Below are 52,070 nucleotides of genomic sequence, written 5' to 3' on the forward strand. Positions count from 1 at the left end.
CGCCGAGCGAGCCGAACTCCTCGACGGCGGTGGCCACGGCCCGCTCGGAGGAGGCCGGGTCGTCGACGGACGACTCGACCGCCAGGGCGGCCGCGCCCTCGCCGGTGAGCTTGTCGACCAGCGCCTCCGCCGACTCCCGGTCGCGCCGGTAGGTGAGGACGACGGCGGCGCCCGACAGCGCCAGCTCGGTGCTGATCGCCGCCCCGATCCCCCGCCCGCCACCGGTGACCAGCGCGACCCGGCCGGCCAGGGGTTGCTCAGCCACGGGGCACCTCGCTCCACGGCTTGCCGGTGTCCACGCGCAGGTCGCCGGGCAGACCGAGCAGCCGCTCGCCGAGGATGTTGCGCAGCACCTCCGACGTGCCGCCCTCGATGGTGTTGGCGCGGGAGCGCAGGAACTTCCGCGGCAGGTCCTCCACCGCCGGGTCGGCCGCGGGATCGGGCCCGGCCTGGTCGTAGCCGCTGTAGAGGGTGGCCTCGACGCCGAGGGCGTCCATGCAGAACTCGTAGACGTCCTGGTTGAGCTCGGCGCCGACCAGCTTGCCGACGCTGCCCTCCGGGCCGATCTTCTCCCCGCCCTCGACCCGCTGCCGGTCGCCGGTCAGCCGGGCGGCGTCGGCGCGGGCGAACAGGTGCACCAGCCGCTCGCGCAGCGCGGGGGTGTGCAGGTCGGGCCGCTCCCGCCACAGCCGCAGCGCCGACCCGATCGAGCCCGAGCCGCGCACGCTCGACCCGCCGCCGATCGCCGTCCGCTCGTTCATCAGCGTCGTCATCGCCACCCGCCAGCCCTCGCCCACCTCGCCGAGCCGGTGGGCGTCGGGGATGCGCGCGTCGCGCAGGTAGACCTCGTTGAACTCGGCCTCGCCGGTCATCTGGCGCAGCGGCCGCACCTCGACGCCGGGCTGGTCCATGTCGAGCACGAAGTAGGTCAGCCCCTTGTGCTTGGGCTGATCGGGATCGGTGCGGGCCAGCAGCAGGGCGCGGCGGGCCTTGTGCGCGTTCGACGTCCACACCTTCTGGCCGTTCACGATCCAGGTGTCGCCGTCGAGCACCGCGCGGGTCGCCAGCCCGGCGAGGTCGGAGCCCGCGCCGGGCTCGCTGAACAGCTGGCACCAGATCTCGTCGCACACGTAGTCCGGGCGCAGCAGCTCGGCGGCCAGCTCGCGGGAGGCGTGGGCCATCACCGTCGGCCCGGCCATGCCGTAGCCCATCGGGTTGAGCCAGAACGGGTTCGGCCCGCCGGCGCCCTGCAGGATGCCGTCGGCCACCGCCTGCAGGCCGGGGGCGACCCCCAGGCCGCCGAAGCCGGCGGGGAAGTGCACCCAGGCCAGGCCGGCGTCGAAGCAGGCGGCGAGGAAGTCGCGCTGACCGGTGTCGGCCGGCGGGTGCTCGGCCACCACCCGGCGGGCGGTCTCGGCGACCAGATCGCGATCAGACACAGCTGCCCCTCTCAGGCGTCGGTGAAGTCGGGCGCGCGGCGCTCGCGGAACGCCAGCGCCGCCTCCCGGTGGTCGGCGGTGAACGAGGACAGGATCTGGTTGCGGTTCTCGACGTCGATGCCGGCCTGCAGGCTGCCGATCTCCAGCTGGCTCCACATCACCTCCTTGGTCATCCGCACCCCGAACGGCGAGTTGGCCAGCACCAGCCGCGCGGTCTCCAGCGCCGCCTCCAGCACCTCGCCGTCCGGCACCACCCGGGTGACCAGGCCGATCCGATCGGCCTCCGCGGCGTCGACGATCCGGCCGGTCAGCAGCAGCTCGAACGCCCGCGACGCCCCGACCAGCCGCGGCAGCAGCCAGCTCACCCCGATGTCGCAACCGGAGAGGCCGAGCCGCACGAACGCCACGTTGTACCGGGACGACGCCGCCCCGATCCGCACGTCCGAGGCCAGCGCCAGCGCCAGCCCGCCACCGGCCGCCGGCCCGTTGACCGCCGCGATCACCACCTGCGGCAGCGCCCGCAGCTTGGGCACCAGGGCCGCGATGTGCTTCTGGATGGCCATGCCGGTCTGCGGCGAGCGCACGGCCCGGTCCGGCCCGCCCATGTCGAACGCGGTCAGGTCCAGCCCGGCGCAGAACCCGCGGCCGGCGCCGGTGAGCACCAGCACCCGCACCGACGGGTCGTCGGCGAGCGCGTCGAGCACGGCGTGCAGCTCGCGCAGCAGCTCGGCCGACAGGGCGTTGAGCCGCTCGGGCCGGTCGAGGGTGAGCACGAGGACGCCGGGCTCCGGGGAGTCGAGCCGGATCGTCTCCAGCCCGGTCGGCAGGCCCGCGGGGAGCGCGGACTCGGTGGTCGTCACTGTCGGCTCCTCTCAGCCGCGGGAGCGCTGGTCGAAGGGGACGTCCTTCTCGGGGTCCGGGTCCTTCGGCAGGCCGAGCAGCCGCTCGGCGATGATGTTGCGCTGGATCTCCGACGTGCCGCCGGCGATGGCGGTCTGCTTCATCGTCAGGAAGTCGTAGGCCGACGTCGGCTGCCCGCCGCCCTGCGGCCAGCCGAGCACGCCGACCGGGTCGGCCTCGGCGGCCAGCACGCCGGCCTGCTCCTGCAGCGCGGAGCTGACCAGCTTGCGGATCGATCCCTCGGCGCCGACCGGGCCGGTGCCGGCCTCGGCGAAGGCCCGCAGCGTGGTCATCTGCAGCACCCGCTCCTCCACGAGGAACGACAGCAGCCGATCACGCAGCAGCGGGTCGGCCCACGTGCCGGTGCGGGCGGCGAGCCGGGCCAGCTCCTCGGCCTTCCCCTCCCCCACGCCCGGCCGGCCGGAGAGGCCGTTGCGCTCCTGCATCAGGGTGCTGATGCCGACCGCCCAGCCGTTGTTCAGCCCGCCGAGCAGCGCGTCCTCGGGCAGGACGACGTCGTCGAGGAAGACCTCGTTGAACTCGGCGTCGCCGTTCATCTGGCGCAGCGGCCGCGGCTGCACACCGGGGGTGCGCATGTCGACCAGGAAGTACGAGATGCCGCGGTGCTTGGGCAGCGTCGGGTCGGTGCGGGCCATGAGGATGCCCCAGTCGGCGAAGTGCGCGTAGGAGTTCCACACCTTCTGGCCGTTGACCCGCCAGGTGCCGTCCTCCTGCCGCTCCGCCCGGGTGGCCAGCGCGGCCAGGTCGGACCCCGCGCCGGGCTCGCTGAACAACTGGCACCACTGCACCTCGCCGCGGCGGATGCCCGGCAGGTGCCGGCGCTTCTGCTCCTCGGTGCCGTGCTGGAGGATCGTCGGCGCGGTCAGCCCGCGGCCGATGAACGCCGGGGCGTCGTGGTCGGCGGAGTAGCGCAGCAGGACGTCGGACACCGCGCCGGCGGCGTCGGCCGACAGGCCCAGGCCACCGTGCTCGCGCGGCCAGGACGGCGTGGCCAGCCCCGAGTCGCCGAGCAGCGCGAACCACGCCCGCATCGCCTCCGCGTCGGCCCGGTGCGCGGCGACCGCCTCGCGGTCGCCGTCGAGGACGGCCTTGAGCCAGGACGGCGGCAGGTTCTCGTGCAGCCACCGCTCGGCGGCCGCGGCCGCCTCCTCCTCGGTGGCCTGCGGGGACAGGTCGATCACGCCGGCACCTCCACGAGCTCGGGCAGGACGAGCGGCACGAGGTCGGCCCGCGCGTCGGCGGGCGGGCCGGCCAGCGTGGCGTCGGCGCGGGCGCGCCGCAGGAACAGGTGGGCGTCGTGCTCCCAGGTGAAGCCGGTCCCGCCGTGCAGCTGGATGGTGTCCCGCGCCGTCTGCAGGAACGACTCCGAGCAGTAGCTGCCGGCCACCGCCGCGCCCATCGCGGCGGCGGCCGAGCCCGGCTCCTGCCAGGCCGACCAGTACGCCGCCGACCGCGACATCTCCAGCCGCACCGCCATGTCGGCCAGCCGGTGCTTGACGCCCTGGAAGGCGCCGATCGGCCGGCCGAAGGCGCGGCGGGTGCGGGCGTGGTCGGCGGTCATCCCGACCAGGGTCGTCATGGCGCCGACCTGCTCGGCGGCGAGCAGGACGGCGGCGGCCTGCCGCACCGCGCCGGCGATCCGGGCGCCGTCCCCGGGCTCGCCGACCAGCCGGGCGGGCACGTCGGCGAACCGCAGCCGCGCCAGCGGGCGGGTCAGGTCGAGCGGGTCGAGCCTCTCGGCGGTCAGCCCGTCTGCCCCGGCCTCCACCGCGTACAGCGAGGGGCCGGCGTCGGAGGCGGCGAGCACCAGGACGAGGTCGGCGTCCGCCCCGTCGAGGACGAGCTCCTTGACCCCGGTGAGCCGGGCGTCCGGCCCGCTGCCGGTCGCGCGGGTGGCGACGGCGTCCGGCCGCCACCGGCCGTCGGCCTCGACGACGGCGAGGGTGGCGGTGCGCTCGCCCTCGGCCAGCGGCGGCAGGTGCTCGGCCTGCGCGGCCCCGTCGCCGGAGGCGAGCAGCGCCTCGGCGGCGAAGCCGACGGTGGACAGGAACGGGCCGCCGAGCAGCACCCGGCCCATCTCCTCGAACACGACCGCCTGCTCGACGCGCGAGGCGCCGCTGCCGCCGTGCTCCTCCGGCACCGCGAGGCCCTGCAGGCCGGCCTGCTGGGCCAGCGCCCGCCACAGGTCGGGGTCGTGCCGGGTGCCCGACTCCCCCAGCGCCCGCGCCCGCTCCAGCGGTGCCCGGTCCTGGAGCAACCGGCGGGTGGTGGTCCGCAGGTCCTGCTGCTCCGGCGTCCAGGTGAACTCCATCGTTCCCCTCCTGCTCGGGTGGTGCGCGGCGCCGGTCAGCGGCCGCGGAAGGTGGGGTCGCGCTTCTCGAGGAAGGCCCGGCCGGCCTCGGCGGCGTCCTCGGTGACGATGTTGACCCCGTGCGCGCGGGCCTCGTCCTCCAGCGCCCGCTCGAGCGAGGCCTCGAAGGAGTCGTTGAGCAGCCGCTTGGACAGCCGCAGCGCCACCGGGGGTCCGGCGCCGAGCCGGTCGGCCAGCCGGCCGACGGCCGCGTCGAGGTCCTCGGGCGCGACGACCTCCCGCACCAGGCCCCACTCGAGGGCCTGCCCGGCGTCGAGCATGTCGCCGAGCAGCACCAGCTCCTTGGCCCGGTGCAGCCCGACCAGCCGGGGCAGCACCCACGACCCGCCGAAGTCCACCGACAGCCCGCGCTTGACGAAGATCTCCGAGAACCGGGCGCGGGACGAGGCGACGACGAGGTCGCACGCCAGGGCGAGGTTCATGCCCGCGCCCACGGCGACGCCGTCCACCCGGGCGACGGTGGGGATCGGCAGCCGGTGCAGGGCCAGGCAGGCCTCGTTGACCATCGTCATGAACGCCATCGGCGCCCACGGCCCGCCGCCGCCGGACAGGTCGGCGCCGGCGCAGAAGTCGCCGTCGGCGCCGGTCACGACGAGCACCCGCGCGTCGCTCGCCGCGACCTCGTCCAGCGCGGCGTGCAGCGCGCGCCAGGCCGCCGGGGTCATGGCGTTCTTCCGCCGCGGGTTGTTCAGCGTCAGCGTGGCCACCGCGCCGTCCCGCCGGAGCAGCACGGGCTCGGTCGCGGCGCCGTTGAGCGCGCTCGCCGCCGAGCGGTCGGACAGGGACGTCATGGGCGTGCCTCCGGTCGGTCGTGCCGGCAGTCCCTCACAGGTCCGACACCAGCTTCTTCACCCGCTCGACCGTCCGCACCCGGTCCTCGTGCGTGCCCTGGGGGAAGGTGAGCATCAGGGTGGTCACGCCGGCCTCGCGGAAGGCGGCCAGCCGCTCGGCCACCCAGCCCTCGGGCCCGACCAGCGACGTCGCGTCGACCATCTCCTGCGGGACGGCGGCGGCCGCCTCGTCCTTGCGGCCGGAGAGGTAGAGGTCCTGCACGGTGGCCGCGGCGTCGGGGAAGCCGTAGCGGACGGTGAGCTCGTTGTAGAAGTTCTTGCCGCGGGCGCCCATGCCGCCGATGTAGAGGGCCAGCGGGTCGCGGGTCTGCTCGCGCAGGCCCGCGAGCCCGTCACCGATGGCGCAGGGTGCGCCCACGACGACGTCGAGGGCGCCGAGCGCGGGGTCGCGCTTGGCCTTCCCGGCCTCGAGCGAGGCGCCCCAGGTTTCGGCCGCCTTCTCCGGGTAGAAGAAGATCGGCTGCCAGCCTTCGGCGATCTCGGCGGTGAGCTCGACGTTCTTCGGCCCGATCGCGGCGATGGTGATCGGGATCCGCTCGCGCACCGGGGTGTTGATCAGCTTGAGCGGCTTGCCCAGCCCGGTGCCCTGCTCGGGCGGGAGCGGCAGCGTGTAGTGCTTGCCCTGGTAGACGACCTTCTCCCGGCGCCACACCATCCGGCAGATCTCGACGATCTCCCGCAACCGGCCGAGCGGCGCGTCGTACCTCACCCCGTGGAAGCCCTCCACCACCTGCGGCCCGGAGGCGCCGAGGCCGAGGGTGAACCGGCCACCGGAGACGAAGTCCAGGCCGGCGGCGGTCATCGCGGTGAGCGTCGGCGTGCGGGTGAAGGCCTGCATGATCGCCGAGGTCAGCTCGAGCCGGTCGGTGATCGCGGCGAGGTAGCCGAGCTGGCTGACCGCGTCGAAGCTGTACGCCTCGGCGACGGCGACGACGTCCAGGCCGGCCTTCTCGAGGTCGGCGAGCTCGGCGGCGGCCTCCTTGAAGCCGCCGGCGTACTGCAGCTGGGTCCCGATGCGCACCGTCGTCACACCCCCGCCACGGCCGGGAGGTCCCAGGTGCGCAGCTCGCGCTTGAGGATCTTGCCGCTGGCGTTGGTCGGCATCGCCTCGATCAGCACGAACTCCCGCGGCACCTTGTACCGGGCGAGCCGGCCGTTGCAGTGCGCCGTCAGCTCCTCGGGGGTGACGGACTGCCCGGTGCGCAGGGTGACGAACGCGCGCACCGCCTCGCCCCAGTGCTCGTCGGGGACGCCGACGACGGCGGCCTGCTGGACGGCGGGGTGCTCGGCGAGGACCGTCTCGATCTCGACCGGGTAGATGTTCTCGCCGCCGCGGATGATCATGTCCTTGTTGCGGCCGTGCAGGTACAGGTAGCCGTCCTCGTCGAGGTAGCCCATGTCGCCGGCGCGGAACCAGCCGTCGCGGAAGGCGCGCTCGGTGTCCTCGGGCATGCCGAGGTAGCCGTCCATCACCATGTCGCTGCGGGTGGCCACCTCCCCGATCGCGCCGACCGGGACGTCGTCCATCTCGTCGTCGACGATCCGCATCGCCACCCCGTAGGCGGGCTTGCCGGCGGACTTGAGCAGCTCCTCGCGGCCGGCCAGCGCGCGGCGGTGGTCGGCCGGGGTGAGCACCGACTGCAGCCCCGCCTCGGTGCCGGCGCCGAACGCCTGGAGGAAGTCGCAGCGGAAGGTGTCGATCGCCCGCCGCAGCAGCGTCGGGGAGATCGGCGCGGCGCCGTAGGTGATCAGCTCCAGCCGGTCGTAGTCGTAGGTGTCGACGCCGTCCAGCTGGAGGATGCTGCTGATCATCGTGGGCACCAGGAAGACGGCGTTGACGCGGTCCTCGGCCATGAACCGGTGCACGGTGGCGGCGTCGAACTGCGGCAGCAGCAGCGAGGTGAAGCCCCGCGCGATGCCGGCCAGCAGACCCGAGACCCCGGAGACGTGGAAGGTCGGCGCCGCGCAGTAGCGGACGTCGTCCTCGCGCATGAGGTACTCGTTCTGGCAGATCTGGACCATGTTCTTGTGCATCCGCTGCGACTGCACGACGCCCTTCGGCAGGCCGGTGGTGCCGGAGGTGAACGCCAGGGCGAAGGTGTCGGCGTCGGTGCACACGACCGGCGGCTCGACGTCGGCGCCGGAGGCCAGCAGCCGCTCGAACTCCTCGTCCAGCGTCACGGCCAGCCGCAGGCTCGGGTGCGCGTCGGTCACGCCGGCGAGCAGGTCGGCGTAGCGGGGGTCGGAGAACAGCGCGACCGGCTCCGACCGGCCGAGCAGGACGTCGACCTCGGGCCGGGTGAGCCGGTAGTTCAGCGGCACGAAGACCGCGCCGGTCTTGGCGCAGGCCAGCACCACCTCCATGTAGCGGTGCGAGTCCAGGGCGAGGACGGCGACCCGGTCGCCCTTCCGCACGCCGGCGTCGCCCAGAGCGGAGACCAGCCGGTTCACGCGGCTGTTGGTCTCGGCGAAGCTCTGCGCCCCGCCGTCGGCGAAGAGGAACGCCGGCTTGTCGGGGTGCCGCCGGGCGGAGAGGGGCAGCATCTCGCCGAGGCTGATGCGCAGCCGGTCGGGGTCCATCCGTGCTCCTTCGCTGGTCAGGAGAGGGTCGCGGCGTGCTCGGGGGGCAGGCCCCACTCGCCGAGGACGGCCGGGTCGGTGCCGGACGACGGAGCGGCCGGGGTGGGCGCCGGGGTGCGGGCGAACCGCGGCGCCGGCGCCGGCTGGGCGATGCCGCCGACCTCGACGAACGCGCCGCGGGCCCGGTTGTGGGGGTGCTCGCGCGCCTCGTCGAGCGCGAGCACCGGCGTGACGCAGGCGTCGGTGCCGTCGAACACCGCCGTCCACTCGTCCCTCGTCCGGCCGCGGAAGGCCTTGGCCAGCCGCGCCCGGAGCGCGTCCCACTGCTCCCGGTCGTCCTGACCGGGCAGGTCGCCGGCGGAGAGGCCGAGCCGCTCGAGGAGCTCGGCGTAGAACTGCGGCTCGATCGCGCCGACGGCCATGTACCCGCCGTCGCTGGTCTCGTAGGTGCCGTAGAACGGGGCGCCGCCGTCGAGCAGGTTGGCGCCCCGCTCCGTCGTCCAGAGCCCGCGGGCGGCCATGCCGTGCAGGTAGGTGGTGAGCAGCGCGGCGCCGTCGACCATGGCCGCGTCGACCACCTGGCCGCGGCCGGAGGCCGCCCGCTCCACCAGCGCGGCGAGGACGCCGAAGGCCATGAGCAGCCCGCCGCCGCCGAAGTCGCCGAGCAGGTTGGCCGGCGGCAGCGGCGCGCCGCCGCGCTCGCCGATGGGGTGCAGCGCGCCGGCGAGCGCGATGTAGTCGATGTCGTGCCCGGCGGCCCGGGCGAGCGGGCCGTCCTGCCCCCAGCCGGTGATCCGGCCGTAGACCAGCCGCGGGTTGCGGGCCAGGACGACGTCGGGGCCGAGCCCGAGCCGCTCCACCACGCCGGGGCGGAACCCCTCCACCAGCACGTCCGCGCGGTCGAGCAGGGCGAGGACCGCCTCGACGGTCGCGGGGTCCTTGAGGTCGGCGGCGAGGGTGTGCCGGCGGCCGCGCAGCAGCACCTCGGCGTCGGGCGTGCTCGCCCTGCCGGGGCGGTCGATGCGGACCACGTCCGCGCCCAGGTCGGCCAGGACCATGCAGGCGAACGGGCCGGGGGCCAGCCCGGTGAACTCGACGACGCGCAGCCCGGCGAGGGGTCCGCTGCCCATCGCTTCCCCTCTCCGTCGAACTGGAAGTGACGTCAACCTCACATCGTTCTACGGCGTCGGTGGGGTCGTGTCAACGGCCGCCCGGCGCGTCCGTGTCGGGTCCCGTGATCACCCGCGCGCGTGGTTGACGTCACAGTCCCGGGCAGGCTAGGAAGACTTGATCCCCGCGTCAACAACGCGCCGCTACCGCACCCCTGGAGGCCGTCCGTGCGCCCGATGACCCGAGCCGGGACGTTCCTGACGCTCTCGGCCCGGCGGTACCCCGACCGCCCCTGCTTCGTCTTCGCCGACGGCTCCGAGCAGACGTTCGCCCAGACCAACACCCGGGTCAACCGGCTGGCGGGAGCTCTGTCCGGGGCCGGCGTGGCCAAGGGCGACCGGGTCGCGATCGTGGCCACCGACAGCGGCGGCTACGTCGAGGTGCTGCTGGCCTGCCTGAAGCTCGGCGCCACCTACGTGCCGCTGAACAACCGGCTGCAGGAGGAGGAGCTGCTCACCCTGCTCCGCCGGGCCGAGCCCAAGGCGCTGTTCGTGAGCAGCCGATACCTCGAGGTCGCCCGCCGGCTGGTGCCGCAGGTGGCGAGCATCGGGCTGCTGAGCTCGTTCGACGGCGACCCCGGCGACGGGGTCGTCCCGTTCGAGGAGTTCCTCGCCCGCGGCGAGGACGTCGAGCCCGACGTGCCGATGGACGAGGACGACGTCCTGGGCCTGGCGTTCACCAGCGGCACGACCGGGCTGCCCAAGGGCGTGCTGCAGCCGCACCGCATGGTCAAGACGCTGATCGTCAACATGTCGATCGACTACGAGATCGTCCCCGACGAGTTCCGCTACACCGCCTCGCCGATCTTCCACATCGCCGGCCAGGCGATGATCCTCATGCACGTCTGGCGCGGCTTCCCGACGCTGGTCCTGCCGCAGTTCGAGCCCGACACCGTGCTCAGGTGGATGCAGAGCGGCCGGCTGACCGGCGCGTTCCTCGTGCCGACGATGATCAGCACGCTGCTCGAGCACCCCGACGTGCAGAAGGGCTCCTACGCGAACCTGCGCTCGATCATCTACGGCGGCGCCCCGATGTCGCCGGCGCTGCTGCGCCGGGCGATGGACGTGTTCGGGTGCGACTTCATCAACGCCTTCGGCGCCGCGACCGAGGGCGGGCTGCAGTCGGTGCTCAGCTCGGCCGACCACCGGCGGGCGCTGGCCGGGGCGCCGCACCTGCTCGGCTCGATCGGCAAGCCGGCGTTCGGCGTGGAGCTGCGGATCGTCGACGAGTCCGGCACCGACGTCCTGCCCGGCGAGGTCGGCGAGATCATCACCCGCTCCGACCCGGTGATGAACGGCTACCTGGAGATGCCCGAGGAGACCGCGCGGGCGATCCGCGACGGCTGGTTCTGGGGCGGCGACCTCGCGCGCATGGACGAGGACGGCTACCTGTACCTGGCCGGCCGCAGCAAGGACATGATCATCCGGGGCGGCGAGAACATCTACCCGGTGGAGATCGAGACGGTGCTCGCCGACCACCCGTCGGTCGCGCAGGTCGCCGTCGTCGGCCGGCCCGACGACCACTGGGGCGAGGTGGTGGTCGCCGTCGTCACCGGTGACCCGGCCGGCCCGGCGCCCGACCCCGAGGTGCTGCGCGAGCACTGCCGGGCGCACCTGGCCGCCTACAAGGTGCCGGTCGAGGTGCAGGTGGTCGAGGCGATGCCGCTCAACGCCAGCGGGAAGATCCTCAAGCGCACGCTGCGCCGGCAGCTCGCCGCCCCGGCCGTCGTCTGACCCGCTCACGGCGCCGGGAGCAGTGCTGCTCCCGGCGCCGAGAGCAGGGGTGTCAGCGGGGGGTCATGCGGATGGCGCCGTCGAGGCGGATGGTCTCGCCGTTGAGCATCGGGTTCTCGACGACGTGCTGCACCAGCGCGGCGTACTCGGCCGGCGAGCCCAGGCGGGCCGGGTGCGGCACCTGCGCGCCGAGGGCCGCTCGCACCTCCTCGGGGGCGCTGCCCAGCAGCGGGGTGTCGAACAGGCCCGGCGCGATGGTGACGACGCGGATGAGCAGCGACGCCAGGTCGCGGGCGATCGGCAGGGTCATGCCGACGATGCCGCCCTTGGACGCCGAGTAGGACGCCTGCCCGACCTGCCCGTCGAAGGCCGCCACCGAGGCGGTGTTGACGACGACGCCGCGCTCGCCGTCGACGGGCTCGGTCTTGCTGACCGCCTCGGCCCCGAGCCGGATGACGTTGAACGTGCCGATCAGGTTGACCTCGACCACCCGCTTGAAGTCGGCCAGCGGGAACGGGCCCTTCTTGCTGACGGTGCGGATGGCGTTGCCGATGCCGGCGCAGTTGACCACCGCGCGCAGCGTCCCGAGCTCCTGCGCCGCGGCGACCGCCTCGGCCACCTGGTCCTCGTCGGTGACGTCGGCCGGCACGAAGGCGACCTCCGGCCCGAGCCGCGCGGCGACCTCCTTGCCCTGCGAGGACGGCAGGTCGACGACGACGGCGCTCGCGCCGGCGCCCACCAGTCGTTCGACGGTGGCCAGCCCGAGGCCCGAGGCCCCTCCGGTCACCAGTGCCGTGATCCCTGCAACCTGCACGATGTGCCTCCCGTCGTCGCGAGCCGATGGCCCCGTGAGTACTCGACGTTGACGTCAACTGTCAATCGCGGCATGCTGCCGGGCGAGCCGCTGGTGCTCCCCACTCCCCCGCAGCCGGCGCCCCTGGAGGAACCGTGCCCGAAGCCTTTCTCGTCGACCTCGTCCGGACCCCGTCGGGCAGGGGCAAGCCCGGCGGCGCGCTCTCGGGCGTGCACCCGGTGGACCTGCTCGCCGGCGTCCTCACCGGCCTGGTGGAGCGCGCCGGCCTCGACCCGGCGGTGATCGACGACGTCATCACCGGCTGCGTCGGGCAGGTGGGCGAGCAGGCGGTGAACGTCGGCCGCAACGCCGTCCTGGCCGCCGGCTTCCCGATCTCGGTGCCCGCGACGACCATCGACCGGCAGTGCGGCTCCAGCCAGCAGGCGGCGCACTTCGCCGCGCAGGGCGTGCTGGCCGGCGCCTACGACGTCGTCGTCGCCTGCGGCGTCGAGTCGATGAGCCGCATCCCGATGGGCACCTCGACCGTGGGCATGGACCCGTGGGGCCCCGGCGTCGCCGCCCGCTTCCCCGAGGGGCTGGTCGGCCAGGGCATCTCCGCGGAGCTCATCGCCGCCCGCTGGAAGCTCGACCGCGAGGCCCTCGACGAGTACTCCGCCCGCTCGCACCAGCGGGCCGCGGCCACCGCCGCGGCCGGCGGCTTCGCGAACGAGATCCTGCCGGTGGCGCTGCCCGGAGGCGGCGCGCACACCACCGACGAGACGGTCCGCGCCTCGACCACCGCCGAGGGGCTGGCCGGCCTGCGGCCGTCCTTCGCCAGCGACGCGATGGGCGAGCGCTTCCCGGAGATCGACTGGAGCATCACGCCCGGCAACTCCTCGCCGCTCACCGACGGCGCCTCGGCCACGCTGATCGTCAGCGAGGCCGCGCTCGAGCGGTTCGGGCTGACCCCGCGCGCCCGCTTCCACGCGTTCTCGGTGGTCGGTGACGACCCGCTGCTCATGCTCACCGGACCCATCCCGGCGACGAAGAAGGTGCTGGAGCGCGCCGGGATGTCGATCGACGACCTCGACGCCTACGAGGTGAACGAGGCCTTCGCGCCGGTGCCCCTGGCGTGGGCGCAGGAGCTCAACGCCGACCCGGAGAAGCTGAACCCGCGCGGCGGCGCGATCGCGCTCGGGCACGCCCTGGGCGCCAGCGGCACCCGGCTGCTCAGCACGCTGGTCAACCACCTCGAGCAGACCGGCGGCCGGTACGGGCTGCAGACCATGTGCGAGGGTGGCGGCCTGGCCAACGCCACGATCATCGAGCGCCTCTAGCCACCCGAGGGGTCAGCGTGGACTTCTCCCTGCCGCCGGCACTCACCAGCCTGCTCGGCGAGCTCGACGCGTTCATCGACGCGGAGATCACGCCGCTGCAGGAGCAGGACGACAACCAGCGCTTCTTCGACCACCGGCGCGAGTTCGCCCGCACCGACGTCGAGAACGGCGGCGTGCCCCGGCGGGAGTGGGAGGAGCTGCTCGCCGAGGCGCGCCGCCGGGCCGACGCCGCCGGGTTCTTCCGCTACAGCCTCCCGGCCGCGCTCGGCGGCCGGGACGGCTCGAACCTCGACATGGCGATGATCCGGGAGCACCTGGCGCACCGCGGGCTCGGCCTGCACAACGACCTGCAGAACGAGCACAGCGTCGTCGGCAACCTCGTCTTCCCCCACCTGCTGCACCTGTTCGGGACGGCGGAGCAGAAGGAGGAGCTGCTCGAGTCCTCGATCACCGGCGAGCGCGGCCTCGCCTTCGGCCTGACCGAGCCCGGGCACGGCAGCGACGCCACGTGGATGGAGACGACGGCGGTCCGGCGGGACGGCGACTGGGTGATCAACGGCGTCAAGCGGTGGAACACCGGCGTGCACGCCGCCACCCACGACGTCGTCTTCGCCCGCACCTCCGGCGAGCCCGGGCACGCCCGCGGCATCACCGCGTTCGTCGTGCCCACCGACTCCCCCGGCTTCGACGTCCCGTTCTTCTGGTGGACGTTCAACATGCCCAGCGACCACGGCGAGGTGACGCTCACCGACGTCCGGGTGCCCGACGCGGCGGTCCTCGGCGCCGAGGGCGAGGGGCTGGCGGTGGCGCAGACGTTCCTGCACGAGAACCGCATCCGGCAGGCCGCCTCGGGCGTCGGCGCGGCGCAGTACTGCATCGACGAGTCGGTGCGCTACGCCAGGGAGCGGATCACCTTCGGCAAGCCGCTGGCCGAGCGGCAGGCGATCCAGTTCCCCCTGGTGGAGCTGGCCACCGAGGCCGAGCTGGTGCGCACGCTGATCCGCAAGACCGCCGTCGAGCTCGACGAGCTGACCGCGCGCGGGGAGCCGGCGGTGTCGATCGGCCACCGCGTGTCGATGTGCAACTACCGCGGCAACCGGCTGGTCTGCGACGCCGCCGACCGGGCGATGCAGGTGCACGGCGGCATGGGCTACAGCCGGCACCTGCCGTTCGAGCACATCTACCGCCACCACCGCCGGTACCGGATCACCGAGGGATCGGAGGAGATCCAGATGCGCCGGGTGGCCGGCCAGCTGTTCGGCTACCTCAAGTGACCCCCGACGACCTCGCGGCCGAGCTCGGCGCCCGGGTCGAGGGGCTGACCCGGCTCTCCGGCGGGGCGAGCCGGGAGACCTGGGCGCTCACCGCGGGCGGCCGCGCGCTGGTGCTGCGCAGCGGCGCCGGCACCGGCGGCGTCGACCTGGCGGTCGAGGCGCAGGCGATGACGGCGGCGGCGCGGGCCGGCGTCCCGGTGCCCGAGGTGGTGCGCACCGGTGAGCTGGACGGCCGGCCGTACCTGCTCATGGCCCACGTGGACGGCGAGACCATCCCCCGGCGCGTCCTGCGCGACCCGGCGGTCGCCCGGCCCGGCCTCGCCGCGGAGCTGGGCGGGCTGCTGGCGCGGCTGCACTCGGTCCCGCTCGCCGAGGTGCCCGACGTCGCGCCGACCGGAGACCCGCTCGAGGAGCTGCGGACGGCGTACCTCGCCGGCGGCCGGGTGCCGCCGCCGGGGCTGGCCCTGGGCCTGCGCCGGCTGGCCGCCGCCCGGCCCGAGCCCGCGGGCGAGGTGCTCGTGCACGGCGACTTCCGCATGGGCAACCTGATGCTCGGCCCCGACGGGGTGCGCGCGGTGCTCGACTGGGAGCTGGTGCACCGCGGCGACCCGGTGGCCGACCTCGGGTGGCTCTGCGCCAAGGTGTGGCGCTTCGGCTCGCCGCGGCCGGCCGGCGGCGTGGGGTCGCGGGCCGAGCTGCTCGACGGGTACGCCGCCGTCGCCGGCTGGCGGCCGACCGAGGCGCAGCTGCACTGGTGGGAGCTGTACGGCACGGTCCGCTGGGGGCTGATGACCGGCGTGATGGCCGACCGGCACCTGTCCGGCGCGGAGCCGTCGGTGGAGCTGGCGGCGATCGGCCGGCGCGCCGCCGAGCAGGAGTTCGACGTGCTGCTCGCCCTGGGGCTGGACGCGCCCGACGCGTCGCTCCCGCCCGAGCCGGCGGCCGACGACCCGGAGCTGTTCGGCCGGCCGACCGCCGCCGAGCTGGTGGACGCGGTGGCGCACTTCCTCGCCGCCGACGTGCAGCCGGGCACCGAGGGGCGGGTGGCGTTCCACGCGCGGGTGGCCGGGAACGTCCTGGCCACCGTGCGCCGGGAGCTGCTGCTCGGCCCGGCGGCGCGGTCCGCGCACCGGGCGCGGCTGGACCGGCTGGGCTGCGCCGACGACGAGGCGCTCGCCCGCGGGATCGGCGACGGTTGGCTGGACGACGGCGACCCGGCCGTGCAGGACGCGGTGCGCGGCGGCGTCCGCGACCGGCTGCGGGTGGCCAACCCGCGCCACCTCACCGCGCCCGCCTAGCGCTCAGCCGGCGGCGTCGACGTCGTCGTGCGCCGGGACGACGTCGGGCAGCGGGTGCAGCGGGACGGCGTCCTCGCGCAGGGCGTCGCGGAAGCCGTCGACGTCGGGGTAGATCGTGCTGCGCCGGCGGTTGAGCGCGCTGAGGTGCTCGCGGATCGCCTTCTTCATGCGCCCGGGGACGACGAGCGCGCAGAACGGCAGCCGCGTGGGCCGGCCCGCGCCGCGCTCCTCCGGGGCGAACAGCTTGGCCAGCCGGTCCCGCCCGGGCGGGCCGGCGGCCGGCAGCGGAAGGCCGTCGACGCCGGCGGGCGAGGGCCCCAGCGGGACCGCGCCGGAGAGGAAGAGGCCCTCCCGCGCCTGCAGGCGGGGGGTCGGCCGCGTCGGGCGCACGAGGAACGGGGACCCGGTCTTGGCCGACACCGCCAGCGCGTGCCGGAGCGACCAGTCGGGCGCGGCGGGCGGGTCGGGGGTCTCGTAGGTCGGGAACTCGGTGACGTCGAAGGCGAACAGGACGCCGGCCTCGTCGCCGCGCTCGACCGCGAACCACAGCGCCGTCATCGGGTTGTGGGTGACCTCGACCAGCCGGGTCGGCACCCCGTGCTGCTGCAGGTCGACGAGCAGGGAGAGGTCGGAGGCCTGCGCGCCCAGCCCCCACGCCCGCGCCTCGCGGAGGACGGCCAGCTCGTGCCGGCGCAGCTCCAGCTCGGTCGGCAGCGGCTCGGCCTCGTCGATGACCAGGCCGTGCAGCAGCGACGACCGGACGCGGACCGAACGGTCGCTGCACCCCCGCCAGACGTACCGGCGACCGGCGGCCAGCGAGACGATGCGCGTGATCGCGCGGAACGCCTGGTCCTGCGACGTGACGCCGAAGCCCCAGCCGGTCGTCGTCCACCGTGGGTCGGCCTGTTCCGACACCGTCCTCCGAGCCTCCCTCGTCCGCCGGTGCCGTGGTCCGGCACCGGCGGTCGAGTGTGCCGCCGCCCTCCGACAGTTCCGGGGCGCGAGCCGTCCTCCCCCACCGGAAGGGCTCCTCCCCCCGTCCCACCGCGAGGGAGGAAGGGTCACGATCAGGCCGGCTGATCGTGGCCGCGGACGTCAGCCGGCGGGCTTGTCCGTGCGGATCGCGGAGACGTCGAACTCGATCTGGATGCGGTCGCTGACCAGCACGCCGCCGGTGTCGAGCGCGGTGTTCCAGGTCAGCCCCCAGTCGCTGCGCTTGATCGCCAGCGCGCCCTCGAAGCCGACCCGCAGGTTGCCCCACGGGTCCAGCGCGGAGCCGGTGAGCGCGAAGTCGACCGTGACCGGCCGGGTGACGTCCTTGATGGTCAGGTCGCCGGTGACCCGGTAGAGGTCGTCGTCGATCTCCTCGACCGCGGTGGACTCGAAGGTGATCTCCGGGTAGCGCTCCACGTCGAGGAAGTCCGGCGAGCGCAGGTGGGCGTCGCGGTCGGCCACGCCGGTGTCGACCGTCGCCGTCCGGATGCGCAGCGCCACGGCGCTGGCCGAGGGGTCCTCGTAGTCCAGGTGCGCGGCGCCCTCGAAGTCGGAGAACGACCCGCGCACCGTCGTCACCATGGCGTGCCGCGCCCGGATGCCGATGCGGGTGTGCTGCACGTCGACGACGTAGTCGCCGGTGACGTCGGGGACGGCGCTGGTCGCCGCCTCGAACTCGGACGCGTCGCTGTCCGGTGCCCGGTGTCTGCCCACCGTCTCCCACTCCCCCAGATCGGTCCCCGCGCTCCATCGTTCCCGATGGCGCGGGGGACGGCAGCGCTGGGTCGGTCAGGCCGGCTGCAGCACGAAGTCGTACCGCGCCTCGTACCAGCGCTGGTCGATGGTGCCACCGTCCGGCGTCTCGCCCGGTTCGCGCTCCTCGTACTTGACCACGAGTTCGGCCTTGACCCCGAAGACGACGTCGCTGTCGAGGTAGTCGGCGCCCTCCTCGAACAGGTGCGTGATCAGCGGCTCGTACCCCGGCACGTTGAGCAGGAAGTGCACGTGGGCGGGGCGGAAGTGGCTGATGTCGGTCTTCGAGATCAGCTCCCCGACCGGGCCGTCCATGGGGATCGTGTAGCCCAGGGGGGCCACGGTGCGCACGCAGTAGGTGCCGTCCTCGCGGCTGGTGTACTTGGCGCGCAGCCGCGCCTCGTCGACGTCGGCGTGCTGCGACTCGTAGAGGCCCTCGTTGTCGGCCTGCCAGATGTCGAGGACGGCGTTCGGCACGGGGTTGCCGTCGAGGTCGCGCACCTGGCCGTGCAGGTACAGGGGCGTGCCGGGCAGGCCCTGCGACATGTCCTCGCCGAAGCCGAGCTCGGGCGAGCCCTCGATGTGGAACGGCCCGAGCACGGTGGCCGGCGTCGCCCGCGGGTCGAGCCGGTGGTTCATCTGGACGACGAGCATCGACAGCCCGAGGACGTCGGAGGCGAGGATGAACTCCTCGCGCTTCTCGTTGCTGATCTGCCCGGTGCGGTTGAGCCACTGGATGGCGGCCATCCACTCGGCCTCGGTGAGCCGGACCTCGCGGGCGAAGGCGTGCAGGTGGCGCACCAGCGCGGTCATGAGCTCCGCCGTCCGCGGGTCGTGCGCGGTGCCCCAGCGCTGGGCGGCGAGGTCGGTGATGTTCTCCTCGGTGACGAGCTGCACTGCTGCCTCCTGGGCGGTGTTCACGGGATGAGGACGAACCGGACGCCGGCGCCGCCGGTGGCCTGGCGCCGCCAGGCCTCGCCGACGTCGGGGAGCGGGAGCTGCTCGGCCGCGACGGTCAGCCGGCCGGCCGCGGCGTGGGTGGTGACGGCGGTCAGCGCCTCGCGGCGCTGCTCCACGGTGATGGCGTTGTTGGTGTAGCCGAGGACGCTGATCGTCCTCGACCGCAGCACGGCGGAGGAGAACTCGGCGGTGTCCCCCATCGCGCCGCCGATGTTGACCAGCCGGCCGCAGGGGGCCAGCACCCGGACGGCGGCGGTCGCCGCGGGCCCGAACACCGGGTCGACCACGACGTCGACGCTGCCGTCCAGCGCCCCGGTCAACCGCTCGGTGAGGACGTCGACGTCGGCGGTCAGCCGCACGACCTCCTGGGCGCCGGCGGCGCGGGCGCGCGCCTCGGCGGCGTCGTCGCGGACGACGGCGACGACCCGGCCGGCGCCCAGCACCCGCGCGGCGCCGATGGCCGCCTGCCCGACCGCGCCGCCTCCGCCGAGCACCAGCACCCGCTCCCCCGGCTCGAGCTGCGCGCGCCAGGTGAGCGCCATCCACGCGGCGACGCCGGAGAGGCCCACCGCGGCGGCGACCTCGTCGGGCACCTCGGGTGCGAGCGGCACGACGTCGGCGTCCCGGACGACGCAGCGCTCGGCCATGCTGCCGTCGCCGGGCGCCATGCCGGCCTGGGTGGCGAAGAAGACCCGCGTGCCCTCGGGCAGGACGGCGGAGCCCTCCACCACCCCGACGCCCTGGACACCGGGCACGTAGGGCACCGGCGGCTGCCCGAAGTAGGAGGCGCCGCCGGCGCAGAGCAGGTCGAGCGGGACCACCGGCGCGGCGGTCACGCGGACCAGGGCCTGCCCCTGCCCCGCGCGGGGGTCGGGGTGCTCGCCGTGCTCGGGGGGCGAGCCGAGGGTGCGGACGACGGCTGCGCGCACGCGGGGGCTCCTCTCAGCTCGCGGTGTCCGGGGGAACGTACGGGTCGGGGGCCACGGAGCGGTTGTTCAGGTCCACCGACAGGAAGATCTCGTTGGCCACCGGGTGCCGCAGCTCCTCGGCGAGCTGGCCGATCAGCCCGGCGGTGCGGGCCAGCAGGGCGAACCCGCGCAGCAGCTCCAGCGGCAGGCCGAGGTCGGCCAGCGCGGCGCCGCAGACGCCGGCACCGTTGAGCGGCAGCGTCTTGCCCAGCACCTGCGGGTGCACCCGGCCGATCGCGGCGAACAGCGACAGGTGCGGGCCGTAGCGGCCCTCCTCCGCGGCGATCGCGAACAGCCGCGGGGTGCGCGGGTCGCCCTCCTTGTGCACGTGGTGGCCCAGGCCGGGCACGAACCGCCTCGCGGCCCGCTGGGCGGTCACCGTCTCCAGCGCCAGGGCGTCCCAGCCGGCGTCGTCCGTGGGCAGCTCACCCGCCTGCTGCAAGACGTCGTGCAGGAACCGGCCGCAGTCCTCGGTCACGCCGAGGAACCGGGACCCGCCGCCGAGCAGGCCGGCGGCGAGGGCACCCTGGACCGAGTCCGGCGCCGACAGGTGGGTCAGCCGGGTGACGATCGCCGTCGGCGTGAACCCGTGGTCGGCCAGCGCCGCCAGCACCGCCTCGAACACGCGGGTCTCCCCCGGCGTCGGGCGGCGCTGGGTGGCCAGCCAGAACGCGAGCTCGCCGAAGCCCACCTCCCCCATGACGTCGTCGGCGAGGCTGTGCCCGAGCAGCGTGATGTCGTGCAGGCTCGAGGCACCCAGCGCCGTCGGGTAGACCGGCCTCTCGTCAGCCACGGCCCTCCTCCAGCCACTTGCGGATCTCCGCGCCGTGCTCGTCGACGGCCGGCGGCGGCAGCCGGTAGCCGGGCGGGGTGTCGGAGAACCGGATCGGGTTGCGGACGGACGGCACGGCGGCGTCCCCCTCCCCCACGGTGACCACCGGCTCGAGCCCGACCTCCTCGGCGAAGGCGACCCCCTGGTCGACGGTGTTGATCGGCCCGCAGGGCACGCCGGCGGCGATGATGTCGCGGAACCAGTCCAGCTTGCCGCGGGTGCGCAGCCGCTCGACCAGCAGCGGACGCAGCGCGTCGCGGTTGGCGGTGCGGTCCTCGTTGTGCGCGAACCGCGGGTCGTCGACCAGCTCGGGGACGCCGAGCACCTCGCACAGCTTGCGGAACTGACCGTCGTTGCCGGCGGTGACGATCAGCTCGCCGTCGGCGCAGGGCAGCGGCTCGTACGGGAACAGGCTCGGGTGGCTGTTGCCCATCCGGAACGGGACGACGCCGCCGGCGACGAACGCGCTGGTCTGGTTGACCAGGCCGGACATCGCCGAGGCGAGCAGGTTGACCTCGACGTGCTGACCGGTGCCGGTCTCGTGCCGCCGGTTGAGCGCGGCCAGCACGCCGATCGTCGCGTGCAGCCCCGCCATGACGTCGAAGACGGCGACGCCGGCGCGGTACGGCTCGCCGTCCGGCGGGCCGGTGAGGCTCATCAGCCCGGAGATGGCCTGCACGATCAGGTCGTAGCCGGGCAGCTCGGCGCCGCCGGGCTGGCTGCCGAAGCCGGTGATCGAGGCGTAGACGACGCCGGGGTTGGTCGCGGCGACGGTGTCGTAGTCGAGGCCGAAGCGGGCCAGGCCGCCGGGCTTGAAGTTCTCGACGAAGACGTCGGCGCGCCGGGCCAGCTCCTGCGCGAGCTCCACGTCGCCCGGGTCCTTGAGGTCGAGGGCGACGGAGCGCTTGTTGCGGTTGACGCCCAGGTAGTAGGTGGAGACGCCGTCCCGGACCGGGGGCTGCCAGGTGCGGGTGTCGTCGCCGCGCGGACCCTCGACCTTGACCACCTCGGCGCCCAGGTCGGCCAGCAGCATCGTGGCGTAGGGGCCGGCCAGGATCCGGGAGAAGTCGGCGACGAGCAGGCCGGCCAGCGGACCGTCCGGCGCCGCGGGTGCTGAGCTCATCGGTCCGTGCGCCTCCCTGCTGACCGCTGTGCGGACAATCGTCCGCATCCGATCGCAGTCTTCGTCGCCGCCCTTGGAGTGTCAAGCGGGACGACGTCGTCCCGCTATCAGGGCTGGTCGCTGACCATTCTCCCGCATCCCGCGCTTGACATGTGCGCACGGTCACAGCAGGGTGGCCGCGAGGACTGCCGACCGCTTGACGGACAGCCGTCCGAGACAGACGACGACGTCGAGGAGGCCCAGAATGAGCTCGTCCGAACCCGCGGCCCTGGTGTTCCGGGGCGGCACCGTCCTCACCATGGACGGGTCGTGCACCGTCCTGGACGAGGCCGACGTCCTGGTGGTCGGCGACCGCATCGAGGCGGTCGGCCCGGACCTCGAGGTGCCGCAGGGGACCCAGGAGATCGACGCCCGGGGCGGCATCGTCATGCCGGGCATGATCGACACGCACCGGCACATGTGGCAGACCGCGATGCGCGGCTACGGCGCCGACTGGACGCTCACCCAGTACTTCGTCTGGTACTACCTCGAGCACGGCAAGAAGTTCCGCCCGCAGGACATCGCCGCCGGCAACCGGCTGGCGGCCATCGAGTCCCTCGACGCCGGCGTGACCACGACCGTCGACTGGTCGCACAACCTGCAGTCGGTCGACCACGCCGAGGCCGCCCTCGACGCGCTGCGCTCGGTGCCCGGCCGGTTCGTCCTGGCCTACGGCAACATCCAGGCCGGTCCGTGGGAGTGGACCGCCGACCCCGCCGTCCGCTCGTTCCTCGAGCGGCTGCGCGACGAGCGCGACGACCTGATGGGCGTGCAGATCGCCTTCGACGTCACCGGCGACCCGGCCTTCCCCGAGAAGGCGGCGTTCGAGGTGGCCCGCGAGCTCGGGCTGCCGGTGACCACGCACGCCGGGGTCTGGGGTGCGACCAGCGACACCGGCATCCAGCAGATGTACGACGGCGGCTTCATGACGCCGGAGACGACCTACGTGCACGCGGCCACGCTGACCCGCGACTCCTACCAGCGGATCGCCGCCACCGGCGGGTCGATCTCGATCGCCACCGAGTCCGAGTGCAGCGCCGGGCAGGGGCACGCGCCCACCGAGCAGGTTCTGCAGTACGGCATCCCGGTGTCGCTGTCGATGGACACCAGCGTGTGGTGGAGCGGCGACATGTTCTCGGCCATGCGCTCGACGCTCAACGCCGACCGCATGTCGGAGCACCTGGCGGCGCACCTCAAGGGCGAGACGATCACCCAGCTGCGGCTGCGCGCCAAGCAGGTCGTGGAGTGGTGCACCAAGGGCGGGGCGCACACGATCGGCCGCGACGCCGACCTGGGCAGCCTCGAGGCAGGCAAGAAGGCCGACGTCGTCCTGATCAAGAACGACGACTCGCCGGTGTCCTTCCCCCTGCTCAACCCGCTGGGCCACGTGGCGTTCCAGGCGCAGCGCGGCGACGTGCACACCGTCGTCGTCGACGGCAAGGTCGTGAAGTCCGAGGGCAAGCTGGTCGGCGTCGACCTGGGTGCCGTGCGCACCGAGATCGAGAACACCATCGACTACCTCAAGGGCGAGTGCGGCGAGGAGGTCTGGCAGGCCGGGATGTTCCCGGAGATGCCCGAGGCCGAGCAGTCGATCCTGGAGAACCCGTACCAGTACTCCGACTTCAAGGACGAGTCGAAGCGGGCCGGCGGCGAGGAGCGGGTGCTGGGCCGGTGACCGGGGGAACCACGCGGACCCGGGTCGCCGTCGTCGGCGGCGGCCCGGTCGGCCTCACCACTTCGGTGCTGCTCAGCCGGCTCGGGGTGGAGCACGTGCTGCTCGAGCGCCACCCGGGGACGTCGATCCACCCCAAGGCGATCGGGCTGAACCAGCGGACCATCGAGGTGTTCCGGCACCTCGGCCTGGAGGACGACGTCCGGGCGCACGCCGCACCGCCGGAGACCGTGGGCCGCACCGGCTGGTACACGTCCTTCGCCGGGCCGACCCCGCTGCACGGGCGGCGGATCGCCGTCCGCGACGCCTGGGGCGGCGGGGCCTACCGCGAGGAGTACGCGGCGGCCAGCCCCAGCGGGTACGCGATGCTGCCGCAGATCCGGCTGGAGCCGCTGCTGCGGCGGGCCGCGGAGTCCTACCCGCAGGCCGACGTCCGGTTCGGCTGCACCGTCACCGGGCTGTCCGACCCCGACGGCGACACCGTCGACGTCGCGTACGAGACCGCCGACGGCGCGTCCGGCACGGTGACGGCCGACTACGTCGTCGCCGCGGACGGCGGCCGCACGGTGGGCGAGCTGCTCGGGATCGGCGACACCGGGCCGACGAACCTGCTCGACATGGTCAGCGCGCACTTCTCGGCCGACCTGTCCGGGAAGGTGGTGGACGACGGCAACCTCATCCACTGGTTCGTCAACCCCGACCACGCCGGCTCGATCGGCAGCGGCTACCTGTACCACCTGGGGCCGTGGGACGCCGAGGGGAGGTCGGCGGAGTGGGTGTTCGCCTGCGCCTTCCTGCCCACCGACCCGGCGCGCTTCGACGACGCCGACATGCGCGAGCGCATCAACCGGTCGCTGGGGCTGCCGGACCTCGAGGTCGAGCTGCACTCGATCAGCCACTGGTACATCCGCTCGGTGGTGGCCGACCGCTTCCGCGCCGGCCGGGTGTTCCTGGTCGGCGACGCCGCGCACCGCATCCCGCCGTGGGGCGCGCTGGGGCTGAACACCGGCGTCCAGGACGCGCACAACCTGGCCTGGAAGCTGGCCGCGGCGCTGGCCGACCCCGCGCTCGCCCCGCTGCTCGACACCTACGAGGCCGAGCGGCGTCCGGTGGCGGTGACGGTGGCGACCAACTCGCTGGCCAACTTCCAGAACCACGGCGGCGTCGTCGACGTGGCGCTGGGCCTCGACCCGGCGGCCCCGCCGGCCGAGGGGTGGGCGGCGCTGGAGCGGCTGTTCTCCGACGGTCCGGAGGGCGAGGCGGCGCGGGCCTCGGTGGACGCGGCCATGGCGGTGCTGGACAAGGAGTTCCACGCCCACGGGGCCGAGCTCGGCTTCTTCTACAGCGCGGGCGCCGTGGTGCGGGAGGCGGGCTCGCCGGAGGGCTGCGTGCCCGACGACCTGCTCGTCTACCGGCCGACGTCGACGCCGGGGCACCACCTGCCGCACGCGTGGGTGGAGACCGCCGACGGCCGCCGGTCCACGCTGGACCTGCTCCGGCCGGGCCGGTGGTCGCTGGTGGTCGACGAGCAGGCGGACGCATGGCGGGTGGCGCTGGCGGCGGGCGACTCGCCGCTGGCCGGGCTCGTCGACGTGGTCGACGTCGGCCCGGGCGCCGGGCGCGGCGCGCGCAGCGACGACGCGTGGACGGCGGCGCGCGAGGTGGGGCCGGACGGCGCACTGCTGGTGCGGCCCGACTCGATAGTGGCGTGGCGCAGCACCGACCTGCCGGCGGACCCGGCGGCGGCGCTGTCCGACGTCCTCGGTCGGCTGGCGGCGGCCCGGACGTCGGCCACCGCCGGCTGACCCGGGAGGAGAGGGACGCACATGGCAGGGCGCGGAGCGGGCCCGGACTTCGTGGAGGCGCTGGCGCGCGGCCTCGACGTCCTAGCCTGCTTCGACGCCGGGCACCGGACGATGTCGCTCACCGAGGTCGCGACGGCGGCCGGGCTGGCCCGGCCGACCGCGCGGCGGCTGCTGCTCACCCTCGAGGAGCTGGGGTTCGTCCGCTCGACCGCGGCCGGTTTCGAGCTGACGCCGAAGGTGCTCACCCTCGGCATGGCCTACGTCGGCGCGCTGGGGCTGTGGGACATCGCGCGGCCGCACATGGAGCGGCTGGTGGCCGAGACCGGCGAGTCGTCGTCCATGGCCCAGCTCGACGGGTCGGACATCGTCTACGTGGCGCGGGTGTCGGTGCCGAAGCTGATCGCGCTGCGGGTCGACATCGGCACCCGCTTCCCGGCGCAGCAGACCTCGCAGGGCAAGGTGCTGCTGGCCGCGCTGGCGCCGGGCGAGCTGGCGGCGGCGCTGGCCGAGCCGAGCCGGGCCGGCCTGCCGCCGTACATCGGGCGGACGGCGGAGGAGCTGCAGGCCGAGCTCACCGAGGTGCGGGCGCGCGGGTGGGCGCTGGCCGACGAGGAGCTCGCCCCGGGCGTGCGCTCGGTGGCGGTGCCGGTACGCGACCGCGACGGCGTCGTCCGCGCGGCGATGAATGTGACCGTGCACGCCGCCGAGACGTCGGTCGACCGGCTGCTCGGCGAGCACCTGCCGCGGCTGCTGCGCGCGGCCGGCGAGATCAGCGCCGAGTGGGCGCTGTGGCAGAGCCGCCCGCACGTCGAGGTCCCGCGCGGCACCGCCACCGGCTGAGGATCAGGCCTCCCCGGCGGGGCGGCGCTCGTCGTGCGCGGTGTCGCGGCGGACCAGGGAGGCCACGCCCTCCTCCAGCCGCGCCCAGGTGGAGCTCCACTCGACGAGCGGCTCGAGCACGCGCTCGAAGACCGCGAGCTGCTGGTCGAACGCCTGGAGCTGGGCGGTCATCGCCTGCAGCTGCTGCCGCTGCGCCTTGACCGAATCGGCCACCGCCTTGAGCTGCGCGGCCGACATCGCACCCGGCGGGCTGGGCAGGCGGGGCAGGCTGAACCCCGAGGGGACGGCGCCGCGCGCACGGTCGGAGAACGCGCGCAGCTGGTGCACGAACTCCTCGATCGACCGGCCGACGAAGCCGGGTTCCTCCGGGCGCTGCTGCTCGGGCATGCCTCTCCCCCTCTACTCCCGGACGTCGGCCGGTCCGTCGTCGGTCGGCAGCCCCGCGGCCAGCCACGCCTCGACGCCGCCGACCAGGTCGGTGGCGCGGGACAACCCGAGCGCCCGCAGCGACGCGGCGGCCAGGCTGGAGCTGTAGCCCTGCCGGCACACGACGACCTCGAGGTCGTGGCTGGACGCCTCCGGGATGCACGCCTCGCTCTTCGGGTCGAGCCGCCACTCGAGCACGGTGCGGTCGATGACGAGGGCGCCGGGCAGCAGGTCGCGCGGCAGCTCGCCCTGCCGGCGGCGCTGGGCGTCGGTGCGGGTGTCCACGACGAGCGCGCCCCGGGCCGCCGCCTCGACCAGCTCGTGCGGCGCGTACCGGCGCACGCCCTCGCGGCTGGCCTCGAGCAGGTCGTCGACCGTCACGCGCCCACCCTGTCAGGCGTGCGCGAGGATGGCCTCATGGAGGTGCTGAGCAGCCGGGTGCTCCTCCACCCGGCCGACCTCGCGCGCACCCAGGCGTTCTACCGCGACGTCCTCGGGCTGGCCGTGTTCCGCGAGTTCGGCCCGCCGGAGGCGCCCGGCCTGGTCTTCTTCGCCGGCAACGGGCTGCTCGAGGTGTCCGGCGGCTCCTCCGGTCCGGTCGGCGGCGTCGCGCTGTGGTTCCAGGTCCGCGACGTCGCCGGCGAGGTGGCGCGGCTGGCGGCGGCCGGCGTGCCGGTCCTGCGCGAGCCGCGCACGGAGCCGTGGGGCCTCGTCGAGGCCTGGGTGGCCGACCCGGACGGCGTCCGGATCGCGCTCGTCGAGGTCCCCGGGGACCACCCGCTGCGCCGGGACCAGCGCTGAGCCGGACCCTGCGCCGGGCCGCCGCGGCGGCGCTGGCGGTGCTCGCGCTCGCCGGGTGCTCGTCGTCCTCGACCCCGTCGCCGCCGGCCGCGACGACGACGTCCTCGTCGTCCGCCGCGCCGACCCCGCCCCCGGACGCGCTGCCACCCGAGGTGACCGCGGCGCTGCAGGCGATGGACCGCCGCGCGCAGGTGGCCCAGCTCTTCGTCGTCGGGGTCCCGCTGTCCGGCCTGCCGGCCGGCGACCCGCTCGTCGCCCAGGGGGTGGGCGGGGTGTTCCTGCAGGGGCGGTCGTCGGCGTCGGCGACGGACATCGCCGCGGTGACCGGCGCGTGGACGGCGGCGGCTCCCGGCGGGATCCGGCCGTGGATCGCCGCCGACCAGGAGGGCGGGCAGGTGCAGAGCCTGTCCGGGCCCGGGTTCGGCCCGCTCCCGTCGGCGCTCGACCAGGGCTCGCTGCCGCCGGCGGAGCTGTCCTCGCTCGCCGACGGCATGGGTGCGTCGCTCGCGGCGGCAGGCGTGAACCTTGACCTGGCACCGGTGGCGGACGTCGTCCCGGCCGGGACCGCGGCGTCGAACCCGCCCATCGGCGTCTTCGACCGCCAGTACGGCGACACCGCGGCCGAGGTGGTCACCGCCGCCCGCACCGTCGTCGACGGGCTCGCCGCCCACGACGTGACCGCCACCCTCAAGCACTTCCCGGGCCTCGGGACGGTCACCGGCAACACGGACACGACGGCCGGGGTGGTCGACGACTCCACACCCCGGGACGGCGACCAGGTGGCCGCGTTCGGCGTGCTGGCCCGTGACCGCGCGCACCCGTTCGTGATGGTGTCGTCGGCGACCTACGCGTTGATCGACCCGTCGGCCCCGGCGGTCTTCTCCCCCGTCGTGATCGACGAAGTGCTGCGCGGCGAGGTCCGGTTCGACGGGGTGGTCATCACCGACGACGTCGGCAACGCGGCGGCCGTCCGCGACGTCCCGCCCGGCGACCGCGCGGTGCGGTTCCTGGCGGCGGGCGGCACGCTCGTGCTGACCGTGACGGCGACGGTGCTGCCGGAGATGATCGACGCCGTGCTCGCCCGTGACGCCGCGGACCCGGCGTTCGCCGAGCGGGTGGACGACGCGGTGCGGACGGCGCTGGTCGCCAAGGCGCGAGCAGGTCTGCTGCCACCCGCCTGATCTCTGCTGGTCAGCGGCCCGAGATTGGCGTACCTCCTGCCTAGCTCCGGGTCATGGCCACCGTCGCTGCCGCGCCCCCGCTGGAGGGGGTCGTGGTCGACCTGGTGTGGCGTCGGCACGGCGACCCGTTGCGGCGGCCGTCCGAGCAGGCGGCCTCGCTGCGCCTGCGGGACCTGCAGCGGCAACGGGCACGGCTGGCCGCCGAGGAGGCCGAGTTCGTCCTGCACCTGGCCGCGCTCACCCCGGATGACGCCGACCCGGTGCCGGGCACGTCCGGAGCGAGCGCTGGTGGCGACGCTGCGACCCGGCCTTCCCGGGTGTCAGCGAGTCGTTCCCGCACGAGCTCGCGCACACGCTGGGGGTGGGGCACGGCACGGCGCTGCACCGGGCGCGGCGGGCGTGCACCTGGCGCGACCCGCTGCCGGCGGTGTTCGCGGCGCCGGCCGCCGGGGAGCTGGACGAGCGGCGCGGGCAGATCTCCGCCGACCTCCTCGCCTTCACCGACCCGGCGCTGGCCCGGCGGGTCGCGGCGGCCGTCGTGCTGCCAGCCGGCCGGCCGACGTCAACGGCACCCCCGTCGGCGGGGAGCTGGCCCTCGCGCTCACCGACGCCGACGGCGCCCTGGTCGCCACCCCGACCCTGGCCCAGCTGCAGCGGAAGGTCCGCGCCGGCGAGGGCGCCGATCCGCCGCCGGACACCGACGCCGACCGGGCCACCGCCGCCCGGCGCCGGTTCCTCGGCACCCGCGACCGCGGCTGCCGGCACCCGTTCTGCTCGCGGCGGGCCGGCTGGGCCGACCACGACCACGTCGTCCCGCACGCGCAGGGTGGGCGCACCGGCTGCGCGAACCCGTGCTGTTCGCCATGGAGCCCGACGGCACCCTGCACGCCACCAGCTCGGCCGGCATCACCCGCACCACCCGGCCCTGGCTGCACGCCGCCGACCACCACCCCGACCACCGGCAGAACCGGTCGACGATCCGCCGCCGTTCTGATCGACCGGGGCACATGTCGGCCTGCCGAGAAGTCGACGAGCCGACATGTGCCCATGTCCCTGCATCCACCGGCCGCCCCTCGGGGGAAGGGCGTGCGTGGGGTCGATCGCGCCGGAACAGCAGTACTGGGTCATCGAGCCGCTGCTCGCCGCGGGTCTCGAGCCCGAGGAGATCGCCGATCTGCTCGTCCGGCTCGGCTTCGACACCGTCGTCGGCGACGGTCCGGGAACGCTCGCCGGCCTGACCGAGGTGGTCGAGGGGCGGCCGCCGGTCGTGCGCGCAGCGTGGATCGAGACGATCGACCGCATGCTCGCAGGGGACGACGCGTCGCCCGCGTGACCGCGGTGCGGATCGTCCGCCCGCCACGCGCGGCGTGGTGCCCTGGCACGAAGTCGTCGATCGATGGCCCGCCGATCGCTGGTCCCCGCCGCGCCGATCAGCGAGAGTCGGACCATGGCGGCCAGGCGGCGGGGTGAGCCGGTCCCCCGGTGCTCCGCGCTGTTCGAGACCGCGTGGCAGGCCCTGGGCGGCAACCCGCCGGGGCCCGACGCGTACCGGGTGACCGGACGGACCGGTCTGGGCGGACCGCTCGACGTCGACGACCTGGCGATCGGCGCCGTCCTGGCTCAGCTCACCGCCGCGCGGGACCTCACCGGCCGGTCCGCCCCGATCGACCTCGACGCCCGCCACGTCGGCGTCGCGTTCCGCAGCGAGCGCTACGTGCGCCAGGGCGGTCGACCGGTCGGCCCGGGCTTCGCGGAGCTCTCCCGCTTCTGGCGCACCCGGGACGGCTGGCTCCGGCTGCACGCGAACTACCCCCACCACCGTCGCACCGCCCTGGCGGTCCTCGGGGAGGACCCCGGCGCCGCCGCGGCGGCCGCGGACGCCGAGGCACTGGAGACGGCGGTCGTGGCGGCAGGGGGTGCGGCGGCCGCGGTCCGCAGCGAGCAGGAGTGGGCCGAGCACCCGCAGGGCCGCGCCGTCGCCGGGCTGCCCCTGCTCTCGCTGGACCGGGTCGCCGGAGGGCCCGCCGTCCGCGCCTCGCTGCCCGGCCTGCGCGTCCTCGACCTGACCCGGGTCATCGCCGGGCCGGTCGCCACCCGCACCCTCGCCTCGCACGGCGCCGACGTGCTCCGCATCGACAGCCCCCGGTTGCCCGAGGACCCGGGCACCCTCCTCGACACGGGGCCGGGCAAGCGGCACGCCGTCCTCGACTTCGGCGAGCGCAGCGGCCGGACCACCCTTGAGGAGCTGCTGGGCGCGGCCGACGTCGTCGTCCAGGGGCATCGACCCGGCGCGCTCGACCGGTTCGGCCTCGCCCCGGCCGCGCTCGCCGAGCGCCACCCCCACCTCGTCGTCGTGCGGCTCAGCGCCTGGGGGCAGGCCGGTCCCTGGCGGCAGCGGCGCGGGTTCGACTCCCTCGTCCAGGCGGCCACCGGCATCGCCCTGCGGTACGCGACCGGGGAGGCGCCCGGCGTCCTGCCGGCCCAGGCCCTGGACCACGCCACCGGCCACCTGGCGGCCGCAGCCGCGCTGCGCGGGCTCGCCCGCCGGCAGGAGGAAGGCGGCGCCTGGCACGCCGAGCTGTCGCTGGCGCAGGCGGCCCACTGGCTGCTCGCCGGCAGCGGCACGGGCGGACCCGCGACCGGGGACCTCGACGACGCCATGCCCTACCTCGTCGACCTGCCGGCACCGGGTGGACCGGTGACCACCGTGGCGCCCCCCGGCTCCCCGGTCTGGCGGCACGGCCCCGTTCCGGCCGGGCACGACGAGCCGCGCTGGTGGCCCGGCCGACCGGAGCGCTAGTCGACGACGTCGCTGCGGCCGCGCACCGCGGCGAGCGTCGCCGTCATCAGCGCCACTAGTTCCTCGCCGCCGTCGGCCTGCCGCATGCGTGCCCGCGCCTGGCACACGACCAGCGTGCGACCCGCCTGGACCACCTCCGCGCGCACGACGAGCCGCGGGCCCCTCGCCGGCCGGAGCAGGTTCACCTTGAACTCGGCGGTGAGCACGCCGACGCCGTCGTCCATGCGGGTCAGGGCGGCGAAGCCGCACGCGGTGTCCAGCGCGCTGGCGACCACGCCGGCGTGCACGAAGCCGTGCTGCTGGGCCAGCTGCGCGCCGGCGTCGAGCTCGACGGTCACCTCGCCGTCGCGCACCTCGGTCAGCTCGGCGCCGAGGAGCCGCATGAACCCCTGCCGCCCGAACTGCCGGCGGACCCGCTCCGCCTGCCCGCCGCTCACCGTGCCCGCCGCGGTCGTCCGGCCGGCGCGGCCGCGGCGTCCAGCAGCGGCCCCAGCTCGGTCTCGACGTCGTCGAGGGGGCTCAGGTCGTGCCGGGCGCGGGACAGCACGATGGCGCCCTCCAGGGCGCTGATGCAGACGGCCGCCAGGCGGGGAGCGCGGGCGGCCGGCACCCCGGCGACCTCGAGCGCCTCCTGGACCGCCCGCTGCCAGACCGCGAACAGCTCCTCGGCCGCCGACCGCAGCCCGTCGCTGGCGGTCACGGCGTCGGCGACGGTGGCCACGGCGGGGCAACCCTGGGCGAAGTCCGACCCGGTGAGCCAGCCTCGCCACGGCCGCACCATCGTGGCGATCACGTCGGACGGCCGCACCGGCCCGGGCTCGTCTTGCAGCCGGGTGACCGTCCGCGACGCCGTCCGCCTGGCCAGCGCCAGCGCCTCCCGGACGAGCTGCTCCTTGCCCTCCGGGAAGTAGTGCTGCAGCGATCCGCGCGGCGCGTCGGCGTGCTCCACGACCTGGCGCATCCCGGTGCCGCTGACCCCGTGGGCCGAGATCAGCGCCATGGCGCTGCGGACCATGCGCTCGCGCGGCCCGAGCTCGCGCGGCGCCCGCGCGTCGCCGGCCGCCGTCATCTCGTCCTGCACGGCAGAGGTCCTCCGCTCTCCCGCCGACCCGCCCCGGCGTCCTCGACGACCAGCGCGTCGTGCAGCCGCGGGACCGCCCCGCCCGACTCGCGTACGGCTATGCCAGTTGTCATGATGCCGCGCAGCCTCCATCATGACGCTCGTCATGGTCAACCCCGGGGGGAGGACGCCCGTGCCCGTCGGCTTCGTCGGTCTCGGCCTCATGGGACACCCCATGGCCCTCAACCTGGCCCGGGCCGGGACGCCGCTGGTCGTCTGGAACCGGACCGCGGAGAAGGTCGAGCTGTTGCGCGCGGCCGGCGCCGCGGTCGCGGCCGACCCGGCGGAGGTGTTCGCGCGGGCCGACGTCGTGCTGCTCATGCTGGCCGACGAGGCGGCGGTCGATGCCGTGCTGGACCGCGGCGGGCCCGCGTTCCCCCGGCGGGTGGCCGGCCGCACCGTCGTCCACATGGGGACGACCCCGGCCGACTGGTCCCGGGAGCTGGAGGCGGACGTCCGGGCGGCGGGCGGCCGCTACGTCGAGGCGCCCGTGTCGGGCTCCCGGAGACCGGCCGAGGACGGGCGGCTGGTGGCCATGCTGGCCGGCGACGACGACGCCTGCCGCGCGGTGCGGCCGCTGCTGCATCCCCTGTGCGGCCACGTCGTCGACTGCGGCGCCGTCCCGAACGCCTCGCTCATGAAGCTGGCCGTCAACCTGTTCCTCATCACCATGGTCACGGGACTGGCGGAGGCGGTGCACTTCGCCCGCCGCCACGGGCTGGACCTCGGCGTGCTGGTCGACGTGCTCGCGGCCGGGCCGATGGCCAGCGACGTGTCCCGCGTCAAGGCCGCCAAGCTGGTCGACGAGGACTTCCGCCCGCAGGCCGCGCTCGCCGACGTCCTGAAGAACAACCGGCTGATCGCCGAGGCCGCGCGGCGGGCGGGGGTGGCCTCACCCCTCCTCGACGTGTGCCACGCCCTCTACGGGGAGGCGCTCTCCGCCGGGCTCGGCGCGGCGGACATGGCCGCGGTCGTCCGGGCCATCGCGGCGCGGGACCGGTGAGCGCGCGGCCGCTGCGCGACGTCTGCGCGCTCGTGGGTGGGTTCGCCGCCCTCAGCGCGCGGGCCCTCCTCGCCCTGCTGCTCGGCACCTAGTCTGCCCCCCGTGACGGAACCCGGGCCGACCCCGCAGGTGCACGCGAACACCCGCGCCTTCCACGGCGCGACGTTCCACTACGCCGACCTGGGCGGCGCGACCTTCCGCGACTGCGACATGCGGGGCGTGCGCATCGTCAGCTCCTTCGTCGACGGCCTGGTGATCGGCGGGTTCAGCGGGCGGTCCGGCCCGGTCGTCGTGGACGACGTCGACGTCAGCGCCTACGTCGCCGCCGAGCTCGACCGGCGCCACCCCGAGCGCGTCCGGCTGCGCGCGGCGACGACGGCAGACGACCTGCGCGCCCTGTGGGACGAGGTCGAGCGCCTCTGGGACGACACGCTCGCCCGCGCCTGCCGGCTGCCCGAGGAGGTCCTCCAGGAGCGGGTCGCCGGCGAGTGGTCGTTCGTCGAGACGCTGCGGCACCTCGTCCTGGCCGTCGACACCTGGATCGGCGGCTGGCTGCGCGGTGACCCGGCGCCGTTCTCGCCGATCGGGGTGCCGCCGACCGACCTGCCCCTCTCGGAGTGGCGGGTGATCGGCCTCGACCCCCACGCCCGCCCGTCGCCGGCCGAGGCCACCGCCGTGTTCCTCGAGCGCCGGCAGCAGGTGCGCGCGGCCATCGACGCGGTGACCGACGACCAGCTCCCGAGCCGCGCACGGGCACCCCGGTGCCGGCCTGGGGCGAGGAGACGCACGACGTCGGCGAGTGCTTCCGCGTGGTGCTCGAGGAGCACATCGAGCACCACCGCTTCGCCGAGCGCGACCTCGCCGTGCTCGCCCAGCGCTGACCGCAGGGGTCGGCGCGACCGTCAGTTGGGAGGCCCGCTCGTGTTCGCTCGAGTCGCAGTCTGGGAGCCCATGCCCACCGACGACCGGTCCTGGGTGCTCGAGGCGGCCAAGTCCGTGCCCGGTGTGCGCGAGACCTTCCACCTCGTCGATCCCGCCACCGGCAACGGCCTCTCCGTCGGCTTCTACGACAGCCGGGAGGCGATCGGCGCGGCCCACGCCGCCATCGAGCAGCGGGCCCGCGAGATCGGCTGGCACGACCAGCCGCGGCCGGGCCCGGTGTCGGTCACGGTCTACGAGGTGCTCCGGACGTAGGGATCCGCCGGTCGCACCACCGGCTCGACCACGGTGGTCGTCCCGTCCGCCCTCGCGACCGGCCCGCCGCGCGACCCGGACGCTGGTGACGACCATGACCAGGCAGGCGGTGCCGGCCACGGCCAGCAGCATCCCGGGGTAGTTCACCGCCAGGTCCCAGGACGTCCCCGGGACGGCGGCCGGCGACCCGGCGGCGTAGCCCCAGGTGATCAGCCCGACGTGCGCCAGCACGAGCGGGAACGCGGTGAAGCCCACCAACCGGTGCAACCGGGCCAGCCGGTCCTGGCCGGACGCGCCCTCCAGCACCGGCAGCCGGGCCATGAGCAGCACCTGCACCAGCAGCAGCCCCGCGCCGAGGACGGCGGCGGAGCCCCGCCGCACGCCCGCGTCGCGGCCGGCCCGGGGCGGTCCGGTGCGGGCGGCGGGACCGCGGGTGCGAATACTGCAGGCCGTGGGCGGAGCAGAGGCGGGGTCGTTCTGGCCCCGCACACGCATCCGCCGTCCCGCCGACGTCGGCCGCCTGTGCTGGACCGCCGGCGGCCTGCTCGCCCTCGTGCTGCTGTCCGTGCTCGTCCCCGGCGCGGCCGAGGCCACCGTCCCCGCCGGGCTGCTGGGCCTGCCGCGGACCGTCGTCTCGATCGCGAGCGCCGCCGCCTCTCTCGCGGTGCTCGCCGCTCTGCTCGCGCTGGCGGTCGACGCCCTGCGCCGCCGCCGGTACGCGGGCACCACCGCAGCCCTGGCCGGCCTGCTCGCCGCCGCCGTGGCGGTCGCCGCCCAGGCAGCCGGCGCCGCCGGGTGGATCGCGGCCCTCGGCCCGGAGGACCGGACGGCCGTGGTGCCGGTCGCGGTGGCCCTCGCCCTCGTGGTCGGCGCCGACCGGGCGCGCAGCGCCCGGCTGACGGTGCTGGCCGGCACCGGCCTGGTGGTCGTGGTCGGGTGCGCCCTGGCGCTCGGCAGCCTGACCGTCGCCGGGGCGGTCGCCGCCGTGCTGATCGGGGCGGCGTCCGGCTACGCGGTCCGCGTCGCCGCCGGTGTCGTGCCCGCGCAGCCGGCCGAACCGCTGGTGCGGGCGGTGCTGGCGCGGGCGGGGCTGGTCGTCGACGCCCTTCGCCCGCTGCGGGTGGCGGCCGGCCGCGTCCGCTACGCCGCGCGCGATGCCCGTGGCGATCTGGTGGTCACCGTCGTCGACCCGGACCGCCGGGGCGTCACCGTCACCCGGCGCCTCTGGCGCGTGCTGCGCTTCCGCACCCCGGCGGTCGGCCGGCCCGCCCTCACCCTGCGCGGCGTCCTGGAACGCCAGGCCCTGGTCTCCGGGCTCGCCGGCTCGGCCGGGGTCGCCGTCCCCGGGGTCCCGGCGCTGCTGGCGGCCGGTCCGGCCCTCGTACTGGTGGAGCGGCCCCTCCCCGGCACGCCGCTGAGCGCGGGGCGGCCCGGCGAGGAGGCCCTGGCCGCCGCCTTCGCCGCGCTGCGCCGGCTGCACGACGCCGGGGTCGCCCACGGCGCGCTCACCGACCGGGCCGTCGTCCTGCTCCCGGACGGCGCCGTGGGGTTCACCGACCTGGGCTTCGCCCAGCCCGCGGCGGGCGAGCTGCAGCGCGACCTCGACGGGGTGGCGCTGCTCGTCGCGGTGGCGGCGCGGGAGGGCGTGGACCGGGCCGCCGCCGCGCTGCGCCGCGGCTACGAGCCCGGGCCGGCGGAGGAGGCGCGGCTGGCGGCGCTGCTGCAGCCGCTGGCGCTCACCCGGCCGGTCCGCCGCGCCGCGTCGGGGACGTCGGTCCTGGCCGACCTGCGCGCCGAGCTCTCGGGTCCCGACGGCGGCGCGGTGCCGACCCCGCGGCTGCAGCGCGTGCGCCCGCGGACCCTCGTCAGCGTCGCGGGCGCCACCGTGGCCGCGTACGTGCTCGCCACCCAGCTGTCCGACGTCCCGCTGGCGAGCGCGCTGCGGGAGGCCCGGCCGGGCTGGCTGGTCGTCGCGCTGGCGGGCTCCGCGGTGACCTACGTCGGCGCGGCGCTGGCCCTCGCCGCGTTCAGCCCGGAGCGGCTGCCGCTCGGCCGGACCTCCCTGGTGCAGCTGGCGTCGTCGTTCGTGACGCTGGTGACGCCGCCGACGGTCGGGCACGTCGCGCTGAACGTGCGCTACCTGCAGCGCTCCGGAGCGTCGACGGCGAGCGCGGCGGCCACGGTAGGGGTCAGCCAGGTGGTCACCGTGGCCGGCACGCTGCTCGTGCTCGTCGTCGCCGGCTGGCTCAGCGGGGTGTCGCCGTCCCGGCCGTCGCTGCTGCCCAGCGGCGGGGTCCTCGCCGTGCTGCTGGTGGCGGCCGGGCTGCTCGCGCTGGCCGCCGCCGTCCCGGCGGCCCGCCGGGCGCTGCGCCGCCGGGTCGAGCCGCTGCTGCGGCGGACCATCCCGCAGCTGCTCGCCGCCGTGACCGACCCCCGTCGGCTCGGTACCGCCGGGCTCGGCGTCCTGCTGCAGGTCGGCGGGTATGTGCTCGCCCTCGACGCGTCGCTGCGCGCGTTCGGCACGTCGCTGGACCTGCCCGCGCTCGTGGTGGTCTACCTCGTCGCGTCCACGGTCGGCTCCGCCGCGCCCACGCCCGGCGGCCTCGGCGCGGTCGAGGCCGCGCTCGTCGGCGGCCTCACTGCCACCGGGGTGCCGGTGGCGCCGGCGCTCACCGCGGTGCTCGCCTTCCGCGCCGCGACGTTCTGGCTGCCGGCGCCGGTGGGGTGGGTGGCCTTCACCGCGCTGCAGCGCCGCGACCGGATCTGACCGTCAGACGTCGGCCAGGACCTGCCCGGCCACGTGCTCGCCGATGGCCAGCGCCGAGGTGGCCGCGGGCGAGGGCGCGTTGCGCACGGTGACGACGGGGCCGATCCGGTGGATCCGGAAGTCGTCGACCAGCGTGCCGTCGCGGTCGACGGCCTGCGCGCGCACCCCGGCGGCCGCCCGCACCACGTCGTCGTCGGTGACCGCCGGGACGTACTCGCGCGCGGCGGCCATGAAGACCGTGCGCGACAGCGACCCGCGGAACTCCGCCACGCCCGTCCGCCAGTGCCGCCGGGCCAGCACGCGCATGCCCGGCCAGCCCAGCGTCGCCAGGAGCTCGCCGAGGCGGACGTCCCCCCACCGGTAGCCCTCGCGGGCCAGCGCCAGGACGGCGTTCGGACCGATGTCGACGCCGCCGTCCACCCGGCGGGTGAAGTGCACGCCGAGGAACGGGTAGCGCGGGTCGGGCACCGGGTAGACCAGCCCGCGCACCAGGTGCTCGCGCTCCGGCACGAGCCGGTAGTACTCGCCGCGGAACGGCACGATCGCCGGCCCCTTCTCGTCGCCGGCCAGCCGCGACACCCGGTCGGTCTGCAGCCCGGCGCACACCACCAGCCGGTCGACGGCGAACGCCTCCTCCTCGGAGCAGACGACCACTCCCCCGCCGAGCTCGCGCCGCAGGGCGGTGACCTCGAAGCCGAGCCGGACGTCGTGCCCCGTCTGCCGCAGCTCGTCGGCCATGGCCCGCGCGACCGCCCGGTAGTCGACGATCGCGGTGCGCGGCGAGTGCAGCCCCGCCTCGCCGACCGCGGCCGGCTCGACCTCGGTCAGCTCCGCTCCGGAGAGCCGCCGCAGGCCGGGCACGCCGTTCTCCGTGGCCCGCCGCTCGATCTCGGCCAGCGCCGGCAGCTCGTCGGCGTTCCGGGCGATCACGAGCTTGCCGCACTCGTCGTACGCCAGGCCGTGCTCGGCGCAGAACTCGCGCAGCAGCCCCCGGCCGCGGGTGCACAGCTCGGCCTTGAGCGAGCCGGGTGCGTAGTACAGCCCCGCGTGCACGACGCCGCTGTTGTGCCCGGTCTGGTGGACGGCGACGTCGTCCTCCTTGTCGACCACGGTGATCCGGGCGTCGGGGCGCAGCTGCGCCAGCCGGCGGGCCACGGCCAGCCCGACGATCCCGGCGCCGACGACACCGATCCGGGTGGGTGCGGTCATCAGGCTCCTCTTCGGACTCCGCGTCATCATCGCCGAGGAGTCGTTGACACCCGCGTCAGCCGGACCGTAGACAGCGGGGGTGGACGACGACGTCTCGCGCCGGGTGGCGCTCGAGGTGGCCGACGGCGTGGCGACCGTCCGGCTGGACCGGCCGGACAAGCTGAACGCGCTGGACCCGACGATGTTCGAGGCGCTGGTCGCGGTCGGCACCTCGCTGGTCGACCGGGACGAGGTCGGCGCGGTCGTGCTCACCGGGGCGGGGCGCGCCTTCTGCGCCGGACTGGACTTCGGCTCCTTCGCCGCGATGGCCGAGGGCGGCGCCGCCCGCGTCGTCGTCGCCCGGGAACCGCTCGGGGCCGCGCGGGCGCTGGCCCAGCAGGCCGTGCACGTCTGGTCGCTGGTGCCCGCGCCGGTGATCGCCGCGGTGCACGGGTTCGCCTTCGGCGGCGGCCTGCAGATAGCGCTCGGCGCGGACATCCGGCTGGTCGCGCCCGACGCGCAGCTGTCGGTGATGGAGGTGCAGTGGGGCCTGGTGCCCGACATGTGCGGCACCCAGCTGCTGCCCGAGCTGGTCGGCCGCGACGTCGCCAAGGAGCTGGCGCTCACCGGCCGGAAGGTCACCGGGAGCGAGGCGGTGCGACTCGGGCTGGCCACCCGCGAGGCCGCCGACCCGCTGGCCGCGGCCCTCGCGCTGGCCGCGGAGATCGCCGGGCACAGCCGCAGCGCGACCCGGGCGACCAAGCGGCTGATCGACCTGGCCGGGCGGGTGCCGCTGGCCGAGGGGCTGCGGGCCGAGCAGGACGAGATCGGCGCGCTCATCGGGTCGCCGGAGCAGCTCGCCGTCGTCCGCCGTCGGTTGTCGTCGTGAGCGGGCTGTTCGACCTGACCGGCCGCCGGGCGCTGGTGACCGGCGGCGGCTCGGGCATCGGTCTGGCCATGGCCCGGGCGCTCGGCGAGCACGGGGCGTCGCTCGCGCTGTGGGGACGGCGCGCCGAGAAGGTGCGGGCGGCCGCCGAGGAGCTCACCGCCGCCGGGACCGTGGCGCACGCCCAGCAGGTGGACGTGTCCGACGAGGCGGCCGTGGTCGAGGGCGTGCGGGAGACGGTGGCGCTGCTCGGCGGCCTGGACGTGGTGGTGGTCAACGCCGGGCTCGGCGTGCCGCTCAAGCCGCTGGTCGACACCACCGCGGCCGACTACCGCACGGTCATGGACACCAACCTCGACGGCGCCTTCTGGACGCTGCGCGAGACCGCCCGGGTGCTGGTCGGGCAGGGCACCGGCGGCTCGGTCATCGCCGTCGCCAGCCTGGCCGCGATCAGCGGCACCGCCCGCAACCACGCCTACGGGGCGAGCAAGGCGGGGCTGACCGCGTTCGTGCGCTCGGCAGCGGTGGAGCTGGCGCGGCACGGGATCCGCGTCAACGGAGTCCTGCCCGGCTGGACGGCCACCGACATGACCACCACCGCCCAGGCGTCGCAGGTCTTCACCGACCGGGTGATCTCCCGCGTGCCGCTGGGCCGCTGGGGCCGGCCGGAGGAGTTCGGCGGCATCGCCGTCTACCTCGCCGCCGACGCCTCCAGCTACCAGACCGGCACCACCGTCCTGGTCGACGGCGGCTACGCGGTGTTCTGACGACGTCCCATCGAGATCCGCCCGAGAGGCGGGACCCGCGAGCGGTGGCAGCACTGAGGCGAATGCCGGCGCCGGTCAGGCGGCGGCCGGCCGCGTCGTGGGCGCTGACCGACTTCTTCGCCGGGGTGGTGGTGGCGGGGTTGGTAATCGACCCGCACCCCCGGCCCCAGGGTGCCCCCGATGGCCGTCCAGCTGTACCACACCATAGTGGCCCCGCGGGTCAAGCAGGTGGGGGCGGCCTTCCTCGCCGACGTGCTCGGCCTGGCGCCGCCCACGTCGTACGGCCCGTTCGCCGTCGTGACGCTGGACAACGACGTCTCGCTCGACTTCGCCGACGACGCCGACGTCCACCCCCGGCACTACGCCTTCCTCGTCTCCGAGCCCGAGTTCGACGAGATCTTCGGGCGGATCCGGGCCCGGGGGCTGGACTTCTGGGCCGACCCGTTCCAGCGGCAGCCCGGGCGGATCAACACCCACGACGGCGGCCGCGGCGTGTACTGGAAGGACCCGAACGGGCACGTCCTGGAGATCATCACCCGCCCGTACGGCGGCTGAGCCGGCTCAGTCCTCGTCGTGGCCCGGACCGCCGCGACCCCCGCCGGGCCCGCCCGGCCTGCCGGTCCCCGTGCCGGTCACGGTGAAGTCCTCGGCGACGAGCACCGTGAGCCGCTCGCCGTCGGCGGTGACGACGTGCGACTCGTACACGCCGTCGGAGTCGGTCTCGGTGCGCACGATCTCGGCGTCCGGGTACTCGGCCAGCACCGCCGCCTCCACCTGCTCCTTGGTGTCGCCGGTGAGCAGTTCCTCCTGGGGCCGCTGCCAGCGGTCGTCGGTCGCCGTCGTCGACGAGCCGCTGCTGCCCTCGTCAGCGGCGCTCGCGCTCGTGGTGCCCGCCAGGACACCACCGGCCACCGCGCCCGCGGCGAGCAGCCCGGCCGCTCCGCCCCACCGGCGCCACTTCGTCGAGTTCCCCATCGTCGCGCTCCTCCCCCGCGCCCGACCCTCGGGCGCGGCCCGCGACGCTGCCCGGGCGACCCGTGCGGGAGCTGTGCGCCCGCTGGCGCGTCGGTGTCACTCGTCGAGCACGAGCGCCGGGGTGTCGGTCCGCAGCGTCTCCCCGCGGAAGAACTCCGGGTGCCGCGCCCGCCAGACCAGCATGAGGACGGCGCCGGCGAGCAGCAGGCCGATCCCGATGACGAAGACGCTGCCGATGCCGAACACCGACGAGCCGCTGCCGTACGCCGGGTCGAGCGTGTCGACGGCGGTCTGCACGAACACCGCGGTCAGCATCAGCGCGCCCAGCAGCGGCAGCACGCCCTTGAACACCAGGCCGCGGGCGCTGCGGCGCAGCTCGCGGCGGAAGTACCAGACGCAGGCGTAGGCGGTGAGCCCGTAGTAGAAGCAGATCATCAGGCCCAGCGCGTAGATCGTGTCGATGAGGACGTTCTCGCTGATCAGCGTCATCCCGACGTAGAAGACCGCGGTGCCCGCCCCGGCGACCAGGGTCGCGGTGGACGGCACCTGGTGCCGCGGGTGCACCTCGGCCAGGCGCTTCGGCAGCGCCCCGTAGGTGGCCATCGCCAGCAGCGTGCGGGTCGGCGGCAGGAACGTCGTCTGCAGGGACGACGCCGAGCTCGCGACGACGGCGAGGAAGAGCAGGAAGGCCAGCCCCGGGCCGAGCACCGGGCCGGCGAGCGCGGCGAAGACGTTGTCCCCGGTCTCGGGGTTGCCGAGCCCGGTGCCCTCGGTGCCGACGCCCGCGTACATCTGCACGGCGATCGCGACCCCGACGTAGGTCACGATGATCACCAGCATCGTCAGCAGGGCCGCGCGGCCCGGGGTGCGGGCGCTGCCCTCGGTCTCCTCGTTGACCGTCAGGCAGGTGTCCCAGCCCCAGTAGATGAAGATCGACAGCGACAGGCCCGCCGTGAACGCGCTGAACGAGGAGATCGCCGTGGGGTCCAGCCAGGATGCATCGAAGGAGATGCCGCCCGGCGCGGACCCGGCCTTGGCGAACGCCAGGACGGCGAACACGGCGAGCACGGCCATCTGGAACCCGACCAGCACGTACTGCACGCGCTTGGTGGTCTCCACCCCGCGGTAGGTGACCCAGGTGGCGATCGCCACGAACGCCACGCAGGTGACGACGTTCACCAGCTTGTCGCCGCCCAGGTCGGCCACCGCCGCCGAGCCGGTGATCTCGCCGAGCAGCAGGTAGAAGAAGGAGACGGCGACCCCGGCCAGGTTGGAGAGCACGATGATCGTCGCGAGCAGGGCGCCCCAGCCGCAGAGCCAGCCGACGTAGGGGTGGAACGCCTTCGTCGTCCAGGTGAAGGAGGTGCCGCAGTCGGGCGCGACCCGGTTGAGCTCCCGGTAGGCGTAGGCCACGAGCAGCATCGGCACGAAGCCGGCGAGGAACACCGCCGGCATCTGCAGCCCCACCTCGGTCACCGTCGGGCCGAGCGTGGCGGTCAGCGCGTAGACGGGGGCGATGCTGGAGATGCCGAGGACGACGCTGGCCAGCAGGCCGACGGAGTTCCTCGACAGGCCCTTGGTGCGAAGGTCGGCCGACGTCTTCGTCGTCGTCGGTGGCGCGTCCAGGGACATGCGGTGTCCTTCCCGGGGAGGTCTCGCGGGCGGTGTGCCGCGGATCACGTCCAGGGAGCCATCCCGCGCCGCGGATCCCAAGTGCCGCTCCGTCCACCGGCCGGCGGGGAGCGCACCGGTCCGGCACTTGTGCGTGCGGCGCGGGCGGCCAGCATCGATCCGACGAGCTGACGACGGAATCGGTTGCACAGACCAGGATCCGCTACGGTTTCCGGCAGCAGGACACGAGAACAGGACCCGCCGCATGACCCGCTACGGCGCCCAGTACGGGCCCGACATCACCTACCTCGGCGTCGACCGGTGCGACCTCGGGGACCCGGCCTCGTTCGCGGGCGCCGACGTCGTCGTCGTCGGCGCCCCGTTCGACGGCGGCACCTCGCACCGCCCCGGCACCCGGTTCGGCCCGCAGGCCATCCGGATGACCGACTACCTCGCCCACGACGGCTCCCGGCCCAGCCTGGCACTGCGCACCGACGGCCTGCGCGACCTGCGCGTCCTCGACGCCGGCGACGTCGAGATGTACTCCGGCGACATCGAGACCGCGCTGCCCGCGCTGCGGGAGGCGGTGGCCACCGTGGCCCGGTCCGGGGCGATCCCGGTGGTGCTCGGCGGGGACCACTCGATCGCCTTCCCCGACGCCGCCGGGGTGGCCGACGTCGTCGGGCACGGGCGGGTGTCGATGATCCACTTCGACGCGCACGCCGACACCGGCGACATCGAGTTCGGCTCGCTGTGGGGCCACGGGCAGCCGATGCGCCGGCTGATCGAGTCCGGCGCCCTGCGCGGCGACCGCTTCCTGCAGATCGGGCTGCGCGGCTACTGGCCGCCGCCGGAGACGCTGGACTGGATGGCGGCGCACCGCATGCGCTCCTACGAGATGACCGAGATCGGCCACCGCGGCCTCGAGGAGTGCCTCACCGAGGCCTTCGGCATCGCCACCGACGAGTGCGAGGGCGTCTTCCTCTCCGTCGACATCGACGTCTGCGACCCCGGCCACGCGCCCGGCACCGGCACCCCGGAGCCCGGCGGCCTCACCGCCCGGCAGCTGCTGGACTCGGTGCGCCGCATCTGCCTCGAGCTGCCCGTCGTCGGCGTGGACGTCGTCGAGGTCAGCCCCCCGTACGACCACGCCGACATCACCGCCGCGCTCGCCAACCGGGTCGTGCTGGAGGCCCTGTCGGCGATCGCCCGCCGCCGCCGCGACGCCCGCGACGGCACCCGCTGGGACCCCTCGCTCCCCCTGCTCGCCGACCGCCCCGACCGCCCGGAGGAGACCCGATGACCGCGCACCCGCTCGACCCGCTGACCGCCGACGAGTTCCGCACCGCCGCGGCGATCCTGCGGCGCGACCGCGGCGTCGACGAGCGCTGGCGGTTCGCCTCCATCGAGCTGCGCGAGCCGGCCAAGGACGTCGTCCGCTCGTTCACCGCCGGCGACCCCGTCCGCCGCGAAGCGCGGGTGACCTGCTGGAGCCGCGACGAGGGCACGCCGTACAAGGCGGTCGTCTCGCTGACCGACGACGCCGTCGTGTCGTGGGAGGCGGTGCCGGGCGAGCAGGCGAACATGACCGTCGACGAGTGGCACGAGGCGCACGAGACGCTGATCAAGCACCCCGAGGTGGTCGAGGCGCTCGCCAAGCGCGGGCTCACCGACCTCGACCTGGTGCTGATCGACACCTGGGCCTACGGCTACTCGCTCATCCCGCAGGGGTACCAGGACCGCCGCGTCGGCTGGACCGACGTCTGGTACCGCTCGACGCCCGACGGCAACCCCTACGCCAACCCGGTAATGGGCCTGCACTTCGTCGTCGACCTGAACACGATGGAGCTGCTGGCGGTCGAGGACTCCGCGCCGCCGGCGAAGGCCGACGTCATGGGCGAGTACCTGCCGGCCCTGGTGCCCGACCTGGCCCAGCGCACCGACATCAGGCCGCTGGAGATCACCCAGCCGGAGGGCGTCTCGTTCAGCCTGGACGGCAACGAGCTGCGCTGGCAGCACTGGTCGATGCGGCTGGGCTTCAACCACCGCGAGGGGCTGGTCATCCACCGGGTCGGCTTCGACGGCCGGCCGATCGCGCACCGGCTGTCGTTCGCCGAGATGGTCGTCCCCTACCGCGACCCGAGCCCCGACCACCACCGCCGCACCGCCTTCGACATCGGCGAGTGGGGCCTGGGCTTCATGACGACGTCGCTGGAGCTCGGCTGCGACTGCCTCGGCGAGATCACCTACGTCGACGCCGTCCTGCACGACAGCCGCGGCGAGCCCTACACGATCAAGAACGCCATCTGCCTGCACGAGGAGGACGACGGCGTGCTGTGGAAGCACGTCGACGAGCACGCCGGCAGCGAGGTGCGCCGGTCGCGGCGGATGGTCGTCTCGTTCCACGCCACGGTGGCCAACTACGAGTACCTGACCTACTGGCGCTTCTACCAGGACGGCACCATCGAGTGCGAGGTCCGCGCCACCGGGATCATGGTGACCAGCACCTTCGACGGCGAGGCGCCGCCGTACGGCACCGTCGTCGACGAGCGCACCTACGCGCCCTACCACCAGCACTTCATCGTCGCCCGCATGGACATGGAGGTCGACGGGCCGTCCAACACCGTCCTGGTGTCGGAGAGCGAGGCGGTGCCGGTCTCCGACGACAACCCGTACGGGCTGGCGCTGGTGCAGCGGACCCGCCCGCTGGAGACCGAGTCCGACGGCAAGCAGGACTACGACTGGGCCACCCAGCGCAGCTGGAAGGTGGTCAACCGCGGCAAGCTCAACCGGCTCGGGACGCCGGTCGGCTACAAGCTGGTGCCCTCGGCGTCGTTCCCCGCCCTGGTCGACCGCAGCTCGCCGATCATGCAGCGGGCCGAGGTCATCGACCACACGCTGTGGGTGACGCCGTTCGACGAGGAGGAGCGCTGGCCCTCCGGCGAGTTCGTCAACCAGAGCCGCCGCGACGCCGGGCTGCCCGCGTGGACGCAGGCCGACCGGTCGATCGCCGACACCGACATCGTGCTGTGGCACGTGTTCGGCATCCACCACATCCCGCGGCCGGAGGACTGGCCGGTGATGCCGGTCGACACGGTGTCGTTCTCGCTGAAGCCCGTCGGCTTCTTCGACCGCAACCCCACCCTCGACGTCCCGCCGACCGCGGCCGAGCTCTGCCACTGAGGGCGCTCGGCCGGCGCTCCCCCGGTCGGTCCGCGGCGGAGCGATGTGCGTCCATGGCGCATTCCTGGCCGGGAATGCGCCATGGACCCACATCACCGCACGGCGACGGCGGCGATCACGCCTCGCCGGGCGGGTGGAGGGCGATCCAGAGCTCGGCGCGGGCGCCGGGGTCGTCGAGGTCGCGGCCGAGCAGGTCGGCGGCGCGGTGCACGCGCTTGCGCAGCGTGTGCCGGTGCACGCCGAGCTGCGCGGCGGCCGGCTCCCACTGGCCGTGGTGCGCCAGCCACACCCGCACGGAGTGCACGAGGTCACCGGCGCCGGCGCGGTCGGCGGCCACCAGCGGCGCCAGGAGCGAGTCGGCGAAGGCCCGGGTCGCGGTCGGCTCCAGCAGCGACGCCAGCCCCGGGACGGCGAGGTCGGCGAAGGCGACGACGCCGGCGGACCGTCCCCGCCCGTGCTCGGCCGCCTGCCGCGCCTGCCGGACGCCGTCGGCCAGCGCCGACCACCCGACCGGCCGCGACGACCCCAGAGCGGCCCCCGGCACCCGCGCGGCCAGGGCGCCCAGCCGCGCGGGCAGCGGCCCGTCGGCCGAGACCAGCAGGACCAGGGCGTCGTCGAGCGCGGCGGAGAACAGCGCCGCGTGCTCGTGGGCCGCCGCGTCGGCGGCGACGTCGACCGCGGCCGAGCGCTGCTCCCCGGTGCCCAGGACGGCGAGGACGTGCAGCGGCTCGGCGGGCAGCTGCTGGCCGAGCTCGTCGACGACCGCCGACACCGTGCGCTCCTCGCCGGCGAGGAGCAGCCGCAGCAGCGCCGCGCGCAGCGCCGCCATCGCGCTGTCCAGCCCGCGGGACTGCTCCATGCGCAGCGTGAGCAGCAGCGCCGCCGCGTTGACCACGTGCCGGTCGGCCGGCGGCAGCGGGCCCGAGCGGCCCACGGCGAGGAAGCCCCGGGTGCGCGCGCCGCTGCCGAGCGACTGCACCAGCAGCGTCTCCTCCGGCCCCGACAGCGCCGCGCTCGCCGGCGCCCGCATCCCGCGCAACCGGTCCAGCTCCGCCTGCAGCCCCGGCGCCCGCCGCGCGGCCGCCGCCGGCGACGCCTCCAGCGGGGCGCCCACGGTGTCGAGCAGCAGCGCCCAGCCGCCGACCGCGCGGGCCAGCCGCTCCAGCAGCGCCGCCGGCCCGCCGGGCGCGAGCGCGGCGCGGGTGAGCTCCTGCTGCGCCGTCGCCGCCCGGGCGACGGCGGCGTACTCGTCGGCCGCCAGCGCCGCCGACACGCTGCGCGACAGCGCGATGAACGGCGTCTGCCGCGGCACCTCGACCACCGGCAGCCCGCCGTCCGCGGCCGCGTCGACCAGCGACGGGAGGACGGCGTCCTGGCCCAGGCCGGTGCCGAACCCCAGCGCCGCCACCCCGGCGTCGACGAGCCGGCGCACGTACGGGCCCGCCTCGCCGTCGCGCAACGCCAGGCCGGTGGTGAGCAGCAGCTCCCCGCCCTGGAGGAACGGCGCCGGGTCGGCCAGCTCGCTCACGTGCACCCACGACAGCGGCCGGTCCACCGGCGCGCCCTCGGTGAGCAGGCGCAGCCCCAGCGACGGCGAGCCGAGCAGATCGGCGACGGTGACCGGCACAGGACCTCCAGGGCGACGAGGCGTGCCGAAGTGGACATGGGGAGCAGGCCGACGCGCCGGTCCGGACGGTACCTGCGGGGACCCGCGCCGCCCAGACTCGACGGCGCACCCCTCCCCCGTCGAGACGAGGAGCTCCCCCGTGACCGACCTGCTCGCACCCCAGTCGACGCCGATCCAGGAGCGCCGGCTGGTCACCGAGGTGCCCGGCCCCCGCTCGCGGGAGCTCATGGCCCGGCGGGCCGCCGCGGTGTCCGGCGGCGTGGGCACCACGCTCCCGGTGTTCGTCGAGCGGGCCGGCGGGGGCGTGGTCGTCGACGTCGACGGCAACTCGCTGATCGACCTCGGGGCCGGCATCGCCGTGGTCAACGTCGGCAACGCCGCCCCGCGCGTGGTCGCCGCCGTCCAGGAGCAGGTCGCGGCCTTCACGCACACCTGCTTCATGGTCACGCCGTACGAGGGCTACGTCGCCGTCAGCGAGGAGCTCAACCGGGTCACCCCCGGCGACCACGAGAAGCGCACGGCGCTGTTCAACTCCGGGTCGGAGGCGGTCGAGAACGCGGTGAAGATCGCCCGCGTCGCCACCGGCCGGTCGGCGGTCGTCGTCTTCGACCACGCCTACCACGGGCGCACGAACCTGACGATGGCGCTGACGGCCAAGAACATGCCCTACAAGAACGGCTTCGGGCCGTTCGCGCCCGAGGTCTACCGGGTGCCGATGAGCTACCCGTTCCGGGACGGCCTGTCCGGCGCCGAGGCCGCGGCCCGCGCCGTCCGGCAGATCGAGACGCAGGTGGGCGCGTCCAACATGGCCGCGGTGCTGATCGAGCCGATCCAGGGCGAGGGCGGCTTCGTCGTCCCGGCCCCCGGATTCCTGCCCGCGCTCGCCGACTGGGCGCGGCAGGCGGGTGCGGTCTTCATCGCCGACGAGGTGCAGACCGGCTTCTGCCGCACCGGAGACTGGTTCGCCACCGAGCACGAGGGCGTCGTCCCCGACCTGGTCACCTTGGCCAAGGGCATGGCCGGCGGCCTGCCGCTGGCCGCCGTCACCGGCCGCGCCGAGCTGATGGACGCCGTCCACACCGGCGGCCTGGGCGGCACCTACGGCGGCAACCCGCTGGCCTGCGCCGCCGCGCTGGCCTCCGTCGAGACCATGCGCGAGCTCGACCTCGCCGGCGCCGCCCGCGCCATCGGCGCGACCATGCTGCCCCGGCTGCGGGCGCTGCAGGAGCGCTTCCCGGCCATCGGCGACGTCCGCGGCCGCGGCGCCATGATCGCCGTCGAGCTGGTGAAGCCGGGGACGACCGAGCCCGACCCCGCGCTCACCGCGGCCGTCGCCAAGCACTGCCACGCCGAGGGCGTCGTCGTCCTCACCGCCGGCACGTACGGCAACGTGCTGCGCTTCCTGCCGCCGCTGGTCATCGGCCAGGACCTGCTCACCGAGGCCCTGGACGTGCTCGAGGCCGCGTTCGCCGCGCAGCCGTGACCGCCGCCCCGGTGCACGACCGGGTCCGGCTCCGCCCGGTGACCGCCGGAGCCGGACCGCTGGTCGGCGCGGTCGTCGAGTGGCCCGGGGAGCGGCCGCTGCTGGCCGACGTCGTCCCGGTCTTCGAGCGGCTCGGCGTCCGCGTCGCGGACGCCCGGTCCCACGGGGGGACGGCGACCGAGCTCGACCTGCTACTGCCCGAGGGGACGCGCCCGAAGCCGGCGCTGGCCGCGCTGGACGAGGCGCTCGCCGCGGCGTGGGCCGGGGAGACCGAACTCGACGGCCTCGCGCGGCTGACCGTGACCGAGGGCCTGCCGCTCCTGCAGGTCGGCGTGCTGCGCGCCGCCTGCCGCTACCTGGCGCAGACCGGCACGGGTCTGTCCCGCGGGTACATCGAGCGGACCGTGCTCGGTGCGCCTCGTTTCGCCCGGGCGCTGGTGCGGCGGTTCACCGCGCAGCACGACCCGGACGGCGTCGACGCCGCGGTCGCCGCCGCGGCGGGCACCGAGCTCGACGCGCTGCTGGCCGCGACGACCAGCCTCGACCAGGACCGCATCCTGCGCGGGCTGCGCGACGTGCTCGACGCCGTCGTCCGCACCAACGCCTTCCAGGACCCGTCCGGCCGGCCGCCGGCGCAGCTCGCGCTCAAGATCGCCTCGCCCCGGCTGGCGTTCCTCCCGGCGCCGCGGCCGTGGGTCGAGACGTTCGTCCACTCCCCCACCGTCGAGGGGCTGCACCTGCGCGGCGGGCCGGTGGCCCGCGGCGGCATCCGCTGGTCGGACCGGCCCGAGGACTTCCGCACCGAGGTGCTCGGCCTGCTCAAGGCGCAGCTGGTGAAGAACGCGGTGATCGTCCCGGCCGGGGCCAAGGGCGCCTTCGTCGTCCGGGAGGGCTCGGTCGAGGCGGCGTACCGATCGTTCGTCTCCGGACTCCTCGACGTCACGGACAACAGGGTCGACGGCCGGGTGGTGCACCCGCCGCGCACCGTCGTCCTCGACCGCGACGACCCCTACCTCGTGGTCGCCGCCGACAAGGGCACCGCGACGTTCTCCGACCTGGCCAACGCGCTCGCCGTCGAGCGCGGGTTCTGGCTCGGGGACGCCTTCGCCTCCGGCGGCTCGGCCGGCTACGACCACAAGGCCATGGGCATCACCGCCCGGGGGGCGTGGGTGTCGGTGCGCCGGCACTTCCGCGAGCTCGGCGTGGACGTCGACACCGACGAGGTGACCGCCGTCGGGATCGGCGACATGTCCGGCGACGTCTTCGGCAACGGCATGCTGCTGTCCGACCGGCTGCGGCTGGTCGCCGCCTTCGACCACCGGCACGTCTTCCTCGACCCCGACCCCGATCCCGTCGCCTCGTTCGCCGAGCGTCGGCGGCTGGCCGCCCTGCCCCGCTCGTCGTGGGCCGACTACGACCCGGCCGTGCTCTCCCCCGGCGGCGGCGTGCACCGGCGCGACGCCAAGACGGTGCGGCTCTCCCCCGAGGTGCGCCGCCGCCTGGGCGTCGAGGCGAGCGAGCTGACGCCGGACGAGGTCGTGCGGGCGGTCCTGCGGGCGCCGGTCGACCTGCTGTGGAACGGCGGGATCGGCACCTACGTCCGGGCCGACGACGAGACCGACGCCGAGGTCGGCGACCGGGCCGGCGACCACGTGCGGGTGACGGCGGGGACGCTGCGCTGCCGCGTGGTCGGCGAGGGCGGCAACCTCGGCCTGACCCAGCGCGCCCGCGTCGCCGCGGCCCGTGCCGGGGTGCGGCTGCACACCGACTTCATCGACAACTCCGCCGGCGTGGACACCTCCGACCGCGAGGTCAACCTCAAGGTCCTGCTGGCCGGGCCGGTGCGCGACGGCGAGCTGACCGGCGCCGAGCGGGACGCGCTGCTGCGCGAGCTCACCGGCGAGGTGGCCGCGGCGGTGCTCGCCGACAACGCCCGCCAGGCCCGCGCGCTCACCGTCTGCGCCGACCAGGCGCCGTTCCTGCTCGACCGGCACGCCGCGCTGATCCGCGACCTGGAGCAGCAGGCCGGCCTCGACCGCGAGCTCGAGCACCTGCCGTCGGAGGCCGACGTCGAGCGGCTGCGCGCCGCCGGCGGCGGGCTGACCCGCCCGGAGGCGGCGGTGCTGCTCGCCTACTCCAAGAACCTGGTGCGCGAGGAGCTGCTGGGCAGCGACGTGCCCGACGACCCCGCGCTGCGCGAGGTGCTGCTGCGCTACTTCCCGCGGGCGGTGCGCGAGCGCTGGCCCGACCGGATCGCCGCGCACCCGCTGGCTCTGGAGATCACCGCCACCCGGCTGGCCAGCGACCTGCTCGACCGGGTCGGGCCCGGGTTCCTGCACCGGCTGGAGGAGCGGCACGGCGTCGGCACGCCGGTCGCCGCGCGCGCGTTCGCCGCGGCCGAGCAGGTGCTGCGGCTCGACCCGGTGTGGGCACTGCTCGACGAGGACGTGCCGCCGGCGGTCGAGCGGCTGGCGCTGCCGGAGGTGCAGCGGGCGACCGAGCGGGTGGCCGACCGGCTGCTGCGCCGGCACCGCGACCCGGCCGCGCTCGCGGCGCTCGCCGGCGAGGTGCACGGCGTCGACCGCGCGCTCGCCGAGCGGCTGCGGGCCGCCGGGGCACGGGACTCCCTGGCCGACGGCGTGGCCGCGCTCGGGCGCCGCGCCGACGCGGTCGACCTGGCCGACGTCGTCGAGCGCACCGGCCTGCCGGTCTGCGCCGTGCTCACCCGGCACCGGGCCCTCGGGCGCGCCCTGGGTCTCGACCGCGTCCCGGCCGCGGAGGTCCCCGGCGACTCGACCTGGGTGCTCGCCGCCAAGGTGGCGCTGCGGGAGCAGCTCGACGAGCACGCCCGCGCCCTCACGGCGGCGCTGCTGGCCGACGGCGGGGACGTCGACGGCTTCCTCGCCCGGCACGCGACGGCGGTCGGCCGGTTCGCCGACGGCCGGGACGCCGCCGCGACCGCCCGAGAGGACGCGGTCGCCGTGCTCGCCGTCCTCACCGGTGAGCTCTCCCGCCTCCGGCGGTCGACGGCCTGATCCCGCCGACCTCGGAACACCCCGGGGCCCCGGTCCGATGGGGACCGGGGCCTCAGCGGATGTGATCCCGGTCGAGCGATGTGCGCCGACGGCGCACTTCTCTGCGCCGGATCCGCACACCGCTCCGCGATCCGATCCGACGAAGTGGGGGGGGGGGGGGGGGGGGGGGGGGGGGGGGGGGGGGGGGGGGGGGGGGGGGGGGGGGGGGGGGGGGGGGGGGGGGGGGGGGGGGGGGGGGGGGGGGGGGGGGGGGGGGGGGGGGGGGGGGGGG

Annotated in this window: 45 protein-coding genes and 1 pseudogene; 21 read left to right on the forward strand and 25 right to left on the reverse strand. The window is 75.4% G+C overall.

All coding sequences use genetic code 11. The features are described 5' to 3' along the window. From ACI8AF_RS21975 to ACI8AF_RS22015, 9 genes are all read right to left on the reverse strand, one after another. A partial coding sequence (locus tag ACI8AF_RS21975) for an SDR family NAD(P)-dependent oxidoreductase (protein WP_456541888.1) occupies nt 1-265 on the reverse strand: 265 nt, incomplete at its 3' end. Continuing rightward, complete coding sequence (locus ACI8AF_RS21980) at nt 258-1,439, reverse strand: acyl-CoA dehydrogenase family protein (RefSeq protein WP_456541889.1); 1,182 nt, start codon at nt 1,437-1,439, stop codon at nt 258-260. The genes ACI8AF_RS21975 and ACI8AF_RS21980, both read right to left, overlap by 8 nt. Nucleotides 1,440-1,450: 11 nt before the next feature. After that, nucleotides 1,451-2,299 (reverse strand): enoyl-CoA hydratase/isomerase family protein, encoded by an 849-nt coding sequence (locus ACI8AF_RS21985; RefSeq protein WP_456541890.1) that lies wholly within the window; start codon nt 2,297-2,299, stop codon nt 1,451-1,453. A gap of 12 nt (nt 2,300-2,311) precedes the next feature. Beyond that, complete coding sequence (locus ACI8AF_RS21990) at nt 2,312-3,541, reverse strand: acyl-CoA dehydrogenase family protein (RefSeq protein ID WP_456541891.1); 1,230 nt, start codon at nt 3,539-3,541, stop codon at nt 2,312-2,314. After that, a complete protein-coding gene (locus ACI8AF_RS21995) occupies nt 3,538-4,671 on the reverse strand; it encodes an acyl-CoA dehydrogenase family protein (RefSeq protein WP_456541892.1) in 1,134 nt (377 codons plus the stop codon). Before ACI8AF_RS21995 ends, ACI8AF_RS21990 begins: the two co-directional genes overlap by 4 nt. A gap of 35 nt (nt 4,672-4,706) precedes the next feature. Then, entirely contained in the window at nt 4,707-5,522 is an 816-nt protein-coding gene (locus ACI8AF_RS22000; protein WP_456541893.1) for an enoyl-CoA hydratase/isomerase family protein, read from the reverse strand. 34 nt (nt 5,523-5,556) lie between these two features. Then, a complete protein-coding gene (locus ACI8AF_RS22005; protein ID WP_456541894.1) occupies nt 5,557-6,603 on the reverse strand; it encodes an LLM class F420-dependent oxidoreductase in 1,047 nt (348 codons plus the stop codon). Between the two features lie 5 nt (nt 6,604-6,608). Beyond that, on the reverse strand, nt 6,609-8,162 hold the full coding sequence (locus ACI8AF_RS22010) for a class I adenylate-forming enzyme family protein (RefSeq protein WP_456541895.1): 1,554 nt from the start codon (nt 8,160-8,162) through the stop codon (nt 6,609-6,611). Nucleotides 8,163-8,179: 17 nt separating this feature from the next. Then, the gene (locus ACI8AF_RS22015) at nt 8,180-9,292 is read right to left on the reverse strand and encodes a CaiB/BaiF CoA transferase family protein (RefSeq protein WP_456541896.1); all 1,113 of its coding nucleotides are present in this window, start codon (nt 9,290-9,292) and stop codon (nt 8,180-8,182) included. A 216-nt stretch (nt 9,293-9,508) separates the two neighbouring features. Here ACI8AF_RS22015 and ACI8AF_RS22020 point away from each other — a divergent pair, with 216 nt between their 5' ends. Beyond that, nucleotides 9,509-11,065 (forward strand): class I adenylate-forming enzyme family protein, encoded by a 1,557-nt coding sequence (locus ACI8AF_RS22020; RefSeq protein WP_456541897.1) that lies wholly within the window; start codon nt 9,509-9,511, stop codon nt 11,063-11,065. Nucleotides 11,066-11,117: 52 nt separating this feature from the next. Here the strand turns inward: ACI8AF_RS22020 and ACI8AF_RS22025 are convergent, their stop codons facing one another. Then, the gene (locus ACI8AF_RS22025; protein ID WP_456541898.1) at nt 11,118-11,852 is read right to left on the reverse strand and encodes a 3-hydroxyacyl-CoA dehydrogenase; all 735 of its coding nucleotides are present in this window, start codon (nt 11,850-11,852) and stop codon (nt 11,118-11,120) included. Between the two features lie 161 nt (nt 11,853-12,013). Between ACI8AF_RS22025 and ACI8AF_RS22030 the strand changes: the two genes are divergently transcribed. Genes ACI8AF_RS22030 through ACI8AF_RS22040 form a run of 3 tightly spaced genes read left to right on the forward strand, consistent with a single transcriptional unit; the run spans nt 12,014 to nt 15,767 of the window. Beyond that, the gene (locus tag ACI8AF_RS22030) at nt 12,014-13,195 is read left to right on the forward strand and encodes an acetyl-CoA C-acyltransferase (protein WP_456541899.1); all 1,182 of its coding nucleotides are present in this window, start codon (nt 12,014-12,016) and stop codon (nt 13,193-13,195) included. Between the two features lie 17 nt (nt 13,196-13,212). Next, a complete protein-coding gene (locus ACI8AF_RS22035; protein WP_456541900.1) occupies nt 13,213-14,469 on the forward strand; it encodes an acyl-CoA dehydrogenase family protein in 1,257 nt (418 codons plus the stop codon). Further along, nucleotides 14,466-15,767, forward strand: a complete 1,302-nt coding sequence (locus ACI8AF_RS22040; RefSeq protein ID WP_456541901.1) for a phosphotransferase family protein — start codon at nt 14,466-14,468, stop codon at nt 15,765-15,767. Before ACI8AF_RS22035 ends, ACI8AF_RS22040 begins: the two co-directional genes overlap by 4 nt. 3 nt (nt 15,768-15,770) lie before the next feature. On the opposite strand, the gene ACI8AF_RS22045 is transcribed toward ACI8AF_RS22040, so the two are convergent. The 6 genes from ACI8AF_RS22045 to ACI8AF_RS22070 form a co-directional block, all read right to left on the reverse strand. Further along, the gene (locus tag ACI8AF_RS22045; protein ID WP_456541902.1) at nt 15,771-16,682 is read right to left on the reverse strand and encodes an FRG domain-containing protein; all 912 of its coding nucleotides are present in this window, start codon (nt 16,680-16,682) and stop codon (nt 15,771-15,773) included. Nucleotides 16,683-16,862: 180 nt separating this feature from the next. Then, entirely contained in the window at nt 16,863-17,474 is a 612-nt protein-coding gene (locus ACI8AF_RS22050; RefSeq protein WP_456541903.1) for a YceI family protein, read from the reverse strand. Between the two features lie 75 nt (nt 17,475-17,549). Next, entirely contained in the window at nt 17,550-18,434 is an 885-nt protein-coding gene (locus ACI8AF_RS22055) for a dioxygenase family protein (protein ID WP_456541904.1), read from the reverse strand. Next, the gene (locus tag ACI8AF_RS22060) at nt 18,431-19,402 is read right to left on the reverse strand and encodes a zinc-binding dehydrogenase (protein WP_456541905.1); all 972 of its coding nucleotides are present in this window, start codon (nt 19,400-19,402) and stop codon (nt 18,431-18,433) included. Before ACI8AF_RS22060 ends, ACI8AF_RS22055 begins: the two co-directional genes overlap by 4 nt. A 13-nt stretch (nt 19,403-19,415) precedes the next feature. After that, a complete protein-coding gene (locus tag ACI8AF_RS22065; RefSeq protein ID WP_456541906.1) occupies nt 19,416-20,234 on the reverse strand; it encodes a citryl-CoA lyase in 819 nt (272 codons plus the stop codon). Then, nucleotides 20,227-21,396, reverse strand: coding sequence for a CaiB/BaiF CoA transferase family protein (locus ACI8AF_RS22070; protein WP_456541907.1), 1,170 nt, complete (start codon nt 21,394-21,396; stop codon nt 20,227-20,229). The genes ACI8AF_RS22065 and ACI8AF_RS22070 overlap by 8 nt, the downstream gene beginning before the upstream one ends. Before the next feature lie 244 nt (nt 21,397-21,640). On the opposite strand from ACI8AF_RS22070, the gene ACI8AF_RS22075 reads away from it, so the two are divergent. From ACI8AF_RS22075 to ACI8AF_RS22085, 3 genes are read left to right on the forward strand one after another with little or no spacing between them, the layout of a single operon-like run. Next, nucleotides 21,641-23,110 (forward strand): amidohydrolase family protein, encoded by a 1,470-nt coding sequence (locus tag ACI8AF_RS22075; RefSeq protein ID WP_456541908.1) that lies wholly within the window; start codon nt 21,641-21,643, stop codon nt 23,108-23,110. Then, complete coding sequence (locus ACI8AF_RS22080; RefSeq protein WP_456541909.1) at nt 23,107-24,912, forward strand: FAD-dependent monooxygenase; 1,806 nt, start codon at nt 23,107-23,109, stop codon at nt 24,910-24,912. Before ACI8AF_RS22075 ends, ACI8AF_RS22080 begins: the two co-directional genes overlap by 4 nt. Nucleotides 24,913-24,933: 21 nt before the next feature. After that, nucleotides 24,934-25,752 carry an IclR family transcriptional regulator domain-containing protein gene (locus tag ACI8AF_RS22085; protein ID WP_456541910.1) on the forward strand — a complete coding sequence of 273 codons (819 nt, stop codon included), beginning with the start codon at nt 24,934-24,936 and terminating at the stop codon, nt 25,750-25,752. Between the two features lie 3 nt (nt 25,753-25,755). Here the strand turns inward: ACI8AF_RS22085 and ACI8AF_RS22090 are convergent, their stop codons facing one another. Together ACI8AF_RS22090 and ACI8AF_RS22095 are read right to left on the reverse strand one after the other, a co-directional pair. Next, a complete protein-coding gene (locus ACI8AF_RS22090) occupies nt 25,756-26,139 on the reverse strand; it encodes a hypothetical protein (protein ID WP_456541911.1) in 384 nt (127 codons plus the stop codon). A 12-nt stretch (nt 26,140-26,151) separates the two neighbouring features. Then, nucleotides 26,152-26,559, reverse strand: coding sequence for a rhodanese-like domain-containing protein (locus ACI8AF_RS22095; RefSeq protein WP_456541912.1), 408 nt, complete (start codon nt 26,557-26,559; stop codon nt 26,152-26,154). A gap of 18 nt (nt 26,560-26,577) precedes the next feature. On the opposite strand from ACI8AF_RS22095, the gene ACI8AF_RS22100 reads away from it, so the two are divergent. The 4 genes from ACI8AF_RS22100 to ACI8AF_RS22115 all read left to right on the forward strand — a co-directional run bounded on the left by ACI8AF_RS22100 (nt 26,578) and on the right by ACI8AF_RS22115 (nt 30,960). Next, nucleotides 26,578-26,979 (forward strand): VOC family protein, encoded by a 402-nt coding sequence (locus ACI8AF_RS22100; protein WP_456541913.1) that lies wholly within the window; start codon nt 26,578-26,580, stop codon nt 26,977-26,979. Nucleotides 26,980-27,017: 38 nt separating this feature from the next. Continuing rightward, nucleotides 27,018-28,160: a glycoside hydrolase family 3 N-terminal domain-containing protein gene (locus ACI8AF_RS22105; RefSeq protein ID WP_456541914.1), complete on the forward strand. Its 1,143-nt coding sequence runs from the start codon at nt 27,018-27,020 to the stop codon at nt 28,158-28,160. A gap of 1,090 nt (nt 28,161-29,250) precedes the next feature. Beyond that, the gene (locus ACI8AF_RS22110) at nt 29,251-29,493 is read left to right on the forward strand and encodes a hypothetical protein (RefSeq protein WP_456541915.1); all 243 of its coding nucleotides are present in this window, start codon (nt 29,251-29,253) and stop codon (nt 29,491-29,493) included. Nucleotides 29,494-29,607: 114 nt separating this feature from the next. Continuing rightward, on the forward strand, nt 29,608-30,960 hold the full coding sequence (locus ACI8AF_RS22115) for a CoA transferase (protein ID WP_456541916.1): 1,353 nt from the start codon (nt 29,608-29,610) through the stop codon (nt 30,958-30,960). On the opposite strand, the gene ACI8AF_RS22120 is transcribed toward ACI8AF_RS22115, so the two are convergent. Both ACI8AF_RS22120 and ACI8AF_RS22125 read right to left on the reverse strand, forming a co-directional pair. Next, entirely contained in the window at nt 30,957-31,397 is a 441-nt protein-coding gene (locus tag ACI8AF_RS22120; protein WP_456541917.1) for a PaaI family thioesterase, read from the reverse strand. The genes ACI8AF_RS22115 and ACI8AF_RS22120 overlap by 4 nt on opposite strands. Next, on the reverse strand, nt 31,394-32,041 hold the full coding sequence (locus ACI8AF_RS22125; RefSeq protein ID WP_456541918.1) for a TetR/AcrR family transcriptional regulator: 648 nt from the start codon (nt 32,039-32,041) through the stop codon (nt 31,394-31,396). The genes ACI8AF_RS22120 and ACI8AF_RS22125 overlap by 4 nt, the downstream gene beginning before the upstream one ends. 133 nt (nt 32,042-32,174) lie before the next feature. Here ACI8AF_RS22125 and ACI8AF_RS22130 point away from each other — a divergent pair, with 133 nt between their 5' ends. Both ACI8AF_RS22130 and ACI8AF_RS22135 read left to right on the forward strand, forming a co-directional pair. Next, the gene (locus tag ACI8AF_RS22130) at nt 32,175-33,083 is read left to right on the forward strand and encodes an NAD(P)-dependent oxidoreductase (protein ID WP_456541919.1); all 909 of its coding nucleotides are present in this window, start codon (nt 32,175-32,177) and stop codon (nt 33,081-33,083) included. Nucleotides 33,084-33,185: 102 nt separating this feature from the next. Then, nucleotides 33,186-34,277 (forward strand): DinB family protein, encoded by a 1,092-nt coding sequence (locus ACI8AF_RS22135; protein WP_456541920.1) that lies wholly within the window; start codon nt 33,186-33,188, stop codon nt 34,275-34,277. Nucleotides 34,278-34,346: 69 nt separating this feature from the next. Here the strand turns inward: ACI8AF_RS22135 and ACI8AF_RS22140 are convergent. Continuing rightward, nucleotides 34,347-34,772 (reverse strand): annotated as a pseudogene (locus tag ACI8AF_RS22140) (ferric reductase-like transmembrane domain-containing protein); the annotation flags it as partial. Between ACI8AF_RS22140 and ACI8AF_RS22145 the strand changes: the two are divergent. After that, entirely contained in the window at nt 34,729-37,044 is a 2,316-nt protein-coding gene (locus ACI8AF_RS22145; RefSeq protein WP_456541921.1) for a lysylphosphatidylglycerol synthase domain-containing protein, read from the forward strand. The pseudogene ACI8AF_RS22140 and the gene ACI8AF_RS22145 overlap by 44 nt on opposite strands. 3 nt (nt 37,045-37,047) lie before the next feature. Here ACI8AF_RS22145 and lhgO read toward each other — a convergent pair whose 3' ends face one another. Next, nucleotides 37,048-38,253, reverse strand: a complete 1,206-nt coding sequence (gene lhgO / locus ACI8AF_RS22150; protein ID WP_456541922.1) for an L-2-hydroxyglutarate oxidase — start codon at nt 38,251-38,253, stop codon at nt 37,048-37,050. A gap of 79 nt (nt 38,254-38,332) precedes the next feature. On the opposite strand from lhgO, the gene ACI8AF_RS22155 reads away from it, so the two are divergent. The 3 genes from ACI8AF_RS22155 to ACI8AF_RS22165 all read left to right on the forward strand — a co-directional run bounded on the left by ACI8AF_RS22155 (nt 38,333) and on the right by ACI8AF_RS22165 (nt 40,440). Further along, nucleotides 38,333-39,121 (forward strand): crotonase/enoyl-CoA hydratase family protein, encoded by a 789-nt coding sequence (locus tag ACI8AF_RS22155; protein WP_456541923.1) that lies wholly within the window; start codon nt 38,333-38,335, stop codon nt 39,119-39,121. Continuing rightward, nucleotides 39,118-39,885, forward strand: coding sequence for an SDR family NAD(P)-dependent oxidoreductase (locus ACI8AF_RS22160; protein WP_456541924.1), 768 nt, complete (start codon nt 39,118-39,120; stop codon nt 39,883-39,885). The genes ACI8AF_RS22155 and ACI8AF_RS22160 overlap by 4 nt, the downstream gene beginning before the upstream one ends. 180 nt (nt 39,886-40,065) lie before the next feature. Continuing rightward, nucleotides 40,066-40,440 (forward strand): VOC family protein, encoded by a 375-nt coding sequence (locus ACI8AF_RS22165; RefSeq protein WP_456541925.1) that lies wholly within the window; start codon nt 40,066-40,068, stop codon nt 40,438-40,440. A gap of 6 nt (nt 40,441-40,446) precedes the next feature. On the opposite strand, the gene ACI8AF_RS22170 is transcribed toward ACI8AF_RS22165, so the two are convergent. Further along, nucleotides 40,447-40,860: a hypothetical protein gene (locus ACI8AF_RS22170; RefSeq protein ID WP_456541926.1), complete on the reverse strand. Its 414-nt coding sequence runs from the start codon at nt 40,858-40,860 to the stop codon at nt 40,447-40,449. Between the two features lie 96 nt (nt 40,861-40,956). Beyond that, nucleotides 40,957-42,492, reverse strand: a complete 1,536-nt coding sequence (locus ACI8AF_RS22175) for an APC family permease (protein ID WP_456541927.1) — start codon at nt 42,490-42,492, stop codon at nt 40,957-40,959. A gap of 244 nt (nt 42,493-42,736) precedes the next feature. Here ACI8AF_RS22175 and speB point away from each other — a divergent pair, with 244 nt between their 5' ends. Beyond that, nucleotides 42,737-43,774 (forward strand): agmatinase, encoded by a 1,038-nt coding sequence (speB, locus tag ACI8AF_RS22180; protein WP_456541928.1) that lies wholly within the window; start codon nt 42,737-42,739, stop codon nt 43,772-43,774. After that, nucleotides 43,771-45,654 (forward strand): primary-amine oxidase, encoded by a 1,884-nt coding sequence (locus ACI8AF_RS22185; RefSeq protein WP_456541929.1) that lies wholly within the window; start codon nt 43,771-43,773, stop codon nt 45,652-45,654. Before speB ends, ACI8AF_RS22185 begins: the two co-directional genes overlap by 4 nt. Before the next feature lie 115 nt (nt 45,655-45,769). On the opposite strand, the gene ACI8AF_RS22190 is transcribed toward ACI8AF_RS22185, so the two are convergent. After that, the gene (locus ACI8AF_RS22190) at nt 45,770-47,281 is read right to left on the reverse strand and encodes a PucR family transcriptional regulator (RefSeq protein WP_456541930.1); all 1,512 of its coding nucleotides are present in this window, start codon (nt 47,279-47,281) and stop codon (nt 45,770-45,772) included. A gap of 139 nt (nt 47,282-47,420) precedes the next feature. On the opposite strand from ACI8AF_RS22190, the gene gabT reads away from it, so the two are divergent. Further along, on the forward strand, nt 47,421-48,764 hold the full coding sequence (gene gabT / locus ACI8AF_RS22195; RefSeq protein WP_456541931.1) for a 4-aminobutyrate--2-oxoglutarate transaminase: 1,344 nt from the start codon (nt 47,421-47,423) through the stop codon (nt 48,762-48,764). Further along, nucleotides 48,761-51,799: an NAD-glutamate dehydrogenase domain-containing protein gene (locus ACI8AF_RS22200; RefSeq protein WP_456541932.1), complete on the forward strand. Its 3,039-nt coding sequence runs from the start codon at nt 48,761-48,763 to the stop codon at nt 51,797-51,799. Before gabT ends, ACI8AF_RS22200 begins: the two co-directional genes overlap by 4 nt. Nucleotides 51,800-52,070: the final 271 nt, after the last annotated feature.

Source organism: Blastococcus sp. SYSU D00669, from assembly GCF_054050715.1.

Bases quoted from the DNA above. Each gene is read 5' to 3' on its own strand.
- ACI8AF_RS22090 (WP_456541911.1), bottom strand. From the start codon at position 26,139: ATGCCCGAGCAGCAGCGCCCGGAGGAACCCGGCTTCGTCGGCCGGTCG.
- ACI8AF_RS22075 (WP_456541908.1), top strand. From the start codon at position 21,641: ATGAGCTCGTCCGAACCCGCGGCCCTGGTGTTCCGGGGCGGCACCGTC.
- ACI8AF_RS22115 (WP_456541916.1), top strand. From the start codon at position 29,608: ATGGCGGCCAGGCGGCGGGGTGAGCCGGTCCCCCGGTGCTCCGCGCTG.
- ACI8AF_RS22175 (WP_456541927.1), bottom strand. From the start codon at position 42,492: ATGTCCCTGGACGCGCCACCGACGACGACGAAGACGTCGGCCGACCTT.
- ACI8AF_RS22165 (WP_456541925.1), top strand. From the start codon at position 40,066: ATGGCCGTCCAGCTGTACCACACCATAGTGGCCCCGCGGGTCAAGCAG.
- ACI8AF_RS22010 (WP_456541895.1), bottom strand. From the start codon at position 8,162: ATGGACCCCGACCGGCTGCGCATCAGCCTCGGCGAGATGCTGCCCCTC.
- ACI8AF_RS22000 (WP_456541893.1), bottom strand. From the start codon at position 5,522: ATGACGTCCCTGTCCGACCGCTCGGCGGCGAGCGCGCTCAACGGCGCC.
- ACI8AF_RS22130 (WP_456541919.1), top strand. From the start codon at position 32,175: ATGACGCTCGTCATGGTCAACCCCGGGGGGAGGACGCCCGTGCCCGTC.
- speB (WP_456541928.1), top strand. From the start codon at position 42,737: ATGACCCGCTACGGCGCCCAGTACGGGCCCGACATCACCTACCTCGGC.
- lhgO (WP_456541922.1), bottom strand. From the start codon at position 38,253: ATGACCGCACCCACCCGGATCGGTGTCGTCGGCGCCGGGATCGTCGGG.
- ACI8AF_RS22185 (WP_456541929.1), top strand. From the start codon at position 43,771: ATGACCGCGCACCCGCTCGACCCGCTGACCGCCGACGAGTTCCGCACC.
- ACI8AF_RS22015 (WP_456541896.1), bottom strand. From the start codon at position 9,292: ATGGGCAGCGGACCCCTCGCCGGGCTGCGCGTCGTCGAGTTCACCGGG.
- ACI8AF_RS22085 (WP_456541910.1), top strand. From the start codon at position 24,934: ATGGCAGGGCGCGGAGCGGGCCCGGACTTCGTGGAGGCGCTGGCGCGC.
- ACI8AF_RS22020 (WP_456541897.1), top strand. From the start codon at position 9,509: ATGACCCGAGCCGGGACGTTCCTGACGCTCTCGGCCCGGCGGTACCCC.
- ACI8AF_RS21995 (WP_456541892.1), bottom strand. From the start codon at position 4,671: ATGGAGTTCACCTGGACGCCGGAGCAGCAGGACCTGCGGACCACCACC.
- ACI8AF_RS22070 (WP_456541907.1), bottom strand. From the start codon at position 21,396: ATGAGCTCAGCACCCGCGGCGCCGGACGGTCCGCTGGCCGGCCTGCTC.
- ACI8AF_RS22170 (WP_456541926.1), bottom strand. From the start codon at position 40,860: ATGGGGAACTCGACGAAGTGGCGCCGGTGGGGCGGAGCGGCCGGGCTG.